Source organism: Brachybacterium alimentarium (genome assembly GCF_002332425.1).
GTDB classification, from domain to species: Bacteria; Actinomycetota; Actinomycetes; order Actinomycetales; family Dermabacteraceae; genus Brachybacterium; species Brachybacterium alimentarium.
Genome location: NZ_NRGS01000007.1, coordinates 1 through 57,671 on the forward strand (window position 1 = coordinate 1; position 57,671 = coordinate 57,671).

Annotated in this window: 44 protein-coding genes, 6 tRNA genes and 1 pseudogene (1 of these 51 running past the window's edge); 37 read left to right on the forward strand and 14 right to left on the reverse strand. The window is 70.6% G+C overall.

The window, feature by feature from the left end; genetic code table 11:
* Positions 1-1,232: 1,232 nt before the first annotated feature.
* From CIK71_RS06235 to CIK71_RS06290, 12 genes are all read left to right on the forward strand, one after another.
* Positions 1,233-2,237 carry a hypothetical protein gene (locus CIK71_RS06235; RefSeq protein ID WP_241963884.1) on the forward strand — a complete coding sequence of 335 codons (1,005 nt, stop codon included), beginning with the start codon at positions 1,233-1,235 and terminating at the stop codon, positions 2,235-2,237.
* Positions 2,237-3,250 carry an HAD-IIA family hydrolase gene (locus CIK71_RS06240; RefSeq protein WP_241963883.1) on the forward strand — a complete coding sequence of 338 codons (1,014 nt, stop codon included), beginning with the start codon at positions 2,237-2,239 and terminating at the stop codon, positions 3,248-3,250. The genes CIK71_RS06235 and CIK71_RS06240 overlap by 1 nt, the downstream gene beginning before the upstream one ends.
* Positions 3,247-4,092: a TlyA family RNA methyltransferase gene (locus tag CIK71_RS06245; RefSeq protein WP_096164339.1), complete on the forward strand. Its 846-nt coding sequence runs from the start codon at positions 3,247-3,249 to the stop codon at positions 4,090-4,092. The genes CIK71_RS06240 and CIK71_RS06245 overlap by 4 nt, the downstream gene beginning before the upstream one ends.
* Positions 4,093-4,095: 3 nt before the next feature.
* Positions 4,096-5,040, forward strand: coding sequence for an NAD kinase (locus CIK71_RS06250; RefSeq protein ID WP_096164340.1), 945 nt, complete (start codon positions 4,096-4,098; stop codon positions 5,038-5,040).
* 17 nt (positions 5,041-5,057) lie between these two features.
* Positions 5,058-6,836, forward strand: coding sequence for a DNA repair protein RecN (gene recN, locus CIK71_RS06255; RefSeq protein WP_096164341.1), 1,779 nt, complete (start codon positions 5,058-5,060; stop codon positions 6,834-6,836).
* On the forward strand, positions 6,833-8,011 hold the full coding sequence (steA, locus tag CIK71_RS06260) for a putative cytokinetic ring protein SteA (RefSeq protein ID WP_096164342.1): 1,179 nt from the start codon (positions 6,833-6,835) through the stop codon (positions 8,009-8,011). Before recN ends, steA begins: the two co-directional genes overlap by 4 nt.
* A 15-nt stretch (positions 8,012-8,026) precedes the next feature.
* Entirely contained in the window at positions 8,027-9,073 is a 1,047-nt protein-coding gene (locus CIK71_RS06265; RefSeq protein ID WP_096164343.1) for a copper transporter, read from the forward strand.
* Positions 9,070-9,906, forward strand: a complete 837-nt coding sequence (locus CIK71_RS06270) for a hypothetical protein (RefSeq protein WP_241963882.1) — start codon at positions 9,070-9,072, stop codon at positions 9,904-9,906. The genes CIK71_RS06265 and CIK71_RS06270 overlap by 4 nt, the downstream gene beginning before the upstream one ends.
* Positions 9,903-11,957: a murein biosynthesis integral membrane protein MurJ gene (gene murJ / locus CIK71_RS06275; RefSeq protein WP_096164344.1), complete on the forward strand. Its 2,055-nt coding sequence runs from the start codon at positions 9,903-9,905 to the stop codon at positions 11,955-11,957. Before CIK71_RS06270 ends, murJ begins: the two co-directional genes overlap by 4 nt.
* Positions 11,954-13,081 (forward strand): glycosyltransferase, encoded by a 1,128-nt coding sequence (locus CIK71_RS06280; protein WP_096164345.1) that lies wholly within the window; start codon positions 11,954-11,956, stop codon positions 13,079-13,081. Before murJ ends, CIK71_RS06280 begins: the two co-directional genes overlap by 4 nt.
* Before the next feature lie 65 nt (positions 13,082-13,146).
* The gene (locus tag CIK71_RS06285) at positions 13,147-14,973 is read left to right on the forward strand and encodes a CTP synthase (RefSeq protein WP_275542205.1); all 1,827 of its coding nucleotides are present in this window, start codon (positions 13,147-13,149) and stop codon (positions 14,971-14,973) included.
* Positions 14,974-14,991: 18 nt separating this feature from the next.
* On the forward strand, positions 14,992-15,642 hold the full coding sequence (locus tag CIK71_RS06290) for an NUDIX domain-containing protein (protein ID WP_096164347.1): 651 nt from the start codon (positions 14,992-14,994) through the stop codon (positions 15,640-15,642).
* 30 nt (positions 15,643-15,672) lie between these two features.
* Here the strand turns inward: CIK71_RS06290 and CIK71_RS06295 are convergent, their stop codons facing one another.
* From CIK71_RS06295 to msrB, 3 genes are all read right to left on the reverse strand, one after another.
* Entirely contained in the window at positions 15,673-16,872 is a 1,200-nt protein-coding gene (locus CIK71_RS06295; RefSeq protein WP_096164348.1) for a ribonuclease D, read from the reverse strand.
* The gene (locus tag CIK71_RS06300) at positions 16,869-17,501 is read right to left on the reverse strand and encodes a DUF3000 domain-containing protein (protein WP_096164349.1); all 633 of its coding nucleotides are present in this window, start codon (positions 17,499-17,501) and stop codon (positions 16,869-16,871) included. The genes CIK71_RS06295 and CIK71_RS06300 overlap by 4 nt, the downstream gene beginning before the upstream one ends.
* Before the next feature lie 96 nt (positions 17,502-17,597).
* The gene (msrB, locus tag CIK71_RS06305; protein WP_096164350.1) at positions 17,598-18,026 is read right to left on the reverse strand and encodes a peptide-methionine (R)-S-oxide reductase MsrB; all 429 of its coding nucleotides are present in this window, start codon (positions 18,024-18,026) and stop codon (positions 17,598-17,600) included.
* Between the two features lie 255 nt (positions 18,027-18,281).
* On the opposite strand from msrB, the gene CIK71_RS06310 reads away from it, so the two are divergent.
* Entirely contained in the window at positions 18,282-19,508 is a 1,227-nt protein-coding gene (locus CIK71_RS06310; protein ID WP_241963881.1) for an alpha/beta hydrolase family protein, read from the forward strand.
* 67 nt (positions 19,509-19,575) lie between these two features.
* On the opposite strand, the gene CIK71_RS06315 is transcribed toward CIK71_RS06310, so the two are convergent.
* Positions 19,576-20,343, reverse strand: coding sequence for a dihydrofolate reductase family protein (locus CIK71_RS06315; RefSeq protein ID WP_096164352.1), 768 nt, complete (start codon positions 20,341-20,343; stop codon positions 19,576-19,578).
* 124 nt (positions 20,344-20,467) lie between these two features.
* Between CIK71_RS06315 and zapE the strand changes: the two genes are divergently transcribed.
* Complete coding sequence (gene zapE, locus CIK71_RS06320; RefSeq protein ID WP_096164353.1) at positions 20,468-21,643, forward strand: cell division protein ZapE; 1,176 nt, start codon at positions 20,468-20,470, stop codon at positions 21,641-21,643.
* Complete coding sequence (locus CIK71_RS06325) at positions 21,640-22,335, forward strand: GntR family transcriptional regulator (protein WP_096164354.1); 696 nt, start codon at positions 21,640-21,642, stop codon at positions 22,333-22,335. The genes zapE and CIK71_RS06325 overlap by 4 nt, the downstream gene beginning before the upstream one ends.
* 71 nt (positions 22,336-22,406) lie before the next feature.
* On the opposite strand, the gene CIK71_RS06330 is transcribed toward CIK71_RS06325, so the two are convergent.
* Positions 22,407-23,276, reverse strand: coding sequence for an NAD(P)-dependent oxidoreductase (locus tag CIK71_RS06330; RefSeq protein WP_176485569.1), 870 nt, complete (start codon positions 23,274-23,276; stop codon positions 22,407-22,409).
* A 127-nt stretch (positions 23,277-23,403) separates the two neighbouring features.
* On the opposite strand from CIK71_RS06330, the gene CIK71_RS06335 reads away from it, so the two are divergent.
* From CIK71_RS06335 to CIK71_RS06345, 3 genes are all read left to right on the forward strand, one after another.
* Positions 23,404-24,192 carry an SDR family NAD(P)-dependent oxidoreductase gene (locus CIK71_RS06335; RefSeq protein ID WP_096164356.1) on the forward strand — a complete coding sequence of 263 codons (789 nt, stop codon included), beginning with the start codon at positions 23,404-23,406 and terminating at the stop codon, positions 24,190-24,192.
* Between the two features lie 53 nt (positions 24,193-24,245).
* Positions 24,246-24,986: an SDR family oxidoreductase gene (locus CIK71_RS06340; protein ID WP_096164357.1), complete on the forward strand. Its 741-nt coding sequence runs from the start codon at positions 24,246-24,248 to the stop codon at positions 24,984-24,986.
* Between the two features lie 94 nt (positions 24,987-25,080).
* Positions 25,081-25,713, forward strand: coding sequence for a 2-dehydro-3-deoxy-6-phosphogalactonate aldolase (locus CIK71_RS06345; protein ID WP_096164358.1), 633 nt, complete (start codon positions 25,081-25,083; stop codon positions 25,711-25,713).
* A gap of 98 nt (positions 25,714-25,811) precedes the next feature.
* On the opposite strand, the gene CIK71_RS06350 is transcribed toward CIK71_RS06345, so the two are convergent.
* From CIK71_RS06350 to CIK71_RS06375, 6 genes are all read right to left on the reverse strand, one after another.
* Positions 25,812-26,786 carry a C-terminal binding protein gene (locus CIK71_RS06350; RefSeq protein ID WP_096164359.1) on the reverse strand — a complete coding sequence of 325 codons (975 nt, stop codon included), beginning with the start codon at positions 26,784-26,786 and terminating at the stop codon, positions 25,812-25,814.
* A gap of 77 nt (positions 26,787-26,863) precedes the next feature.
* Positions 26,864-28,720 carry a malto-oligosyltrehalose trehalohydrolase gene (gene treZ, locus CIK71_RS06355; RefSeq protein WP_096164360.1) on the reverse strand — a complete coding sequence of 619 codons (1,857 nt, stop codon included), beginning with the start codon at positions 28,718-28,720 and terminating at the stop codon, positions 26,864-26,866.
* Positions 28,717-31,311 carry a malto-oligosyltrehalose synthase gene (gene treY / locus CIK71_RS06360; protein ID WP_217990146.1) on the reverse strand — a complete coding sequence of 865 codons (2,595 nt, stop codon included), beginning with the start codon at positions 31,309-31,311 and terminating at the stop codon, positions 28,717-28,719. Before treY ends, treZ begins: the two co-directional genes overlap by 4 nt.
* Positions 31,312-31,365: 54 nt before the next feature.
* Positions 31,366-33,525 (reverse strand): glycogen debranching protein GlgX, encoded by a 2,160-nt coding sequence (gene glgX, locus CIK71_RS06365; RefSeq protein ID WP_096164362.1) that lies wholly within the window; start codon positions 33,523-33,525, stop codon positions 31,366-31,368.
* A gap of 68 nt (positions 33,526-33,593) precedes the next feature.
* Positions 33,594-33,668: transfer RNA gene (locus tag CIK71_RS06370), tRNA-Val, on the reverse strand.
* 27 nt (positions 33,669-33,695) lie between these two features.
* Positions 33,696-33,771, reverse strand: a tRNA-Gly gene (locus CIK71_RS06375).
* Positions 33,772-34,232: 461 nt separating this feature from the next.
* On the opposite strand from CIK71_RS06375, the gene CIK71_RS06380 reads away from it, so the two are divergent.
* The 16 genes from CIK71_RS06380 (at position 34,233) to CIK71_RS06455 (ending at position 48,817) form a co-directional block, all read left to right on the forward strand.
* Positions 34,233-34,304, forward strand: a tRNA-Val gene (locus tag CIK71_RS06380).
* Between the two features lie 26 nt (positions 34,305-34,330).
* A tRNA-Gly gene (locus tag CIK71_RS06385) sits at positions 34,331-34,403 on the forward strand.
* Positions 34,404-34,467: 64 nt separating this feature from the next.
* Positions 34,468-34,538: transfer RNA gene (locus tag CIK71_RS06390), tRNA-Cys, on the forward strand.
* Between the two features lie 33 nt (positions 34,539-34,571).
* Positions 34,572-34,646: transfer RNA gene (locus CIK71_RS06395), tRNA-Val, on the forward strand.
* A gap of 197 nt (positions 34,647-34,843) precedes the next feature.
* Positions 34,844-36,844 carry a threonine--tRNA ligase gene (gene thrS, locus CIK71_RS06400; RefSeq protein ID WP_096164363.1) on the forward strand — a complete coding sequence of 667 codons (2,001 nt, stop codon included), beginning with the start codon at positions 34,844-34,846 and terminating at the stop codon, positions 36,842-36,844.
* A gap of 32 nt (positions 36,845-36,876) precedes the next feature.
* On the forward strand, positions 36,877-37,470 hold the full coding sequence (locus CIK71_RS06405) for an HIT family protein (RefSeq protein ID WP_096164432.1): 594 nt from the start codon (positions 36,877-36,879) through the stop codon (positions 37,468-37,470).
* 5 nt (positions 37,471-37,475) lie between these two features.
* Positions 37,476-38,765: a PrsW family intramembrane metalloprotease gene (locus CIK71_RS06410; protein WP_096164364.1), complete on the forward strand. Its 1,290-nt coding sequence runs from the start codon at positions 37,476-37,478 to the stop codon at positions 38,763-38,765.
* Positions 38,766-38,852: 87 nt separating this feature from the next.
* Positions 38,853-39,617 carry a YebC/PmpR family DNA-binding transcriptional regulator gene (locus tag CIK71_RS06415; protein WP_096164365.1) on the forward strand — a complete coding sequence of 255 codons (765 nt, stop codon included), beginning with the start codon at positions 38,853-38,855 and terminating at the stop codon, positions 39,615-39,617.
* An 84-nt stretch (positions 39,618-39,701) separates the two neighbouring features.
* Entirely contained in the window at positions 39,702-40,292 is a 591-nt protein-coding gene (gene ruvC, locus CIK71_RS06420; protein ID WP_096164366.1) for a crossover junction endodeoxyribonuclease RuvC, read from the forward strand.
* 26 nt (positions 40,293-40,318) lie between these two features.
* Positions 40,319-40,927 carry a Holliday junction branch migration protein RuvA gene (gene ruvA, locus CIK71_RS06425; RefSeq protein ID WP_096164367.1) on the forward strand — a complete coding sequence of 203 codons (609 nt, stop codon included), beginning with the start codon at positions 40,319-40,321 and terminating at the stop codon, positions 40,925-40,927.
* Positions 40,924-42,015 (forward strand): Holliday junction branch migration DNA helicase RuvB, encoded by a 1,092-nt coding sequence (ruvB, locus tag CIK71_RS06430; protein WP_096164368.1) that lies wholly within the window; start codon positions 40,924-40,926, stop codon positions 42,013-42,015. The genes ruvA and ruvB overlap by 4 nt, the downstream gene beginning before the upstream one ends.
* A 183-nt stretch (positions 42,016-42,198) precedes the next feature.
* Entirely contained in the window at positions 42,199-42,579 is a 381-nt protein-coding gene (yajC, locus tag CIK71_RS06435) for a preprotein translocase subunit YajC (protein ID WP_241963880.1), read from the forward strand.
* Between the two features lie 78 nt (positions 42,580-42,657).
* Complete coding sequence (gene secD, locus CIK71_RS06440) at positions 42,658-44,529, forward strand: protein translocase subunit SecD (RefSeq protein ID WP_096164369.1); 1,872 nt, start codon at positions 42,658-42,660, stop codon at positions 44,527-44,529.
* On the forward strand, positions 44,526-45,608 hold the full coding sequence (secF, locus tag CIK71_RS06445) for a protein translocase subunit SecF (protein ID WP_096164370.1): 1,083 nt from the start codon (positions 44,526-44,528) through the stop codon (positions 45,606-45,608). Before secD ends, secF begins: the two co-directional genes overlap by 4 nt.
* A 104-nt stretch (positions 45,609-45,712) precedes the next feature.
* Positions 45,713-46,264, forward strand: coding sequence for an adenine phosphoribosyltransferase (locus CIK71_RS06450; protein ID WP_096164371.1), 552 nt, complete (start codon positions 45,713-45,715; stop codon positions 46,262-46,264).
* A 96-nt stretch (positions 46,265-46,360) separates the two neighbouring features.
* Positions 46,361-48,817 (forward strand): RelA/SpoT family protein, encoded by a 2,457-nt coding sequence (locus CIK71_RS06455; RefSeq protein WP_096164372.1) that lies wholly within the window; start codon positions 46,361-46,363, stop codon positions 48,815-48,817.
* A gap of 53 nt (positions 48,818-48,870) precedes the next feature.
* Here CIK71_RS06455 and CIK71_RS06460 read toward each other — a convergent pair whose 3' ends face one another.
* Together CIK71_RS06460 and CIK71_RS06465 are read right to left on the reverse strand one after the other, a co-directional pair.
* Positions 48,871-49,557 carry a hypothetical protein gene (locus CIK71_RS06460; protein WP_096164373.1) on the reverse strand — a complete coding sequence of 229 codons (687 nt, stop codon included), beginning with the start codon at positions 49,555-49,557 and terminating at the stop codon, positions 48,871-48,873.
* A gap of 131 nt (positions 49,558-49,688) precedes the next feature.
* Entirely contained in the window at positions 49,689-51,473 is a 1,785-nt protein-coding gene (locus tag CIK71_RS06465) for a DUF349 domain-containing protein (RefSeq protein WP_241963877.1), read from the reverse strand.
* 242 nt (positions 51,474-51,715) lie between these two features.
* On the opposite strand from CIK71_RS06465, the gene hisS reads away from it, so the two are divergent.
* Together hisS and trxA are read left to right on the forward strand one after the other, a co-directional pair.
* A complete protein-coding gene (hisS, locus tag CIK71_RS06470; RefSeq protein ID WP_096164374.1) occupies positions 51,716-53,098 on the forward strand; it encodes a histidine--tRNA ligase in 1,383 nt (460 codons plus the stop codon).
* A gap of 127 nt (positions 53,099-53,225) precedes the next feature.
* Positions 53,226-53,621 (forward strand): annotated as a pseudogene (gene trxA / locus CIK71_RS06475) (thioredoxin); the annotation flags it as partial.
* A 121-nt stretch (positions 53,622-53,742) separates the two neighbouring features.
* Here the strand turns inward: trxA and CIK71_RS06480 are convergent.
* The gene (locus CIK71_RS06480) at positions 53,743-55,614 is read right to left on the reverse strand and encodes a DEAD/DEAH box helicase (RefSeq protein ID WP_096164376.1); all 1,872 of its coding nucleotides are present in this window, start codon (positions 55,612-55,614) and stop codon (positions 53,743-53,745) included.
* 318 nt (positions 55,615-55,932) lie between these two features.
* On the opposite strand from CIK71_RS06480, the gene aspS reads away from it, so the two are divergent.
* A protein-coding gene (gene aspS, locus CIK71_RS06485) for an aspartate--tRNA ligase (RefSeq protein ID WP_096164377.1) crosses the window boundary here: on the forward strand, positions 55,933-57,671 show its 5' portion. The gene runs 118 nt beyond the window's last position; only the first 1,739 of its 1,857 coding nucleotides appear in the window; it begins with the start codon at positions 55,933-55,935; the stop codon falls past the right edge of the window.

Sequence of the window (57,671 nt, forward strand, 5' to 3'; positions counted from 1 at the left end):
TCCTCCCACTCCCTTTTTTCACGCCCGAAAACGGAACGTCGACGTGCCTGTCCGTGGCGCCTTCCCTTCCGTGTCTCTCCCGAGCGTGGTCCGAGCGCTGACGAAGTCCGGAGTGCGTGGGTTTCCCGGTGCGCGCAAGGGAAGCTCGGCGTTCGGCGAGTCCATGGCGCTGCTCCTGGATGGTGCATGGTCCTGTCCTCTGCGCGTGGTCTGCGGGAAGGCACGAGCGCGTGCGTGCGATTGCGCGGTGTGCTGGCGTCTGCGAAGTGATCCCCGGCCGTGGAACCTGCGATTCGCCCCGGCTCTGCCGCCTTACGGATGGGTGCCGCGGGATGGGGACGTCCTGCGTCTCTGGTGGAGCGGTGGGCATCTGGCCCTGTGCTCGGTCGCACCTGCTCGTGACGAGTCCGTGTCCTGTCCGGTGAAAGCAGTCACGGATCATCATCTACTCGTCGGTCTCATCCCAGGGACCGCTTAAGGTGGGCAATTGATAACGGCATAGGGCGAACAGATTGAGACGGACGATTCACGTGGCTGAGCACAGCAAGAGCGAGAGCGAACGCGGGCACGGCGACCGGAGCCGGGGCAGCCGGCGATATGACGACCGCTCGTCCGGTCCCCGGTCGAGCTACCCCCCTCGAGGACGTGGCGAAGACTCGCCCGCCTCGCGTCGACCCTACGAGACGAGTGCAGGCCGCAGCGGCCGCGATGAGCGTTCGCGCTCCGGCACCGAGCAGTCGGGTTCTGCCAAGAAGCGCTCGTACCGCCCCGCCGGCGACGAGCCCCGCAGCCGGGGAGAGTACCGCGGTCGCCCGTCTCGTGATGACGCACAGCGCTACAGCGGGAATCGTGCGGACCGGCCTCGGAACGGCGTCAACCGCGAGGACGGCGCTCGACGTGGGGCTTCATCAGGCGCCTCCCGGCCCGATCAGCGGGACTCCCGCTCCGCGCGCCCTTCGTCCTCGCGCGATGACCGTCGCGGCCAGAGCTCAGGGACGGGCGCTCGTGGCGGCGATCGCGGCGCGTTCCGTGGCGACTCCCGGGGCGACGGATACCGGTCCGAGAACCGCTCGGGCGGGTACAGGTCGGGGGCCGGGCAGAGCCCGACGCGTGGTCGGGACGACCGCTCGAGCCGTGACGACCGCCCGCGCCGCGACGACCGCCCGAGCCGTGACGACCGCCCGCGCCGTGACGATCGGCCGCACCGCGAAGACCGCACGCGCTCGGCCGGCGTGCGCGATGACCGCCGGAGCAACCGCCCGGGCCAGGAAGCACGCGCGGACCGCCCCTTCGAGCCGCGCATCCCCGAAGGCGTCACCGGGAGGGAACTGGACAAGGAGATCCGCGGAGAGCTGCGCGGACTGAGCAAGGAGACCGCGGAGCGTGTCGCCCAGCATCTGGTCGCGGCCTATCTGCTCGAGGAGACCGATCCCGAGACCTCCCAGGCCCATGCCCGCTTCGCCGCGCGCATCGGCGGTCGCGTCGGCGGGGTGCGCGAGACCTACGGGATCCTCGCCTACCGCGCAGGTGACTTCCGCACTGCGGCACGGGAGCTGCGCACGTCGCTGAGGATCACCGGCCGCACCGATGTGCTTCCCCTGATCGCCGACTCCGAGCGCGGCCTCGGCCGTCCGGAGAGGGCCCTGGATCTGGCGGCGTCGGACGAGGCATCGACGCTCAGCGTCTCCGCTGCCATCGAGCTGATGATCGTGGTGGCCGGCGCCTACGCGGATACCGGTGACATCCAGACCGCTCTGCGGACGCTCGAGATCCCGGCGCTGCGCCACAAGGTGGACGGCCACTGGCAGGTGCGCCTCTGGGTCGCCTATGCGGACCTGCTCGAGCGCGCCGAACGACCTGAGGAGTCCACCCGCTGGCTGACCCTTGCCGCGGATGCCGACACCGAGCACCTCACCGACGCCGCTGAGCGGCTCGGGCGACCGGGCCCCGCGCTCGCGCCGGAGCCGACCTGGGAGGATGACGAGTCGGTCTCCGTGCTCGACGCCTACGACCCGACGGCGGACGACGTGCAGGAGACCGATGATGCCGCGGCGGACCACGTCTCGGCCGACGGTTCGGACGACGGCTCGACCGACGGCTCGACCGACGGCTCGGCCCAGGACTCCGAGGCGGTGGCAGCCGACGCAGCAGCTGACGCGAGCGATCATGAGACCGAGAGCGCTCCTCCCGCCGCCCGGAGTGACATCGAGTCCGAGCCGAGTGAGGAGCAGGCGTGATGCGTCGTCCCGCACCCTCACTGCTCGACCTCTATGACGCGCTGCTGTTCGACCTGGACGGCACGCTCATGCACGGGGCCGTGCCGATCCCGCATGCCGCCGAGGCCGTCCAGAAGACGCGGGACGCCGGCCGTACCGTCGTCTTCGCGACGAACAACGCCTCGCGGACGCCGCAGCAGGCCTCGGACCATCTCGCGACGGTCGGCGTCCCGTCCGAGCCGGACGAGTTCGTGACCTCCCCGCAGGTGGCCTCGCGTCTGCTGGCAGACGATCTCGAGCCCGGTGCGAAGGTGCTCGTGGTGGGAGGTCCGAGCCTCGCGGCCCAGATCCAGGAGGTCGGCCTCGCACCGGTCACCACGGACAGTGAGGACGTCGTCGCCGTCGTGCAGGGCTGGACCCCGGACCTGAACTGGTCGATGCTCGCCGAGGGCGCTTACGCGATCCGGCACGGAGCCCGCTGGATGGCCACCAACATCGACGCCACCCTGCCCACCGAGCGCGGTCTCGCACCCGGCAACGGCTCCATGGTCGCGGTCCTCCGTCACGCCACCGGCGCGGTGCCCGACGTCGCCGGCAAGCCCGAACCCGGGATGTTCACCGTCGCCGCGCGGGACCACGACGCGAGTCGTCCGCTCATCGTCGGAGACCGTCTGGACACCGACATCGAGGGTGCGGTGCGGGCCGGCATGGATTCCGTGCTGGTCCTGACCGGAGTCGACGGCATCGACGCAGCCCTGCGCGCGGACCCCGTGCGTCGGCCCCGCTTCATCCTGCCGGACCTCGCGGAGATCGCCGCACCCTTCGTGCTGCCCGTCGTCGAGGACGACCGCTCCCGCTGCGGGGCGGTCCACGCCTCCTGGCAGGACGGGGACATCGTCCTCGGCGGGGAGCTCGAGGACCCGCGCACGCTGCGCGCGATCCTCGCGCTGCTCGCCGTGCGCTGCCCGGACGCTGCGTGGAGCGGGCGCCTCCTGGGGCGCGACGGCGCCGAGCAGCACCCCACCGACCGGTGAACGGGCGGCGACTGGACCTCGCGCTCCTCGAGGCGGGGCTCGCACGCTCCCGCAGCCACGCCCGGCGCATCATCGAGGAAGGTCGGGCACGGATCGACGGTCGGCCGGCGGCGAAGGCCTCGACCCCGGTCCCGCTGGAGGCCGAGCTGCTCGTGGTCGATGTCCCCGACGGGATCGAGTACGCCTCGCGCGCCGCGCACAAGCTCATCGGCGCGCTCGAGGAACTCGGTCTGGACCCGTCGGGGGCACGCTGCCTGGACGCGGGCGCCTCGACCGGAGGATTCACCGACGTGCTCCTGCGGCGCGACGCGCTGTCGGTGCTCGCCGTCGACATCGGGCACGATCAGCTCGCCGCGCATGTGCGCGGCGATACGCGGGTGACTGTCCTGGACGGCACCAGCGTGCGCGACCTCACGCCGGAGCTCGTCGGCCCTGCCGTCGACCTGCTGGTCGCTGATCTGTCGTTCATCTCCCTGCGGACCGTCATCGCACCCCTCGGGAGCGTCGTGCGGCGCGGCGGGGACCTGCTGGTGATGGTGAAACCCCAGTTCGAGGTGGGACGCACGGCCCTCCCGCGCACGGGCGTGGTCACTGACCCCGCCGCGCGCATCGACGCGGTGCGCGGAGTCGCCGCGGCAGCCTCGCAGGTCGGGCTCGGCCTGTGCGGGGTGGGTTCCAGCGCGCTGCCGGGCCAGGACGGCAACCGCGAGTACTTCCTGCATCTGCGCCCCACCGGCGTGACCTGCGCGCTCGACGCCGAGGCCTGTGACATGATCGAGAACGCCGTGCGCGGGAACGAGTCCCGCCACCGTGCGATCCACGACGCCGACCAGGAGGTATGACGCATGCGACGGTTCCTCCTGTACGTGCACACCGGCCGTCGGGCCGCCCTGGGCGCCATGCTCCGGGTGCTCGAGGAGCTCGCCCGCCGCGGAGTGCGCGGTGTGGTGGTCGACGAGCAGGTCGACGAGATCCTCTCCCTGCCCGAGGACTTCGCTCCGCCCAAGCTGCTGACCTTCCTCACCAACGGCGGGGTCGACGTGCTGGACGCGGTCTCCGCCGCGGATCTCGTCGAGCTCGGCATCGTCCTGGGCGGCGACGGCACGATCCTGCGCGCGCTCGAAGCCGTGCGCGAGGCCGACGTCCCCGTTCACGGCGTGAACCTCGGCCACGTCGGCTTCCTCGCCGAGAGCGAGGTCGAGGACCTCTCGATCACGGTGGCCCGCCTGCTGGACGGCGACTACGAGATCGAGAAGCGCTCCACTCTCGACGTGCAGGTGCTGGACGACGAGGACCACGCGATCGAGCACCACTGGGCGCTCAACGAAGCGTCGTTGGAGAAGGCGGATCGTCTGAAGATGATCAACGTCGCCATCGAGATCGACGGCCGCCCCGTCTCCTCGTTCGGCTGCGACGGCGTGGTCATGTCCACCTCCACCGGCTCGACCGCCTACGCCTTCAGCGCCGGGGGCCCCGTGATCTGGCCCGAGGTCGACGCGATGCTGCTGATCCCGCTGGCCGCGCATGCGCTCTTCGCGCGCCCTCTGCTGCTGGGCCGCTCCTCGGAGGCCGCGATCGAGATGACCCTCGACAACCGCGAGGACGGCATCCTGACCCTCGATGGCCGCCGCACCGCCGAGATCACCGCCGGAATGCGTGTCGAGGCCCGTCTGTCCGACCAGTCCGTCCGCCTCGTCCGTCTGAGCGCGACGCCCTTCGCCGACCGACTCGTCGAGAAGTTCCAGCTCCCGGTCGTCGGCTGGCGGGGTCGCAGCCCTCGTCGTCGCTGAGGAGCTGAGAGGTACTCATGCTGTCCACCCTGCGCATCCGCCATATCGGCGTGATCGATGACGCCATGCTCGAGTTCGGTCCCGGCTTCACGGCACTGACAGGAGAGACCGGCGCGGGCAAGACGATGATCGTCACCGGGCTGACCATGCTCCTGGGCGGCCGCCTGGACCGCGGCCGCACCAGTGGCTCGAGCACGGTGGACGGCACTTTGGCGATGTCCGGGCACGACGAGCTCGCCGCTGCGCTGGACGAGCTGGGAGCCGAGGAGGACGACGGCGAGGTCCTCGTGGTGCGGCGGATGACCCGCGACGGGCGCTCCCGCGCCCAGATCGGCGGGGTCCCCGTGCCCATCGGCACGCTCTCCCGACTCGTGGGGACGGCCGTGACCGTCCACGGACAGTCCGACCAGCAGCGGCTGCGCGACCCCGATGCCCAGCGCATCGCGCTGGATCGCTTCGCGACCGCCGAGGTGGGGCCCCTGGTGGAGCGCCACCGGGAGATCTGGAGCGAGCGCACCGAGCTCACCGAGCAGCTCACCGAGCTCGACGAGCTGCTGGCCGAGCGCGAACGCCGGGGCACCGCCCTGCGTGAGGCCCTCGAACGCATCGAGCAGGCCGATCCGCAGCCGGGGGAGGACGACGCCCTGCGCGCCGAGCTCGAGCGGCTGGGCAACGCCGAGGAGCTGCGCGGCGCCGCGACCCAGGCCGTCCTCGCCCTGGTGGGCGACGACGACGGTCCCGCCGCCGGTCCGCTGCTGGACATCGCCGGGGAGGCCCTGGGCCGGGCCGCGCGCACCGACACCACCCTGGACCCGCTCGTGGAGCGGCTCGACGCCGCTCGCCTCGAGCTGTCCGACCTGGCTGCGGAGATGACTCGCTACGCCGAGGAGATCGACGCCTCACCCGGACGGATCGAGGAGGCCAACGAACGGCTGCACGAGCTGACGGTGCTGGTCCGCGACCTCGGCGCCATGCTGCCCGGTGCCGACGGCCCGGCGGAGGACATCAGCACCCTGCTGGAGACCTCCCGCGGTGCGGCCATCGATCTGGACCGCTTCGAGGGTGCGGAGCAGGAACGGGCGACGGTCGCGGCCCGGCTCGAGACGCTGCAGGGCGAGCTCGATACGGCCGCGGACGCTCTCACCGAGGCCAGGACCGCCGCCGCGGAGGCCCTGTCCACCGCGGTCCAGGAGGAGCTGCGTCATCTCGAGATGCCGGACGCCACGATCCGTGTCGACGTCTCCGCCCAGGCCCACCGCTCGCACGGACGGGACGCGGTCGCCATCCTGCTGGCACCCCACCCGGGCGCCGAGCACCTGCCCGTCGCCCAGGCCGCCTCGGGCGGTGAGCTCTCCCGCGTGATGCTCGCCCTGGAGGTCGCCCTGTCCTCCTCGCGCAGCGACCGTACCGCGGCCCCCGTGTTCGTCTTCGACGAGATCGACGCGGGGATCGGCGGCCGTGCCGCTCTCGCCGTCGGCCAGCGCCTGGCCCGGCTCGCTCGCCACGCCCAGGTCATCGTCGTCACGCATCTGCCGCAGGTTGCCGCGCATGCCAGCACGCACCTTCAGATCGTGAAGACCTCGACCGAAGGCGTCACCAGCTCGACCGTCGAGACCCTCGACCGTCCCGGACGCATCCGCGAGCTCGCCCGGATGCTCGCCGGCGACGCCGCCTCGGACGTCGCTCTCGCGCACGCCGAGGAGCTGCTGGAGGACGCCCGTGAGAAGACCGCCGGCACGAAGACCGCCGGCACGACGACCGCCAGCACGACGGCCAGGACGGGGCGCCGGCGATGAGCACGAAGCAGTCGGCGGTGATCGGCACCGCCCGGCTCGGCAAGCGCACGAAGGACCTCACCAAGCGTCTCGCCCTCGGTGACATCGCGATCATCGATCACGAGGACATCGACCGGGTGGCGGCCGAAGCGCTGGTCGAGCGTCGCCCCGCGGCAGTGCTCAACGTGTCCGCCTCGACCTCCGGGCGCTATCCGAACGCCGGGCCCCGGATCCTCGTCGACGCCGGCATCGTGCTGGTCGACACCCTGGGCGACGAGGTCTTCGAGGGGGTGCGCGACGGGCAGACGATCACCGTGTCCGGCGGCCAGGTGCTGTGCGAGGACGCCGTCATCGCCGAGGGCACTGCGCAGGACGACGCCACGATCATGGTCTCCCAGCAGATCGCCCGCGAGGGGCTGTCCGAGCAGCTGGAGCTGTTCGCGCAGAACACCATGGAGTACATGCTGCGGGAGCGGGACCTGCTGCTGGACGGCATCGGTGCGCCGGAGGTGCGCACGACCATCGACGGGCGCCCGGTCCTGATCGTGGTGCGCGGCTATCACTACAAGGAGGACCTCGCCACGCTGAGGCCCTTCCTGCGGGAGAACCGCCCGGTAATCATCGGCGTCGACGGCGGCGCGGACGCGGTGATCGACGCGGGGTTCCGGCCCGACATGATCATCGGGGACATGGACTCGGTCTCCGACCGCGCTCTGCGCAGCGGCGCAGAGCTCGTCGTCCACGCCTATCGCGACGGCCGTGCCCCGGGCGCCGAACGCCTCGAGGACCTCGGCCTCGGCGACCAGGTCGTGCTCTTCCCCGCCTCCGGCACCAGCGAAGACATCGCCATGCTGCTGGCCGACGAGAAGGGCGCCTCCGTGATCGTCGCGGTCGGCACCCACGGCACCCTCGAGGAGTTCCTCGACAAGGGCCGCGCCGGCATGAGCTCGACATTCCTCACCCGCCTGCGCATCGGGTCCAAGCTGGTGGACGCCAAGGGCGTCTCCCGCCTGTACCGTCAGAGGATCTCCACCTTCCAGCTGGTGCTGCTCGCACTGGCCGGTCTCGCGGCCCTCGCGGTCGCGCTCTGGGCCACTCCCGGCGGGCAGGCGTTCGTCCAGATCATCGGCGCCCGCCTCGATGGTCTGCTGTCCTGGTTCACCTTGCTGTTCTCACCCCGGGCCACCGGGTCGTAGGAGGGTCCCGACCCCGTGATCGATTTCCGCTATCATCTCGTCTCCCTGATCTCCGTGTTCCTGGCTCTGGCCGTGGGCATCGTGCTCGGGGCCGGACCTCTGCGCGAGAACCTCGGCGACCAGCTCGCCGGGCAGGTCGAGCAGCTCCGCACCGAGAAGGACCAGCTGCGCACGCAGTCCGACGAGCTCGCCACGCGCAACGACCAGCTGGGCTCGTTCGTCTCCGAGGTCGGCCCGGAGCTGGTCTCCGGCACCCTCGCCGGGAAGCAGGTCGCCGTCCTCACGGACGACGCCTCGACGCGACCCGACACCGATCGACTCCTCGCCCTGCTCGAGGACGCCGGCGCCTCCTCCAGCGTGAAGATCGCTCTGCAGAAGAACCTCTGGGAGCCCGGCCAGGAGCAGCAGCGCACCGATGCGATCGAGCAGATCCGCTCCGTCGCGCCCTCCGTGCTCGACGACGACCTGAGCGATTCGGAGCAGCTGGCCCAGGTGGTCGTCGTGCTGCTGACACCGTCCGCGAGCGAGGAGCTCTCGCCCGAGCTGCGCACCCAGGTCTGGCAGGCGCTGACCGAGCAGCAGCTGGTCACCATCGACGGCGAGCTGCCCGCCGAGGTCGACGCGGTGCTGTTCGCCGCCGCGGCCCCGGAGTCGTTCACCGACGAGGGCGAGGACGAGACGGTCGCCGCCGAGCGCGCCCAGAGCCTCCAGGCGACGCAGACCTCCCTGCTCGCGACCCTGAGCGACACGGGAGTCCCTGCGGTGGTCTCGGCCGCGACGCCGGACAACGATGCCTCCACCGGCATCCTGCGGACGGTGCGGGGCGATGCCGACTTCCAGGGGCTCTCCACCACGGACCGGCTGCAGGAGGCCGACGGGCCGGTCCTGTCGGTGCTGGCGCTGATCGAGCAGTCCCGCGGAGGCAGCGGCGCCTATGGCACCACGGCCGACGCCGAGGACCGCCTACCGGCCCTGCCCGAGACCCAGGGCGTCGAGGACGCCTCCACCGAGGACCAGTCGGGTGACGGCGGCGGAGCGTCCGACGGCGGGGGAGAGGGATGAGCCCACAGCCTCTGCCGCAGCCCTCCGCGCCCGACGGGCTGCTCACCGCCCTGCGCACCGAACTGCGCCGCACCAACTTCTCCGGCCGCAGCGTGAGCCTCGGGGAAGGCGCTGCGGTCGTCGCCGGTGTCAGCCTGCTCGCCCTGCGCAGCCCCGGCCGCGCGGACGGCGCGGTCCTCGCCGGGATCGGGGCCCTCGGCCTCGTCGATGACGTGCTCGAACCGCATCAGCGCCGCGCCGGGCGCGCGGTCTCCAAGGGTCTTCGCGGTCACTTCGGCGCACTGCGCCGAGGCCGGCTCACGACCGGCGCGGCCAAGGCGCTCGGGATCCCGGTGCTGGCTCTGGTCGGCGCGGCCGCCGCTCCCGCACCACGCTCCGGGGCCATGGTGCTCGCCGACGGTGCCCTCGCTGCCGGGTGCGCCAATCTCGCGAATCTGCTGGACCTCCGCCCCGGCCGGGCCCTGAAGGTCGCGCTGCCGGCCGCCGCTGCTCTCACCGTCGGCGCTGATGGGACGGGCCCCCGTTCCCGCAGCGCCCGTGATCTCGCCCTCGCGGCTCTGATCCCCGGGCTGCTCGCAGTTCCCGCCGATCTGCGCGAGCACGGGATGCTCGGGGACTCCGGGGCGAACATCCTCGGTGCTGCCGTGGGCGTCTCCGCAGCCCGCGCGCTGTCCGTGCCCGCTCGGCTCGCGCTGCTGAGCGTCGTCGTGGCGCTCACCCTGGCGAGCGAGAGAGTCTCCTTCAGCGCCGTCATCGACTCCACGCCGGCCCTGCGCACCGTCGACGCCTGGGGACGGCGCAGTGCGCCGGCCGAGACCGGGGAGGACCGATGAACGCGGGGCCGTCCAGGGACGGATCGGTGGCGGCGGACGCCGCCGAGAGCGGACGCCGCCCGGGGCCCGCCGGCTCGGGCATCGGTCGCGCCGTGCTGCGGGGCGCAGGGCTGATCCTCGTGATCACGGTGGTCGCCCGCATCGCCGGATTCGTGCGTTACCTCGTCTTCGGGGCGAGCGTGGGCGCCGGCGACGTCGGCACCGCCTATTCCACGGCGAACCTCCTGCCCAACGTCCTCTTCGAGATCGTCGCCGGTGGCGCACTCGCGGCGGTCGTGGTCCCGCTCATCGCGGGCCTCGTGCCCGAGCGGGACTCCACCCGGCACGCGCCGGACGTGGACGACCCCTCCGACCTCGACACCGCAGTCCTGGACGAGACGGGCCTCGATCCTGCCGACGCCGGTTCTGCCGACGCCGGTCCTGTCGACCCCGCAGCCGACGGCGCCGAGGCCCGTGCTCACGATGCCGGCGCTGCCGTGCCCGCGTCGCGCGCCCCGCGGGCGGGTTCGTCCGGCATGGAGGAACTGCCCCGACGGAGAGACCGGAGGGACGGCGCCGCACGGGCCGATCAGATCGTCTCCGCACTGCTCACCTGGACGCTGCTGGGCACCGCCCTGCTCGCCGCGATCGTCATCGCCTTCGCGGAACCTCTCGCCCGACTCCTGCTGTCCACGGAGGAGTCCGTCGCCGGGACCGTCCACCTCGGAGCCGTCCTGCTGCGCATCTTCGCGCTGCAGCTGCCGCTCTACGGGATCACAGTCGTCCTGGCCGCGTACCTCCAGGCCCGGAAGCGCTTCCTGTGGCCCGCGATGATGCCGCTGATCTCCTCCCTCGTGGTGATGATCTCCTACCGCGTCTACTCGTGGCTGGTGCCGCCCGTGGCGACCAGCACCACCATCAGCGAAGCGGCGATCGGCTGGCTCGGCTGGGGCACGACCGCCGGTGTCGCGGTCATGGCGTTCCCCGTGGTGATCGCCGCCCTGCGCTCCGGCCTGCGCCCGCGCCCCACGATGGTCATGCCGCCGCAGTACGGGCGTCGCGCCCTCGCACTCGGCGGAGCAGGACTCGGCGCCGTCGGTGCGCAGCAGCTGGTGCTCGGCCTGGTGCTGCTGCTTGCGATGCGAGCGGGCGGCACCGGCACACTGCCCGTGTTCCAGTACGCCCAGGCGCTGTACCTGCTGCCCTATGCGGTCCTCGTGGTCCCTCTGGTCACCGCGGTGTTCCCTCACCTGTCCGAGCTCCGGCTCGTCGGGGACATGACCGGTTTCGCCCGGGTCGCCTCGGACTCGGTGCGCACGGTGATGGTCGTCGCCGTGATCGGCGGCGCGATGCTGTTCGCCGGGTCCCCCGCCCTGGAGCAGTTCTTCCGGCTGATCGACCGGGCCGGTGCGACCGGCGTCGGCTCCACGTCGGCCGCGCTCGCGCTCGGATTGGCCGGCTACGCCGTCGCCATCCAGTGCACGCGGATCCTGTCGGCCGCGCTGCGAGCGCGCGACGCCCTTCTGGTGGGCTCGGTCGGCTGGGGAATCTCCGCCGTGCTGATCCTGCTGCTGGTGATCCCCAGCCCCACGCGATCCGCAGCCGAGGCCTCCACCGCCTTCGGCATCACGATCGCCATCGGCATGGCGCTCTCCGCACTGGTGGGACTCGCGCGGCTCTCCGACATCCTCGAACCCAGCGGCGACCTGCCGCGCGTCCGTCGGGCCGCGATCCTCACCCCGATCGCACTCCTGGTGGGCGGCATCCCCGGCATGCTGCTGGGGAAATGGCTCGTCACCACCGACACCAGCGAGATCGGCGCCGTGGCCTCCGGCATCGCCTCCGGTGCGGTGGCAGCCCTGCTCGCCGGTGCCGTCATGGCGGCCGCGGATCCGCAGTTCAGCCTGTCGATCCTGAATCGGTTCCGGCGGGGCCGACGTTCCGGGCGCCGCAGTGAGGACGACATCGGGCGCCGGGCCGAAGTCCAGGCCGCAGACCGGCCCGAAGAACGGTCCGTGGGCCGGCCCGCGGGCGGCGTCGCCCTCCCGCGACGTGAGGAGGGGGACAGATGAGCGTGATCCTGGTGCGCCCCCGCGCGAGCGGCGGCCTCGCGGCCCACGTCGATCAGGAGCTGAAGGAGCTGACCGCGGCCGGCGTCGACATCCGCGAAGCGCCGGTGCAGATCCAGGAACGTCCCCACCTGCTCGCCGACCTTCGCACGGTCCGCACCCTGCGACGGGCGATGCGCACGGCCCCTGACCCCGTGGCCGTCCATGCTCACGGCCTGCGCGCCGGGGCTCTCGCCGCCCTCGCGATGCCCCGTCACGGGGCGGCGCTGCTCGCCGTGACCCTGCACAACCGCACCATCGGCTCGCGGGCGACGCGCAGGATCGGCGCTGCGCTGCTGCGCGTCATCGCTCGACGTGCAGACACCGTGCTCGCCGTCTCCCCGGACCTCGCCGAGGCCGCACGACGTGCCGGCGCCGACGATGTGCGCCATGCGGTGATCCCGGCACCGCAGCGCGACGAGCCCATCGACCGCGCCGAGCCTGCCGACCCTGCCGACCGCGCCGACCGCGCCGAGGAACGTGCGGCGGGGGAGCGCCGACGATCCCGCTCCGCGGGCGCGCGTCGGCGTCCCGGTGCCGCCGACGCACCCCTCGACGTCCTCGACATACTGGTCGTCGCACGACTCGCCCCGCAGAAGGGACTGCACGACCTCCTGGACGCTGCAGCCGGCCTGAAGGCGCACGCCCCGATCCCGGTCCGTCTCCGCATCGCCGGTGACGGCCCCCTGCACGACGAGCTGTCCGCACGGATCCGTGCCGAGCATCTGCCCGTCCAGCTGCTCGGGCGCCGCCAGGACGTCCCCGCACTGCTCGAAGCGGCCGACCTCGTCGTCTCCGCGGCGCGCTGGGAGGGTCAGCCGGTCTGGCTGCAGGAGGCGCTGCGCGCCGGTCGGGCGATCATCGCGACCGACGCCGGCGGGACCCGCTGGGTCACCGGCGAGGCCGCGCACCTCGTGCCCGTGGGGGATCCGGGGGCGCTCGCCGCGGCGATCAGGGCCTACCGCGATCCTCAGCTCCGCTCGCACGCCGAGAGCGCCTCCCGGCGCCGTGCACGCGAGCTGCCGGGCGCGAGCGATCTCGTCGCCCAGCTGACCGAGATCCTTCTGCCCGACGGATCGTCCTGGTAATCTGGTGGTCCGTGGCAGATACCAGCGCAAGCAGCTCCCGGAACAGCACCAGCCCTCTCCCTCGGATCGGGCAGGCCGGCTCGGCGAAGCCCTTCCGGAATCCCGGGGTGACCAAGCACATCTTCGTCACCGGGGGTGTGGTCTCCAGCCTGGGCAAGGGTTTGACCGCCTCCTCGCTCGGCATGCTCCTGAAGTCCCGGGGCCTGCGGGTGACGATGCAGAAGCTCGACCCGTACCTCAATGTGGATCCGGGCACCATGAACCCGTTCCAGCACGGCGAGGTCTTCGTCACCGATGACGGTGCCGAGACGGACCTCGACATCGGCCACTACGAGCGCTTCCTGGACGAGAGCCTGGGAGCGGACGCGAACATCACCACCGGCCAGGTCTACTCCGGCGTGATCGCCAAGGAGCGTCGCGGTGAGTACCTGGGGGATACCGTGCAGGTCATCCCGCACATCACGAACGCGATCAAGGAGTCGATGCGCTCGCGGGCCGGTGACGACGTCGACGTGATCATCACGGAGATCGGCGGCACCGTCGGCGATATCGAGTCCCAGCCCTTCCTGGAGGCCGCACGTCAGGTGCGCCAGGACATCGGCCGCGACAGCGTGTTCTTCGTGCACGTCTCCCTGGTGCCGTTCATCGGCCCCTCCCAGGAGCTCAAGACCAAGCCGACCCAGCACTCCGTGGCTGCTCTGCGCTCGATCGGCATCCAGCCGGATGCGATCGTGCTGCGCTCGGACCGGGAGCTGCCCAGCTCCGTCAAGGCGAAGATCTCCTCCACCTGTGACGTCGACCTGGACGCCGTGGTGTCCTGCGCCGATGCGTCGTCGATCTACGAGATCCCGCTGGTGCTGCACGGCGAGGGCCTGGATGCCTACGCGATCCGCCGGCTCGACCTGCTCAGCCACGATGTGGACTGGGGCCCCTGGGAGGCACTCCTGGAACGGGTGCGCCATCCGCTCGACGAGGTCACCGTCGCCGTGGTGGGCAAGTACATCGATCTGCCCGACGCCTATCTGTCGGTCACCGAGGCACTCCGAGCCGGCGGCTTCCACCACAGTGCACGGGTGCACCTCCGCTGGGTCGAGTCGGACCTGTGCTCCACCGAGGACGGGGCACGCGCGCAGCTGGGCGACGTCGAGGCGGTCGTGGTCCCCGGCGGATTCGGGATCCGTGGGGTCGACGGCAAGGTCGGTGCCCTGAGCTATGCGCGCCGCCACGGGATCCCCACTCTCGGCCTGTGCCTGGGCATGCAGTCCATGGTGATCGAATACGCCCGCCACGAGCTCGGTCTGGCCGACGCGCACTCCACCGAATTCGAGCCCGGGACCGCGCACCCGGTCGTCGCGACGATGGCCGAGCAGGAGGATGCTGTCGCTGGAGTCGCCGACCTCGGCGGGACGATGCGTCTGGGCTCCTACCAGCACGCTCTGCGCGCGGGCTCCCTCGCCGCTCGCACCTACGGCAGCACGCAGGTCGCCGAGCGGCACCGGCATCGCTTCGAGGTGAACAACGCCTACCGCGCTCGCTTGGAGGCGGCGGGGCTGATGGTCTCAGGAGTCTCGGAGCTCGGGGACGAGCGTTCCCTGATCGAGTTCGTCGAGCTCGATGCGGACGTGCACCCTTACTACATCGGCACGCAGGCCCACCCCGAGCTCAGGTCCCGGCCCACCCGAGCGCATCCGCTGTTCGCCGGGCTGATCGGCGCGGCCCTCGCCGTGCAGCGGTCCACCCGGTTGCTCGAGGTGGACCAGCTGACGCCTGCGCTCGGCGACGACAGCAGCCTCGCCACCGGGAGCATCCGCCCGGACGAAAGCTCCGAGGCGAGTGAGCCCGCCCCGCAGGCCGAGAGCACCCGGAGCCCACGCAGCACCGAGCAGGAGTGAGAAAGCAGGAGTGAGAACATGACCAGCCCCGAATCCCTCGCCGACCTCCCGGGAGCACGCCCCGTCAGCGCACGGGAGACCGTGCATCACGGGATGGTGTTCGACATCGTGCGTGACACGGTCGAGTTCGCCCCCGGCGTGCGGTTCGACCGCGAGTACATGCGTCACCCGGGAGCCGTCGCCGTGCTGGCGGTCGACGATCACGACCGCATCCTGCTGATCCGCCAGTACCGTCATCCCGTCGGGCACACGATGTGGGAGATCCCCGCTGGGCTGCTCGACGTCGACGGCGAGCCGCCCCAGCGGGGCGCCCTGCGGGAGCTCGCCGAGGAGACCGGTCACCGTGCCGAGGCGCTGAGCACGCTGGTGGACCTGCGTCCCAGTCCGGGCGGCAGCGACGAGGTCATCCGCATCTATCTCGCCACCGGCGCCGTCCCCCTCCGTGCGGAGGAGGTCGATTTCGAGCGCACCGACGAGGAGGCCGAGATCGAGACCCGCTGGGTCCCGCTGGCCGACGCCGTCGCCGGAGTGCTCGAGGGGCGGCTGACCAACGCCACGACCGTCGTTGGCGTGCTCGCACTGCAGGCCCAGCGGTCCGCACGTGACGCGGAGGCACTGCGGCCGGCCGATGCCCCGTTCGTGGCACGTCCGGGCCGGGACCTCTCCTGAGCGCCTGATCCGGCCGGGGCCGGTCCCGCGTCAGCTCTGCTCGGTCAGCGCCCGGTGGATCACCGGGGCGGCCTGCTCCACCTGCCAGGGACGGGCGCCGAGCGCGAGGAGACCGGATTCCACGACAGACTCCTCGGGCACCTGCTCGTGCTCCCACACCCAATGGCGCAGCAGCGCAGGCTGCAGGAGGTTCTCCGGCGGCATCTCGAGGTCCTCGGCACGTTCGCCGACAGCGGCTCGCGCCACCTGATAGCGCTCCCACGTCTCGGGATACTTCTTGGACCAGAGCTTGTGCGGCGGGGGATAGGAGGGCTCGTTGCGCTCGGGCAGGTGCGCCTGGGGCAGCTCGATCCCGGAGCGCGCGGCCTGCCACCAGATGTCCTTCTTGCGGAGCTTCGCAGGCAGTGCCCGGTCGAAGGCCTCGCGGCCCCGCGGGGCCTCCTTCGCGGCGGCCACCAGATCGCGGTCCTTGATTACCCGATGCGGGGAGAGATCGTCCCCGGAGGCGATCTCGTCGCGTCGGATCCACATCTCCCTGGCCGCCGCGAGCTGCTTCTGCGTGCGCAGACCGCCGAGACCGTGCAGGCCGCGCCAGCTCGAGGAGCGGGTCGGTCCGTGATCGCGCAGGCGCTCGTGCTCGAACTCCTGCAACGCCCACTCGAGCTTGCCGGCCTCCCGCAGACGTTCGGCGAGGACGTCGCGCACATCGACCAGCACCTCGACGTCGAGGGCGGCGTAGGTGAGCCACCCGGCAGGGAGCGGGCGCTTGGACCAGTCGGCGGCGGAGTGCTCCTTCGCGAGGTGCAGCGCGAGGGTGTCCTCCACGACGGCGCCGAGGCCCACGCGGTCCATCCCCAGCAGCCGCGCGGCCAGCTCGGTGTCGAACAGGCTCGCCGGCTGCATGCCCAGTTCCCCGAGGCTCGGCAGGTCCTGGCCGGCGGCGTGGAGCACCCACTGACGCTCGCCGAGCAGGGTCAGCAGGGTCTGCGGCATCGAGAAGGCGAGCGGATCGATCAGCGCGGTGCCCGCCGCTTCGGTCCGCAGCTGCACCAGATAGGCGCGTGAGCTGTAGCGGAAGCTCGAGGCGCGCTCGGCGTCCACGGCCACGGGCTCATCGGGTGCGGACTCGGCGTCGTCGCACCAGGCCAGGAGCGGCTGGATCCGGTCGATGACGGGGACGGAGCCGTCCCGGGGGGCCGTGAGATCGGAGACGGAGGGGGCATCACTCACCGAGCGTCACCGACTTCCTCGGGGCGTGGTGCCCGCGCGTGGTGGGTGGGAGCGATCGGTGCGATGCGGGGCGGAGCAGGGGGAAGCCCGCCGGCCGCTGCGAGCATCGCCGTCCATGCGGCGAAATGCGGTGCCAGGTCCGGGGCCTTCGCGGCGTCGTCCTCGGCCTCGGGGGTCCAGGAGATCCGCATCTCGACGTCCACGGTCGAGGGCCGTGAGGCGAGGGCGCCGTAGGACTGGGAGACGACGCGGGTCGCGGTGCATCCGAGCTCCCGGGCATCCGCGTCATGAAGTTCGAGGGATTCGGTCACCCAGGACCAGGCGACGTCTCCGAGCATGGCCTCGACCGCGAACTCGGGCTCGAGCTGCGCCTGGACGAGGGCCACCATCCGGTACGTGCCGTCCCAGGACTCCTGGCCCGCAGGGTCGTGCAGGATGACCAGACGCCCGGAGGCCAGCTCATCATCCTTCACGAGGATCTCGCCGGTGCAGGCCCAGGTGGAGGGGGCCATCTTCGACGGTGCAGGAATGGTGCGCCACGTGAACTCCGGACGGAGCGGCGCACTGGTCATGGCCTCGATGGCGGCACGGAAGGCGTCGTCGCCGGAGCGGAGTCGATGGACAGGCACGCTGGGAGACTAACGGCGCGCCGGCCCCGACGTGGACAGGCGCGCCGGGATCGTCCGGCCGGACGATGAGACCGACGCCACGAGGTGCGCGGGCACTCAGGCGTCGTCGCTGTGGACCAGGCTGACGGAGTTGATGCAGAAGCGCTCGTCGGTCGGGGTGGCGAAGCCCTCGCCCTCGAAGACGTGGCCGAGATGGGATCCGCACGACGCACAGCGCACTTCGATGCGGCGCATGCCCATCGACGTGTCCTCGAGCAGCTCGACCGCGTCGGAGTCGGACGGGGCGTAGAAGGATGGCCACCCGCAATGCGCGTCGAACTGGGTCTTCGCAGTGAACAGCTCGGCGCCGCAGCCGCGGCAGGCGTAGGTGCCGGCGGGCCGCACCTCCTCGTACTCACCGCTGCCCGGGCGCTCCGTGGCGCCCTGTCGGAGGATCTGGTACTCCTCCGGCGAGAGGCGCTCGCGCCACTGCTCGTCGCTGATGGTGAGGGGATAGGGACGTGCGCCGATGGGATCGGTGGACATCGTGGATTCCTCCGCTCTGCGGCACCCGTGAGGGGCCGCGATCGTTCGCGGGGCGCGGGCGGACCGCGCCGGTCGGTGAACGCCTGTTCACAGTCTCGATCCTACGGCGTGCATAGGATGAGCGGTATGACGTGCGACCTGCTCCGGACCCGCTCGACACCCTCTCTCCCACGCCGGGCCCGCTATGCCGGACCCCGCACTGAGCAGGGCAGATGGGCAGGCGCGGCGGTCGTCGGCGCCGTGGGGGCGGTGTCGATGTTCACGCTCAGCGCAGGCCTGCTCACGGTCGGCGCCCGGGTCATGGCCCGGCTGCCGCTGGTGCCCCTGCACGGGATGCGCCACCGGCCGGATCTCCCGGTGCGGGCGGTCTTCGAGGACCGGGTCCACCTGGACCGCTCCACGGAGTCGGTGCGCGACGGGTATCTGGCGGTGCGCCAGGCGGGCGGGACCGCCCATGTGCGACTGGGCCCGGTGCAGGGGACTCCCACCTCGAGGACCGTCTCGCGCCCTCTGCTCGCGGTGGACACCGCCGAGCCGCTCAGGGTCGACAAGGCCGCGGTCAACGGCTTCTACTGGGCCGGCAGCCCGGCCACCGCGCACGGCCTGGCGACCGAGGAGATCGAGATCGAGTCGCCCGTGGGGCAGATGCCCGCCTGGGTGGTCCGGCCCGACGTCGATGCCGGATCCGTGCCGGGCCAGGAGAGCACCTGGGCGATCCTGATCCACGGTCACGGCGGGACCCGCGGCGAAGCGCTGCGCGTGATCCCGCTGCTGCACCGGCTCGGGCTGACCAGCCTGGCCATCACGTACCGCAACGACACCGGCGCGCCGGCGTCGGCGGACCGCATGTACCACCTGGGTGCGGACGAGTGGGAGGACACCGAGGCGGCGATCGAGTTCGCGCTCGACCACGGTGCCCGTCGCATCGTGCTGATGGGCTGGTCGATGGGAGGCGGGATCACGCTGCGCACGTCGGTGCGCTCGGCGCACCGGGAACGGATCGCGGGCCTGGTGCTGGATTCCCCTGCGGTGGACTGGCAGGACATCCTGATCTACCACGCGACGGCCCTGAAGGCCCCGAAGCCGATGCGGAGCCTGGCGATGTGGATGATGACGTCACCGGTGGGCCGGCGTCTGGTGCGTCTGCACGAGCCCCTGGCACTGCATGAGATGACGCCGGACTACTACGCCGAGCATCTGATCCATCCCACGCAGCTCTTCCACGCTCTGGACGATGCGACCGTCCCGCCCGGGCCGAGCCGGCTGCTCGCCGCGATGCGTCCCGACCTGGTCGAGTTCGAACCCTTCGAGGGGGCCTCCCACACCCGGGAGTGGAACCGGGACCCGGTGCGCTACGAGCGTCTGCTCGCCGGCTATCTCGGGCGTCTGCTCGGGCTCGAGGACGAGGCTGCGGCCCTCGAGATCCCTGTGCGGGACCCCGCTGCCCCGGCCCGCGAGAACTCGATCGGACTGCGCCTCTGATCGCCTGCTGTTCGTAGTTCGTAGCCCGGAACTCGTAGCTCGTAGCCCGGCTGTGGGGCGACTCCGATCAGACGGTCCGGTGGTCGTCGTCGACCCGGCGGTAGCGCGTGATGGTGGCGTGCTCGCCCAGCAGCAGGGACGAGAGCGCCCAGCGCTGATCGTGCGCGTCTGCGTGGATGGCCCGGGAGGAGTCTCCGCCGACGGTGCGATGCGTTGTCGAGAAGCACAGCTCATCGAGCAGCCCCTCGGCGGCGAGGCGTCCGAGCACGGTCGGGCCTCCCTCGGCCTGTACCGCCCTCATCCCGAGCGCGGCCAGCCCCTCGAGCGCTTCCGCGGGGGTGTCGGCGGTGATGACCTGCGAGGCGGGAAGACCCGCCCGTCGGCCTGCCGCCGCAGCCGAATCGCGCGGGGAGATCAGATAGGTGGGCTGGTCGGCCGACAGCGGCGGGAGATCGCCGCTGATGCTCCAGATGGCCAGCGCCGGTCGCGATGCCCCTCCGGGTCGACGGGACGGACTCAGCAGATCCTCACGGCCACCCAGCTCGCCGTAGTCCTCGGCGCGCACGGTCGCCGCGCCGACGAGCACCACGTCGGTCAGTGCGCGCAGCACGTCGAAGACGAAGGAGTCGTCGGGATTGCGCAGGGGTCCGCTGGAGCCGTCGGCGCCGCGGACGGCTCCGTCGATGGTGGTGTTCATCATGGCGCGCACGTGCACGGTGCCAGAGGGCGGTGCAGGGACCGCGTAGAGGTCGGCGAGCGCGAGGGCACCCGCGTCGCCGAAGGTCACCGCTTCGGGCTGGGGGAGCGGCGAGCCGTCGCGGCAGAGCAGGTGCATGGAGGACCTCCGGGTCGAGAGCGGAGCGCAGAGCAGGGCGCAGGAACCTGATGACCCCGATCATTCCTCACCTGCGCACCGGGCGGAGCAGAGTCGAGGCGCCCACGGACATACACTGGCGGCCGTGATCGATGCTCTCTGCGACCGCCGGCCCGAACCCACCCTCGAGCGACTGCTCGCGGATCTGGTGCCGCCGCCGCGATTCGCCCGGGCGCGCCTGGAGAACTACGTGCCCGATCCGACCTACCCCTCCCAAGACGAGGCCAAGCAGCGCGTGAGCGAGTTCGCCGCGCGACTGGGGCGGCCCAAGGGCGGGTTCCTCGCGAAGCTGCGCCGACGGCCCGAGGCGTCCCAGGGCATCTATCTCGACGGCGGCTTCGGCGTGGGCAAGACCCACCTGCTCACCTCCCTCTTCCACGCGGTCGACGGCAAGCGCGTGTACGGCACGTTCGTGGAGTACACGGATCTCGTCGGCGCGCTCGGCTTCCAGCGCGCGGTGGAGCTGCTGGGCGAGTCGGTGCTGGTGTGCATCGATGAGTTCGAGCTCGACGATCCCGGGGACACACTGCTGATGACCCGCCTGATCCGCGAGCTCTCCGATCGGGGGGTCGCGGTTGCCGCCACCTCCAACACGCTTCCCGATGCGCTCGGCGAGGGCCGCTTCGCCGCGCAGGACTTCCTGCGCGAGATCCAGGCCATGGCCGATCGGTTCCAGGTGCTGCGCATCGACGGAGAGGACTACCGCCGTCGCGACGGCGTCACCGAGATCCTCTCGCTGCCCGAGGACATGGTGCGTGAGCACGCCCGCGCCCAGGACGGGGCGACGCTGGATGCGTTCGATGATCTCCTGGCCCATCTGACCACCGTGCACCCCTCCCGCTACGGGAGCATGATCGATGAGGTCTCCACCGCGCATGTGACCGCGCTGCACGGCCTGTCCCGGCATCACGATGCCCTGCGGTTCGTCGTGCTCGTGGACCGTCTCTATGACCGCGAGGTCCCGGTGCTGGTCTCCGCCGCGCCCGGCGAGGGGAGCGCCCGCGCGCGCAGCGACGCCTCCGGTGACGACGCTGCGGCAGCGCAGGCGGGAGAGAGCACGTCCGAGCAGGACGCCTCCGCCGCGCACGAGGCGGCCACGGGCGGAGCACCGGAGGGAGCAGAGATCTTCTCGGACCTGTTCACCGCCGAGCTCCTGCGCAGCGGCTACCGCAAGAAGTACTACCGAGCGCTGTCCCGGCTCGCCTCGCTCGCCCATGACGGCACGAAGCTCCTGAGGACTCCGCAGGAGGCCGAGGGGTGAGCGCCCCGGCGGACCGGGACGATGCGGTGCGCAGCACCAGGTCCGAGCAGGCGCGGCGCGTGCTCGCCGCCCGCATCATGGACGGCGCGCTCGCCCCGGGGACGCCGTTGAGGATCGGGGCGCTCTCGCGGGATCTCGCGATGAGCGCGACGCCCGTGCGGGAGGCGCTGAACCTCCTGACGGGCGAGAAGCTCGTGGAGTACCTGCCGATGCGAGGCTTCGTGGTGACCCGCCCGCCGGACGACGACCAGGTGCGGACGATGGGGGAAGCCCGACTGCTCCTGGAGCCGGAGCTCGCCGCGCTCGCTGCTCAACGGGCGACCGGACCTGAGCGCGCGGCGCTCGCCGCAACCCTCGAGAGCACCGCCGCTGCGGGCGTCGGCGCGCGGTTCCACGAGTACGAGGGCTATCTCGAGCACTCCAGCAGCTTCCACGCCGAGATCGCTCGCGCCGCCCGGAACCCCTACCTGGCCGCGGCGCTCGAGGGGATCCCGGTCCACACCCTCCGGTTCCGCCGTTTCGGTGACGCCGGCGTGGACGACTCGGAGATCTCCGTGCAGGAGCACCGCGGCGTCCTCGAGGCGATCTGCCGTGCCGATGCGGAGGCCGCACGCACGGCCATGAGGGCTCACGTCCGGGCGGTGACCGACCGTGCGCTGCGCCCGGGCGCGAGCGATGGGCCTGCCGCGTAGCGGCGTGCGGCGACCCTCCGCCGCGGCCGGCACGCTGCGCTGACCTCGCTCACGGGCGCACGCGGGACCGATCAGTCCCGATCGGCCAGGTACAGCTCCTGGACGACCGTGTGATCCTGCTGGCCGTTCCCCTGATCCACGGTCTCCGTGTAGAGGGAGAGCAGTGCGGGCAGGAGGCGCGGGGGAAGCCCGGCGCGTGCGGAGGCATCGGTCGCGTAGCGGAGGTCCTTGACCTGATTGTCGGCGGACCCGCCGAGCGAGTACTCCCGCTCGAGGAGCTTGTCCTTCTTCTGCGTGAGCACCTCGCTGCGGGCCAGGCCGCCCTCCAGGAGGGTGATGAGCTGCTGCACGTCGAGGCCGGAGCGTCGGGCCAGTCCGAAGGCCTCGGCGAGCGCGGCGAGGGTGCCTCCCACGACGATCTGATTGCAGAGCTTGGCGATCGAGCCGCTGCCCAGCTCCCCGAGATGCAGGACGGTGCTCCCGATCAGCTCGAGGACGGGCAGCACGGTCGCGACGTCCTGCTCGGCGCCGCCGACCATGATCGACAGGGTCCCGGCCTGCGCCCCGGCGACCCCGCCGGAGACCGGGGCGTCGACGACGCCGATGCCGTGCGGGGCGAGGTCCTGCGCGAGCTCCCGCACCGGATCGGGCCCGCTGGTCGACATGATCACCAGGCGGGCCCCGGCAGCGCCCCACGCAGCGATCGTGCCCTCGTCCAGCAGCTCTCGCAGCTGGGTCACATCGGGCAGGACGGACAGGATCACCGGGGCCGCGGCCTCAGCAGGAGTGCGTGCGCGATGGGCCCCGGCCTCCACGAGATCGTCAGCCCGGTGCGCGGTGCGGTTCCACACGGTCGGGGCGGCTCCGGCGGCCAGGAGGGTGGCGGCGATCGGGTGCCCCATCGGGCCCAGACCGATCACGGACGTCTGCGGGGGCACCATGAGGGCTCCTTCACAATCAGGGGGATAGGACCGTAGACTCAGGATCATATTTTATTTTCGGCGGGGCGTCGTCCTGCCCCGCCGACGGCGGCCGTCCGCCGTCCCGGAATCTGATCAGGAGCATCCCATGGCCGTGACCCCGTACCCCGCCTCCGACTTCCCCCGGCAGCCTGCCGCGCTCGTCACCGGAGCCGCCTCCGAGCGGGGGATCGGCCGCGCCACCGCCCACCGCCTGGCACGGGAGGGCTGGGCCGTGGCGGTCATGGACCTCGACGAGGCGGCCTGCGAAGCGCTCGCCCACGAGCTCTCGCAGACCCACGGCGTTCCGGCGCTTGGCCTCGGAGTCGACATCTCGAACGAGCAGCAGGTGATCGATGCCCTCGCCCAGGTCGATGCGGAGCTGCCGCAGCTCGTCGGCGTCGTCAACAATGCCGGCATCTCCTCGCCCACCCCGTTCACCGAGGTCAGCACCGAGGAGTGGAAGCGGGTGTTCGACGTCAACGTCCACGGCACGTTCTTCGTGACCCGGGAAGCGGTGAAGATCTTCCGGCGCCACAGCCTGGGGCGGATCGTGAACATCTCCAGTGCGTCCGCCGAGCGCGGAGGCGGCGTCTACGGGCGCGCCGCGTACTCCGGATCGAAGGCCGCGCTGCTGGGCTTCGCGAAGACCTGGGCCCGCGAGCTGGGCGAGTACGGCATCACGGCGAACTCGGTCGCTCCCGGATCCATCGACACGGACATCATGGGTGGCCGTCTCACCGACGAGCGCAAGGAGGTCCTGCTGCAAGAACTCCCGGTGGGCCGGGTCGGCACCGTCGATGACGTCGCCGGAGCCATCCACTTCCTGCTGGGCCGCGACGGCGGATACCTCACCGGGGTCACCCTCGACGTGAACGGCGGGTCCCACATCCACTGAGCCCGTTCGCCCGTTCGCCCGTTCGCCGTCCCCTTCCCCACCAGGAGAGACCGATGCCCTATCCCGGAACCCTCGACGTCGACCTCACCGGCGCGACCGCCGTGGTCACCGGTTCGACCCGCGGCATCGGCCGCGCCCTGACCGAGCTCCTCCTGGCCTCCGGGGCGAGGGTGATCGGCCTGCAGCGCGGCACCGACTCGCTCGGCCCCGGCCACACGTGCCTCAGCGTGGACCTCGCCGATCCGGCGGCCCGCGCCGACGCGGTGGACGCGGTGCTCGCCGATCACGAGATCGACATCCTCGTCAACAACGCCGGCATCAATCTGCGCCACACCGTCGAGGACTTCCCCCGCGACGAGTTCTCCCAGGTCATGTCGATCAACCTCGATGCCGTGGTGCATCTGACCCAGGCGTTCGGGCGCCCCATGCTCGAGCGTGGGCACGGGAGGATCGTCAACATCGCTTCGATGCTCTCGTTCTTCGGCGGGGTGAAGGCTTCCGCCTATGCGGCGTCCAAGGGGGCGGTCGCACAGTTCACGAAGTCCGTCGCCAACGAGTGGGCCGGCAGGGGAGTCGCCGTCAACGCGGTCGCCCCGGGCTACATCGCCACGGAGCTCAATGTCGCCCTGCGGGAGGACCCGGAGCGCAATGGCGAGATCATCGGACGGATCCCCGCCGGTCGGTGGGGGAGCGCCGAGGACATCGCCGGGACCGTCCTGTTCCTGTGCAGCGGAGGCGCCGACTACGTGCACGGGACCGTGCTGCCCGTCGACGGAGGCTATCTCGCCCGCTGAGTGCCCGGCCGTTCATAGGGCCCGGCGCGGGCCCGGCGCGTGTCCGAACCGGCCGCGGTCCGCTCGCTCCCGTCCCTCATGGAAGGATCACCCCATGACCTCTCACCAGCCGCTCCTGATCGCGATCCTCCGTGGACTGACCCCGCAGGAGGCGCCCGCCATCGGTGACGCCCTGCTCGGGGCGGGCATCGCCCATCTGGAAGTCCCCCTGAACTCCCCGCAGCCCTTCGAGTCGATCCGGATCCTCTCCGAGCGGCTCGGGAGCGACGCTCGCATCGGCGCCGGGACCGTCGTGGACCTCGCCGATGTGCAGCGCGTCGCCGACGCCGGCGGCGAACTGGTGGTCGCCCCGAACACGGACCCCGAGATCATCGCGCGCTCCCTCGAGCTCGGAATGACGCCCTACCCCGGGGTGGCGACGGCGACCGACGTGTTCTCCGCGCTGCGCGCCGGAGCTCGGCACCTGAAGATCTTCCCGGCCGACGCCCTGGGCGAGAGCCTGCTGAAGGCCTGGAGCGCCGTCGTGCCCGAGGGCACCTCGTTCCTGCCCGTCGGAGGCATCACCACCGAGACGATCCCGAGCTGGATCCGCGCGGGCGCCGGCGGCGCCGGGATCGGATCGTTCCTCTATGCCCCGGGCCGGTCGGCCGACGAGGTGGGGTCGATCGGTGCGGACCTCGTCCGTGCCGCCCAGGGCGCCCATCAGCGCGAGGGCACCGCGCTCTGACACCGGGTCGCGTTCGGCGCGACCGCGGATGCCGCTCCTCGGGGCCGCTCCTCGGGGACGAGAGATCCGCCCGACGGGCGGCAGGGTACGACGCGCGCTCAAGCGCGCGAGCTGCCCAGCACCTCGGGATTGAGGATGTTGCGCGGGGTGCGCCCGGCGAGGACCTCCACCACGTTCTCGATCACGCGGCGCTTGAGCTCCGTCTCGGATTCCTCGCTGTACCAGGAGGCGTGCGGGGTGAGCACGGCGGTGGGGCAGTCCCTCAGCGGGCTGTCCTGCGGCAGCGGCTCGGTCTCGAACACGTCCAGTCCCGCCCCGCGCAGGTGGCCGGACCGGAGCGCCTCGACCACGGCGGCCGTGTCCACGACACCGCCCCGGCTGGTGTTCACCAGCATCGCTCCCGGCCTCATCCGGGCGAGGGTCCCGGTGGTGATCAGATGACGCGTCTGCTCGGTCAGGGGCACGTGGAGGCTGATCACGTCGGATCCTGCCAGGACCTCGTCCTGCGTGCGCACGGCGATGCCGTCCTCCGTGGTGGTGCCGGGTTCGCGCATCGGGTCGTATCCGTGCACGGCAAAGCCGAGCGCGCGGGCCTTGCGGGCCGTGGCCGCCCCGATGCGGCCCAGCCCGATCACCCCGAAGGTGCGGGTGCGGATCCGGTGCAGCGGCTTGACCGGGGTGAGGGACGTGGTCCCGGCACGGAGGTTCCGGTCCAGTTCGACGACGCCGCGGGACAGGGACACAGCCAGTGCGATGGCGTGATCGGAGACGTCCTCGGTCCCGTAGTCGGGCACATTGCTCACCGCGACGCCCAGCTCGGTGGCCGCCTCGACATCGAGGGTGTCGACGCCGACGCCGTACCTGCCGACCGCCCGCACCGCCGGCAGGGCCTCCAGCACCCGACGAGTGATCGGCGCGTACTGCACCAGCAGCGCCTCCGCGCCCCGGGCGGCCTCGATCACCTCGTCCTCGGTGCGGGCCTGTGCGAGGACCAGCTCGATGCCGGCGGCGTCGGCGACGGCCTGCTCCTCCGTGATGCGGTCCTGGTCCAGGTCGGTGATGACGATCTTCATGGGCTCCCTCTCCTCGATTCTCGTCCCTGCGCTGCTCGGCGGCCCCGGTCGGAGGAGCCGGTGACAGCCAGCTCGTCTCATTCTGCGCGGAGACGGAGGACCGCCGCTCCGGCGTCACTCATCTGGACCCGACCCTCAGGGGAGAGGGACGCGTCGCCGAAGGCCGCGAGGATCCCGTCGGCAGGAGGGCCCTCGGCGAGCAGGCCGGGGCCGCGATGGGCGAGCACACCCAGCCTGCCGCGCCGCAGCAGCACGGACTGCTCCGCGAGCACCTCGACACTCGTGCGGCGCAGATCCGGGTCGGTGAACTCGTCGTGGGTACGGCGCAGTCCGCTCAGCTGCCGATACCAGGCCAGGATGCGGGCGTGATCGCCGATCTCCCGCTCCTCGTGGTGCAGGATCGAGGACTCGAAGGTGGCGACGGACTGCGGGTCCGGCACGGCGTCGCCCCACCCCATCGCGGCGAACTCCTCGATGCGTCCGGCACTGACCAGGGGGCCGAGCTCGTCGTCGTGATCGGAGAAGTACGCGAACGGGGCCGAGGCGGCCCATTCCTCGCCCTGGAACAGCATCGGCGTGCCCGGGCCCAGCAGGATCAGGGCGATCGCGGCCGCGTGCTGCTGGACGGTCAGCGACTGGTGGATCCGGTCGCCGGTGGCACGGTTGCCCACCTGGTCGTGGTCCTGCAGGAAGGTCACGAACGAGTGCGCGTCGTACCGGAGCGAGTCCCGATCGACGGGGGCGCCCCAGACCCGGCCTCGGAACGAGGAGTACGTGCCGGCGTGGAGGAACACGGTCGTGAGGACCGTGGCCAGCGCGTCGGCCGAGCCGAAGTCCTCGTAATAGCCGCCGCGCTCGCCGGTGATCCAGGCGTGCACGCCGTGGTGGACGTCGTCGGCCCACTGCATGTCCATGCCCAGTCCGCCCGCGCTCGTGGGAGTGACGGTGAGCGGGTCGTTGCGGTCGGACTCCGCGATCAGCGTCAGGGGGCGACCGGTCTCGGCCTCCCACGAGGCGACGGCGTCGGAGAGCTCGGCGAGCAGATGCGGGGACGACTCGTCGTGCAGCTCATGGACGGCGTCGAGCCGCAGACCGTCCAGGCCGACATCGACCAACCACAGCCGGGCGCTGCCGAGCAGGAAGTCGCGCACCTCGCGGGAGCCGGGCTGGTCGAGGTTCACCGCCTCGCCCCACGGGGTGTGGTGCTGATCGGTGAAGTACGGGCCGAACTTCCCGAGGTAGTTGCCGGAAGGGCCGAGGTGGTTGTGGACCACGTCGACCAGGACGGCGAGGTCGCGGGCGTGCGCCGCCGCGACGAAGCGAGCCAGGCCCGCCGGGCCGCCGTAGTCGGCGTGGGTGGCGTACAGCCCGACCCCGTCGTACCCCCAGCCGCGGTGCCCGGGGAAGGTCGCGATCGGCATCAGCTCGAGCGCGTCCACGCCGAGCTCCACGAGCTCGTCGAGGCGGTCGATCGCCGAGTCGAAAGTGCCTCCGCGTCCGTGCGGCCCCGGGGTGAAGGTGCCGATATGCAGCTCATAGATCACGCCGCCGCGCAGGCTGCGCCCCTGCCAGGTGGACGGCTCGCGCAGCCCCCGCGGGTCGACGACTTCGCTCTCACCGTGCACTCCGTCGGGCTGGGACAGCGCCCGCGGATCGGGCAGCCAGGGCTCGCCCCCATCGAGCCGGAACGCATATCGGGCGCCGGGCACCGCCGGGACACCCGGCAGTTCGAACCAGCCGCCGGGAGCCGGCCGCATCGGATGCTCGACCCCGTCGATCCGGACCGTCACGGAGCCGGCCAGGGGAGCCCACACCTCGTAGCGGTCGTACGCGCGGACGAATCGGGAATCATGGTTCGGGTTCGGGTTCGGGTTCGGGTTCGGGTTCGGGTTCGGGTTCGGGTTCGGCTCCTGACGTCGCGATGGGTCGATCATCGGTGGTCCTCCTCGGCTCCGGAGCGCTCGAGAGCCTCCGGCCGGACGAGCAGGGCGACGGGCCACGTGGTGAGCAGCTCGTGGAGCGACACCATCCCTCCCTCGACCTCGATCCCGCTGAGCAGGTCACACCAGCGTCCCTCCGGCAGGGCAGCACGGGCATCAGCCCATCCGCCGCGCTGGGCGAGACCGTGGGCCAGCCGGGTGACGACGGTGACCGCCTCGACCTCGCCCTCACCCACGGCACGTCCGAACGCCACGGCATGCCCCGTGGTCGTGGGCAGAGGACGATAGTCGGCCTCGCGCCCCTGGAACAGGTCGGGACGATCCCGGCGCAGCACCAGCGCGCAGCGAGTCAGCCAGAGCTTCTCGTCCCCGAGGCCGTCGGGACCGGCGCCCTCGAGCATCCGGGACAGACGCTCCGCGTGGCGGGCATGATCGACAGGGCGACGGTTGTCCGGGTCCACCAGCGACAGGTCGATGGTCTCGTTGCCCTGGTAGACGTCCGGCACCCCGGGCATCGTCAGCTGGATCAGCTTCTGTCCGAGGATGGCCGTGCGCTGGGCCGGCAGCGTGCGACGGGTCCACTCGCCGAGCAGCTGCGCCACCTCCTCCGACCGCAGAGCGGCCCGACCCAGCTCGAGCACCTGCTCCTCGTACTCGGTGTCCTGATCCGTCCAGGTGGTGTGGGTCTTCGCCTCGCGCATGGCCTTGAGCAGATACCCCTCCAGTCGCTGCACCGAGATCCGCGGGCAGTCGGCGCCGGGCAGCTCCCAGCACGACGCCAGGATCTGCCACAGCAGCAGTTCCATCGCGCCGTCGACCCGGTCTCCGCGCGAGACCGCCGTGACGCGCTGGAGGTCCTGCACCAGCACGGCCCACTCCAGCGGCTGCTCGGTGAGGACGGCGAGGCGCGCACGCACGTCCTCGCTGCGCTTGGTGTCATGGGTGGACAGGGTGGTCATGGCATCGGGGTGGGTGCGCCGAATCTCCAGCGCATGGTCGTGGAGGTCGTCGGGCTCGACCCCGATCCGCTCCGGGTCGGAGCCCACCTCGTTGACCGCGACGAACCGCGTGTACCGGTAGAAGGCCGTGTCCTCGAGCCCTTTCGCGTGCACCGGGCCGCAGGTCTGGGCGAAGCGCACGATGACCTCCGCGCGCTGTGCGCTCGCCGTACGGCCCGCGCTGCCCACTTCGTCCCCGCACACCAGAGCCACCACGGTCTCCATGGTCGAGACGACGTCCTCGTCGTCCCCGAGCGCCTCACGGGCCCGGGCAGCGGCCTGCTCGATGACGGCCCGCTCCGATCCCGGGGCCGGTTCGCCGGGCACGATGTATGCGCGGTAGCGGTCCATCGCTCCCAGCAGTGCGCGCAGCACCTTCTGGATGTTGCGCCGGGTGGTGTCGCGCAGGCGGATGTCCTCCTGGCAGATGTGGTGGATCAGGGTGGTCAGGCGCTCGAGCTCCGCCCAGAGGCTGGTCGAGACGATCTGCTCGGTGGACTCGGCGGCGACCTCCGAGAACGGCCGCAGATCACCGGTGCGCCGCTGCCACAGATGGGTCAGGCCGAGGGCCCCGTGCGGATCATGGAACAGGCCGCCCACGCGCCGCAGGGCGTCGTAGCCGGTGGTCCCCGCGCAGGCGAAGTCCCCGGGCAGGTGCTCGTCGCCCTCGAGGATCTTCTCCACCACGGTCCAGGCCCCCGCGGTGGCGTGCTCGAGATCGCGCAGGTAACCGCGCGGATCGGTGAGGCCGTCGGGGTGGTCGATCCGATAGCCGTCGATCACGCCCTCCCCCTGCAGCCGCAGCAGGGTGGCATGGGTCGCCTCGAAGACGTGGGGGAGCTCGACGCGGATCGCAGCGAGCGTGTCCACGTCGAAGAACCTGCGGTAATTCAGCTCGTCGTCGGAGACCTTCCAATAGGCCAGGCGGTACCACTGGTGATTCAGCAGGTCCGCAAGTCCCAGATGCTGGGTGCCGGCAGCGACGGGGAGGACGTGATCGAAGTACCGCACCACGGTCTCCTCGACGGTGGTGCCGTCGGCCTGAGGGATCTTCTCGACCCCCATCTCGATCTCCTCGTCGGCCAGGACGGCGCCGATCGGCCGGCCGAGCACCGGCACGAGGATCGATCGTGCGGAGGACGGATCGATGTCGAACCAGTCGGCGAAGGGGGAGTCCGGACCATCGCGCAGAACGGACCACAGGGGACGGTTGTGCCAGATGGGCGTGGGAATCGCCATGTGGTTGGGCACCACGTCGACGATCAGACCCATGCCGTGGTCGTGGGCGGCCGCGGCGAGCCGGCGCAGTGCGTCCTCCCCGCCGATCTCCCTGCTGATGCGCGTGTGGTCGACGACGTCGTACCCGTGGGTCGAGCCCGGTGCGGCCTGCAGGACGGGGGAGCAGAACACGTGGCCCACCCCGAGCCGGGCCAGGTAGGGGACCAGGGCGGCAGCGTCGTCCGCGGTGAAGTCGGCGTGCAGCTGCAGACGGTACGTCGACGTCGGGACACTGCGGGCCATCGAGCCGGCGCCGTTGCGGCCAGAGGCCGTGGGACGGGCCGACGGGGCAGCAGTGGGATCAGGCATGGCCATGGGGTGCTCTCCTTCGCGCCGGTCGTGCCTCCCGCCGGAGGCGCGGCGTCAGGCGCGGGTGGTCGGTTCGTGGTCCTCGCCGGTGGGTTCGTCGTCGGACATCGGCGGGCGCAGGAGGACCAGCAGCGAGTGCGAGGGGCGGGTGACCGACTGTCCGGCTGTGAGGGTCTCCCCGAGCTCCATGGTGGTCCCGGTGCCGAGGGTCACGGTCCAGCTCTCGCCGTGGTCGGCGGGAGGGAGCGTGAACTCGACGTCGTTGCCGGAGGCGTTGAACAGCAGCAGTGCGGAGTCATCGACGATGCGTTCCCCGCGCAGCGTGGGCTCGGGGATCGCGGAGCCGTTGAGGAACATGATCAGGCACTTGTTCTCGGCCGATTCCCAGTCCTCCGCGGTCATCAGAGTGCCGTCGGTGCCGATCCACTCCACGTCGGCGAGCGGGGAACCGGCGTCCTCACGGACCACGCCCTGCAGGAAGCGGCGTCGGCGGAAGATCGGGTGCTTCTGGCGCAGGGCGATCATCTGCTGGGTGAACCAGAGCATGTCCATCTGGTCGGTGTCCAGCTCCCAGTGCATCCACGCGGTCTCGTTGTCCTGGCAGTAGGTGTTGTTGTTGCCTCCCTGGGTGCGGCCCATCTCGTCGCCGTGCAGGATCATGGGCACGCCCTGGCTCACCAGCAGGGTCGCCATGAGGTTCTTGGCCCGGCGCAGGCGCAGGGCGCGCACCTCGGGATCCTCGCTCGGGCCCTCGACACCGGAGTTCCAGGAACGGTTGTGGCTCTCGCCGTCGCGGCCGTCCTCCCCGTTGTCCTCGTTGTGGCGTTCGTTGTAGGAGACGAGGTCACGCATCGTGAAGCCGTCGTGCGCGGTGACGAAGTTGATCGAGGCGATCGGGGTGCGGCCGGTGTGCTGGTAGAGGTCCGAGCTGCCGGCAAGACGGGAGGTGAAGTCGCCGAGCACGCCGGGCTCGGAGCGGTGGAAGTCGCGGACGGTGTCGCGGTAGTGCCCGTTCCACTCCGACCACAGGGGCGGGAAGCCTCCCACCTGGTAGCCGCCCTCGCCGAGATCCCAGGGCTCGGCGATCAGCTTGACCTGCGAGATGATCGGATCCTGCTGGATGATGTCGAAGAACGCGGAGAGCCGGTCCACCTCGTGCAGCTCGCGTGCGAGGGTCGAGGCGAGATCGAAGCGGAACCCGTCCACGTGCATCTCGGTGATCCAGTAGCGCAGCGAGTCCATGATCAGCTGCAGCACGTGCGGGGTGCGCATGAGCAGCGAGTTCCCGGTGCCGGTGGTGTCGTAGTAGTGCGCCCTGTCCTCCTCGACGAGCCGGTAGTACGAGGAGTTGTCGATCCCGCGGAAGCAGAGCGTGGGGCCCATGTGGTTGCCCTCGGCGGTGTGGTTGTAGACGACATCGAGGATGACCTCGATATCGGCCTCATGGAGGTTCTTCACCATCTGCTTGAACTCCTGGACCTGCTGCCCGGTGTCCCCGCCATAGGCGTATTCATTGTGCGGCGCGAAGAAGCCGATCGTGTTGTAGCCCCAGTAGTTGCGCATCCCCTTCTCGACGAGGTGCCCGTCCTGCACGAACTGGTGGACCGGCATCAGCTCGACCGCCGTGACCCCGAGCTCCTTGAGATGGTCGATGATCGCGGGATGTCCCATGGCCACGTAGGTCCCGCGGATGCCGTCGTCGATGTCCGGATGCAGCATCGTCAGACCCTTGACGTGCGCCTCGTAGATCACGGTGTCGTGGTACTCGTGCGCCGGCGGATGGTCGTTGCCCCAGTCGAAGAACGGGGAGACCACCACCGAGTGCATGGTGTGCGCGGCCGAGTCCTCCTCGTGGCGCTGCTCCGGGTCCTCGAAGCTGTAGCTGTACAGCGACCGGTGGTTGCTCGCCATCCCCGCGATCGCCTTCGCGTAGGGGTCCAGGAGCAGCTTCGAGGGGTCGCAGCGATGCCCCGCAGCGGGGTCGAAGGGACCATGGATCCGGTACCCGTAGCGCTGTCCGGGCTGCACGGAGGGCACGTAGACGTGCCAGACGTACGCGTCGACCTCGGTGATCTCCACGGCCCGTTCGGTGCCGTCCTCGGCGAGGAGGCACAGCTCCACGCGTTCTGCGACCTCCGAGAACAGGGCGAAGTTGGTCCCGGAGCCGTCGAACGTGGCACCGAGGGGGTAGGACTGACCGGTCCAGATCTGCATGGGCCCACAGTAGCCGTGGCCCGCGCCCGGACAGCACAGAACCCCCGGTCATGGACCGGGGGTTCTCGTGGTGGGCGATACTGGGATCGAACCAGTGACCTCTTCCGTGTCAGGGAAGCGCGCTACCGCTGCGCCAATCGCCCGTGCATCCGAAGACGCGGGGGAGGGAGTGGAGCGGACGACCGGATTCGAACCGGCGACCCTCACCTTGGCAAGGTGATGCTCTACCAACTGAGCTACGTCCGCAGGTCAGCGGGGCTGACGGATCAGTACTTTATGCGTCCCTCGGGCACGGCGCAAATGCTGATGGCCTGCAGTGTCAGAGGTCACGCAGGGTGGGGCGCGGCGTGCAGGGTGCGGCGGTCGGGCGGCGTCGGGCAGGTAGCGAACAGAGGTGCGCAGACTGCGAAACCTGGTGGGCTCGCCTCGCTCGCTCGCTCGCTCGCTCGCGGGTCAGGGGCGAGGCATGGAGAGGGTGGGAGGGGACGGAAGTGGCCGGACAGCGGTTGAGGCGGTCAGGAAGGAACAGGAGGGGTCGGGAGGGGTCGGGAGGGGCTGGCGAGAGGCTTGGGGGCGGGTGGCGCTCGGCACGCCGCGGTGCGGCGCGATGTAGGTCACGTCGGAAGTGGTCATCGAGCCCGATGGACCTCATGTAAGCTTCTTCGAGTCCGCTCGGGAGAGTGGATGTCGAGGGTGGAAGCACCTTCGGGCGATTGGCGCAGGGGTAGCGCGCTTCCTTCACACGGAAGAGGTCACTGGTTCGATCCCAGTATCGCCCACGGCGGAGTCCTCGGACTGTCGCCATGCGGACGTAGCTCAGTTGGTAGAGCATCACCTTGCCAAGGTGAGGGTCGCCGGTTCGAATCCGGTCGTCCGCTCCGGGAGCGGCGCACTCGACGTCACGTCGGGAGCGCCGTTTCACGTAGATGCGAGAGCATCTGCGGTGGGTTGGCCGAGAGGCGAGGCAACGGCCTGCAAAGCCGTGTACACGGGTTCGAATCCCGTACCCACCTCGACGGTGTCGAGTGCTTGCACAGATGCCGCCCGGGCGATTGGCGCAGCGGTAGCGCGCTTCCCTGACACGGAAGAGGTCACTGGTTCGATCCCAGTATCGCCCACCAGCACGCAGGGCCCCGGTCTCGGACCGGGGCCCTGCGCCATGTCCGGGCCGCTCTCCGAGCGCGACGCCCGTGAGCACTGAGCGCTCTGCCCGTGACCATTCGGGCACTCGGCTCGTGGGCAGAGCTCCTCGACCGATACCATCGCCCGTGGAGCCGGCATCGTCGGCCGGCTCGACCCGACATCAAGGAGCATCCCTGTGGCCCAGATCGCCATCACCCTCGACGGTTCCCCCCACCAGCTCGAGGAAGGGACCACGGGCGCCGAGCTGTTCGCGGACGACACCTCGATCATCGCCCTGCGCCTCGACGGCGAGCTGCGTGACCTCCACACCCCGCTCATCGCGGGCCAGCAGGTCGAAGGGGTGACGATCTCCAGTGAGGACGGTCTGTCGATCCTCCGCCACAGCGCCGCGCACGTCCTGGCCCAGGCGGTGCAGAAGACGAATCCGGAGGCGAAGCTCGGGATCGGACCGCCCATCACCGACGGCTTCTACTACGACTTCGACGTCGCCGAGCCCTTCACCCCCGAGGCCCTGAAGGCGCTCGAGAAGGAGATGGGCCGCATCGTGAAGGCCGGCCAGCGTTTCGTGCGCCGCGACATCAGCGACGACGCCGCCCGCGCGGAGGAGGCCGAGGAGCCGTACAAGCTCGAGCTGATCGGCCTGAAGTCCACGGCCGGGGATGCCGCCGAGGGCGCGAGCGTCGAGGTCGGCGAGGACGGCCTGACCATGTACGACAACGTCGACAAGAAGGGCGAGGTCGTCTGGACCGACCTGTGCCGCGGCCCGCACCTGCCCAGCACGAGGCTGATCGGCAACGGCTTCGCTCTGACCCGCTCGGCCGCCGCCTACTGGCGCGGCAGCGAGAAGAACCCGATGCTGCAGCGCGTGTACGGCACGGCCTGGCCCACCAAGGAGGAGCTGCGCGCCCACCAGGAGCGCATCGCCGAGGCAGAGCGCCGCGACCATCGCCGCCTCGGCAGCGAGCTGGACCTGTTCTCCTTCCCCGACGAGATCGGGTCCGGGCTGCCGGTGTTCCACCCCAAGGGCGCCATGATCAAGATGGAGATGGAGGACTACTCGCGCCGTCGCCACGTCGAGGCCGGCTACTCCTTCGTCTCCACCCCGCACATCACGAAGAAGAACCTCTTCGAGACCTCGAAGCACCTGGAGTGGTACGCGGAGGGCATGTACCCTCCGATGCACGTGGACGAGGAGCGCGACGAGGACGGCAACGTCACCCGTCAGGGCCAGGACTACTACCTCAAGCCCATGAACTGCCCGATGCACAACCTCGTCTACAGCTCGCGCGGCCGCTCGTACCGTGAGCTGCCGCTGCGGCTGTTCGAGTTCGGCAGCGTGTACCGCTACGAGAAGTCCGGTGTCGTGCACGGCCTGACCCGCGCCCGCGGATTCACCCAGGACGACGCGCACATCTACACGACCCGCGAGCAGATGCGCGAGGAGATCGCGGGCACCCTGGACTTCGTCCTGGGCCTGCTCAAGGACTACGGGCTGGACGACTTCTACCTCGAGCTGTCCACCCGTGACCCCGAGAAGTCCGTCGGCGACGAGGCGACCTGGGACGAGGCGACGGCCACCCTCGAGGAGGTCGCCACGGCTTCCGGCCTCGACCTGGTGCCGGACCCGGGCGGCGCCGCCTTCTACGGCCCCAAGATCTCCGTGCAGGCGAAGGACGCCATCGGCCGCACCTGGCAGCTCTCGACGATCCAGCTGGACTTCTTCGAACCGGAGCTGTTCGAGCTCGAGTACACGGCGTCCGACGGATCGCGCCAGCGCCCGGTGATGATCCATCGTGCGCTCTTCGGCTCCATCGAGCGCTTCTTCGGCGTGCTGCTCGAGCACTACGCCGGAGCATTCCCGGTGTGGCTCGCCCCGGTGCAGGTGGTCGGCATCCCGGTCGCCGCCGACTACGTCCCGTATCTCGAGGAGATCGCCGCGAAGCTCCGCGCCCACGGCATCCGCGTCGAGGTGGACTCCTCGGACGACCGCATGCAGAAGAAGATCCGCACGCACACCAAGGAGAAGGTGCCCTTCCTGCTCATCGCCGGCGGCGAGGACCAGGCCAACGGCGCGGTCTCCTTCCGTCTGCGTGACGGCAGCCAGGACAACGGCATCGACGTGGACACCGCTGTGCAGCGCATCGTGGACGCCGTGAAGGACAAGGTGCAGGTGTGAGCGATCGGCTCTCCGGCGAGGAGCGGTCCACGATGGACGGCTCCTCGCCCCCGACGGTCGAGGACGCCCGCAGCTTCGCGGGCGTCCCCGACGGCACCGAGCGCCTGTGGACTCCGCACCGCATGGCCTACATCGGCGGGGAGAACAAGCCGTCGGACCCGGATGACGGTGAGCAGTGCCCGTTCTGCTCGGCGCAGCACCGCACCGACGAGGACGCTCTGATCGTCCATCGCGGCCGGGTGGCGTACGTGATCCTGAACCTATACCCGTACAACGCGGGACATCTGCTGGTCTGCCCCTACCGCCACGTCGCGGACTACACGGAGCTCACTGACGACGAGGTGCGCGAGGTCGCCGAGCTGACGCGCACCGCCATGCGGGTGATCCGTCAGGTCTCCGCACCGGCCGGCTTCAACCTGGGCATGAACCAGGGGCCGGTCGCGGGCGCGGGGATCGCAGCGCATCTGCACCAGCACGTGGTGCCGCGCTGGATGGGGGACGCGAACTTCCTGCCCATCGTCGGGCGCACCAAGGCCGTGCCGATCCTCCTGGCGGACACCCGTCGGCTGTACGCCGAGGCCTGGCCCGAGGCCTGGCCCGAGGACGACGGAAGCGGCGGGAGCTGATCTCGATGAGCACCCTCGGAGCGTCGTCACCTCCGGACGTGAGCGTGCCCGCAGCCGCGCCCGATGGGTACGGCTACGACGTCGGCCGCCCCGACCCTCGAGGCCCTGGCAGCATGGGCCAGGCGCTGCCGCCACGCCCGCGCCGTCGGCGCCCGTGGGTCCGCTGGGCCCTGTTCGCGCTGTCCTTCCTGGCGCTGGCCGGGGGAGCGGTGCTGATCTACCTCTTCGTGATCCTTCCGCTCGGCTTCGGCACCTCGCTGGTCGCGTTCACCGCGGCGCTCGTGCCCGTCGCGATCGTCTTCAGCGCGGTCTGGTGGATCGACCGCTACACGCCCCAGCCGCGCATCTCCCTGATCTACGCCTTCATCTGGGGCGCGGTGGGCTCGGTCGCTCTGGCCTTCGTGATCGGAGGCCCGTTCACGAGCTGGATCTCCCCGAGCGAGCCCAGCGAGATCACCGCGTCGTTCCTCGGTGCGGTGGTCCAGGCACCGATCATCGAGGAGAGCATGAAGTCCGCGGGCCTGATCGGCCTGCTGATCTGGGGCCGTCGCTACATCGCCGGCCCGATCGACGGCGTCGTCTACGCAGCGCTCATCGGCGGCGGGTTCGCCTTCACCGAGAACATCCTCTACTTCGGCAACTCCTTCCACCAGGCGCAGGCGGCCGGCGAGGTCGACACGTTCTGGCAGACCTTCATGCTGCGCGGGCTGCTCTCGCCCTTCGCCCACGTCTCGTTCACCTCCCTGTGCGGACTGGGCCTCGGCATCGCCGCCGAGCGCCGTTCCCTGATGCTGTACTTCGGCCTCGGCATCGGCGGACTGTCCCTGGGCATGATCCTGCACGCGGTGTGGAACGGCTCGGCCTTCTTCCTGCCGGTGGATCCGGAGAATCCGATCGGCGGGTTCCTGCGCTACTACCTGACCATCCAGGTGCCGATCTTCGTGCTCCTCGCCGCGATCGTGCTCTTCCTGCGTCTGCGCGAGCGTCGTATCCTGCGCCGTCGTCTCTCGGAGTACGGCCGGGCCGGCTGGTTCGCCCCGTCAGAGGTGGACATGCTGGTCGCAATGGGCCGGCGCCGTCGGGCGGAGCACTGGGCCGGCCGCCATGGGGCCATCGCCCGGATGGCGATGCGCTCCCTGATCCGCGCCGCGATCGAGCTGGGGATGCAACGGCACAGCGCGATGCACGGAAAGGTCACCGCGCGCACACGTCAGCGCGAACGCGAGCTGCTGGAGCGGATCACAGCGGATCGCCGCCTGATCGGCTCCCTCACCGCGCCGGTGGTGCGTCGCTGAGACGGCTCCGACCGCGGCTGTGCGCAGGTGCCACTAGGATGGGTCAGCAGTGCGCCGGCGTCCGGCGCGTATGTCGGGAGGAGAAAGATGGCAGGGCATTCCAAGTGGGCGACCACGAAGCACAAGAAGGCCGTCATCGATGCCAAGCGTGCTAAGGCGTTCGCCAAGCTCGTCAAGAACATCGAGGTCGCGGCCCGCATGGGTGGGCCCGACCCCGCTGGCAACCCGACGCTCTACGACGCCATCCAGAAGGCGAAGAAGACGTCCGTGCCCAACGACAACATCGACCGCGCCGTCAAGCGCGGCGGAGGGCTGGACGGTGGAGGCGTCGACTACGAGACGCTGATGTACGAGGGCTATGCCCCCGGCGGCGTCGCCGTGCTGGTCGAATGCCTCACCGACAACAAGAACCGCGCCGTCTCGGAGGTCCGTCTCGCCTTCAACCGTGGCGGCGGCAACATGGCCGACTCCGGATCGGTGGCCTACCTGTTCGAGCGCAAGGGCGTGGTGACCGTCCCTCAGGAGGACCTCACCGAGGACGCCCTGCTCGAGGTGGTCCTCGACGCAGGCGCCGAGGAGATCAACGACGAGGGCGAGACCTTCGAGATCATCTCCGAGGCGACCGACGTCGTGGCCGTGCGCACCGCATTGCAGGAGGCGGACATCGAGTACGACAGCGCCGAGGCGCAGTTCGTGCCCACCATGCGCACCCCGGTCGACCTGGACGGTGCCCGCAAGGCGCTCCGTCTGATCGATGCCCTCGAGGACAACGACGACGTGCAGAACGTCTACTCGAACCTCGACATCCCCGACGACGTCGCAGCCCAGCTCGACGAAGACGACGACGAATGACCTGTGCGCCCGTCGACCCCGCATCGGGGACGACGGGCGCCGCCTGCCGACCATGATCGTTCCGCGCACCTCGGGGAGGGCAGGATGAGCCTGAGGATCCTCGGCATCGACCCCGGCCTGACCCGCTGCGGGATCGGCGTGATCGATGCCGCCGGAGGGCGACGGGCCACGCTCGTGCACGCCGGCGTGGTCCGCTCGCCGAGCGACGCACCGATCGACCGGAGGCTGCTCGCGATCGCCCGGGGGATCCGGGCGGCGATCGAGGAGTACGGACCCGATGCGGTCGCCGTGGAGAGAGTGTTCAGCCAGAACAACATCTCCACGGTCATGGGGACCGCACAGGTCTCCGGGATCGCGCTGCTCGAGGCCGCCGAGCGCGGGATCCCCACGGCGATGCACACACCCTCCGAGGTGAAGGCCGCGGTGACCGGCAGCGGCCGGGCCGACAAGAAGCAGATCCAGACGATGCTGGTGAAGCTCCTGGGACTGGAGGCGCCGCCGCAGCCCGCGGATGCCGCCGATGCCGTCGCGATCGCCCTGACCCAGCTGTGGCGGGGGCCGGGCCCGGTCGCTCTGGATTCCACGGGCGGAGCGCGCACGAGCGCACAGGCGGTGTGGGCCCGGGCGGAGCGGGAGTCCCGACGCGCCCGAGAGCGTTCCACCTCCCGCCACTGATCGAACACTCGTTCTAGAGTGGGGCCGTGATCGCAACCCTGACCGGGCGAGTGGCCCGCATCGACCTCGACGCCCTCGTGCTCGAGGTGGCCGGCATCGGCTACCTCGTACGCACCACGCCCCAGGCTCTCGCCTCGACGCGCCACGGCGCGGAGCTGACCCTGCATACGGAGCTCGTGGTGCGGGAGGACTCCCTGACCCTGTTCGGGTTCCCCCACCCCGACGAGGCCGAGACCTTCCGCATCGTGCAGTCCGTCTCCGGGATCGGCCCCCGCACCGCCCTCGCCGTCCTCGCCGTGCTCGAGCCCGAGGAGCTGCGCCGCGCCGTGGCCGAGCAGGACGCCAAGACCATCACCCGGACCCCGGGCATCGGCCCCAAGGTCGCCAACCGGATGCTGCTCGAGCTCGGCGGGAAGCTGCCGGCTCCGGTGTCCGCCGCACCGGTCACCGGCGAGGAGCCCGCAGCGGCGCCTGCCGGTGTCGACGCGGACGTGGTGATCGCGCTGGTGGGCCTGGGCTGGGGCGAGAAGGCGGCCGTCGCCGCCGTGGAGGACGCTCGCGGGAGCGACGACGGGACTCCGGATGCCGCCGAGCTCCTGCGTCGCGCCCTGCGCCACCTCGGGGGCAGTCGATGAGGCCCGACGGGATCGAGGACCTCGACGGCTCGGCCGCCGAGCACGACGAGGACGGTTCGCCATCGCTCACGAGCGCCGAGCAGGCGCCGCCCGAGCGTCCCGCGGAAGCGGCCCTGCGCCCGCGCGGGCTCGCGGAGTTCGTCGGCCAGCAGGTGGTGCGCGACCAGCTCTCACTGGTGCTCGATGCCGCCACGGCGCGCGGGCGGAGCCCGGAGCACGTGCTGCTGTCGGGCCCACCAGGCCTGGGCAAGACCACGCTCGCGATGATCATCGCCGCTGAGCTGGGAGCACCGCTGCGCATCACCTCCGGGCCGGCCATCCAGCACGCCGGCGACCTCGCCGCGATCCTCTCCTCGCTCGACGAGGGGGAGGTGCTCTTCATCGACGAAATCCATCGTCTCGCGCGCCCGGCGGAGGAGATGCTCTATATCGCGATGGAGGACTTCCGCGTCGATGTCGTGGTGGGCAAGGGGGTGGGGGCCACCTCGATCCCGCTGGACCTGCCGCCGTTCACCGCCGTCGGCGCGACCACTCGAGCCGGTCTGCTCCCGGCGCCGCTGCGCGACCGATTCGGTTTCATCGGCCACCTCGATTTCTATGCGCCCGAGGAGCTACGCGAGGTCGTCCGCCGCTCTGCGGCCAGGCTCGAGATCGAGGTGGACGAGGAGGCAGCGGTCGAGATCTCCACCCGATCCCGCGGCACCCCCCGTATCGCGAACCGGCTCCTGCGACGCGTGCGGGACTGGGCTCTGGTGCGAGGCAGCGGCAAGCTGGATCTCGCGGCGGCCCGGGAGGCGCTGCGCGTCTACGAGGTCGACGCCCGCGGACTGGACCGGCTCGACCGTGCCGTGCTGGCCGCCCTGTGCGGCCGTTTCGCCGGTGGGCCGGTGGGCCTGTCCACCCTGGCGGTCGCGGTGGGGGAGGAGATCGAGACGGTCGAGACCATGATCGAGCCCTATCTCGTGCGCGAGGGGTTCCTCCTGCGCACTCCGCGCGGTCGAGCGGCAGCGCCAGCCGCGTGGACCCATCTCGGCCTCGAGGCTCCCGAGGGGCCGGAGGGCACCGCCCCGATGCTGGGACGTTTCTGAGATGTCTCGCCCGTCCCGCGCCGCTGCTGTGCCCGGACCGGCATGTTCTGCAGGCCATGAAGCGGTCGCTCGGCTGTGAGGCGTGCGCGCCCATGGCAGGTACAGTAAGGCGGTCAGTCGTCCGCGGCAGCGCGACCGGATGCCTCTGCATCCGAGCATCCGCTGTTCGCCGAAAGGAACCCCGTGAATTCACTCCTGCCGCTCCTGCTCATCTTCGCGGTCATGATGCTGCCCCTGCTGTTCATGTCGAGCCGTCAGAAAAAGGCGCAGCAGAAGCAGCGTGAGCTCGTCAACCAGCTCGGCGTCGGTGACGAGGTCCGCACGCATTCCGGCTTCTACGGTCTGATCGTCGAGACCTACGAGGACGTCGTGATCCTCGAGTCCGAGGACGGCAGCCAGACCAAGTGGGCCCGTCAGGCGATCGCCATGGGCGTGGATCCGGTCAGCGCCGAGGAGGCCTCCGCCCCGCAGGACGAGAACGACTCCGTCTCTGACGAGGGCTCGATCCCCGGTGTCACCGTGGCCGAGGAGTCCACCCGGCCCGAGGATTCGCGCGACCGCTGAGACAGGGGCGGGATCGACCCCGCCCCGCTGAGCCGCCGCTCATCCTGAACTGTCCGCCGTCCTGAGGAATACTCGCCCATGCCCGCACGTCGCATCGCCCTCCTGGCCCTCGCGGTGCTGATCCTGCTGCTGGGCGGCGGGATCGGTGCCGGAGTCTGGAAGGGCGGCTGGCAGCCAGCACCCAAGCTCGCCCTCGATCTCGAGGGCGGCACCCAGATCATCCTGCAGACCACCACCCGGGACGGGTCGGCGATCGACGCCGCGGCGATGGAGCAGGCGCGCGAGATCATCGGGCAGCGAGTGAACGCCATGGGCGTCTCGGAGACCGAGATCAGCGTCCAGGGCGGCACCAACATCGTGATCGATGTCCCCGGACAGCTCGATCAGAAGACCTCCGAGGCGCTGCGGCAGACGGCCTCGATGTCGTTCCGTCCGGTGCTGGGCATCGTCGCCCCGGAAGGCTCCGGCGGAGCGTCCGATGAGGGCGGTGCCTCCGACGGAGGAGCAGAGGCGGGGGAGGAGACCTCCTCGTCCGAGCCGGATCCCTCGCAGCTCCAGTTCGAGGGTCTGCTGAGCGAAGACTCTTCGCTCGCTCCAGCCGACGCTCCGGCCGACGGCGAGCTCCAGTTCCCCGCGTGGTCGATGGAATGGATGACCCCGGAGATCCAGACAGAGCTCATGGAGGCCGACTGCACGGATCCGAGCGCTCAGCAGGAGAAGACCTCCGAGGCTCCCGCGGACGAGCCGGTCGTGGCCTGCGACCCGGAGGGCACGCAGAAGTTCCTGCTCGGCCCCGAAGTCGTCGCCGGCTCCTCGATCGCCGGCTCGAGCGTCGCGGCCGACGTGAACCCCGGCGGCCAGTCCACCGGCTACTACGTCGTGAACATGCAGTTCAAGAAGGACGCCACGAAGTCGTTCGGCGACATGACCTCTGCGCTGTACGGCGGCGAGGGCGCGACCGGCGCGTTCGGCATCGTGCTGGACGGGCAGGTCATCTCCGCTCCCGAGGTGCAGGATCCCTCCCTCGGCGGCGAAGCCAGCATCTCGGGCAACTTCTCCCAGGAGGACGCCAGCCAGCTCTCCGATCAGCTGCGCTTCGGTGCGCTGCCCCTCGAGTTCGAGGTCGCCTCCGAATCGCAGATCTCGGCGACTCTGGGCACGGACCAGCTCGAGATGGGACTGATCGCCGGCCTCATCGGCCTCGCCCTGGTCGTCGCCTATGCGTTCGCCCAGTACCGGGCACTGGCGAGCGTGACCACCGCGAGCCTCGCGATCATGGGTCTGCTCACCTATCTCACGCTCACCGTCCTGTCGAACATCCCCGACATCGGCTACCGCCTGTCGCTGGCCGGTGTGGTGGGCATGATCGTGGCCATCGCGTTCACCGCGGACTCCTTCATCGTCTACTTCGAGCGCGTGCGTGACGAGATACGCGACGGACGCGGGATCGTGGCCGCCGTCGACCACGGCTGGGATCGCGCCAAGCGCACCATCCTCGCGTCGGACTCGGTCAACCTCCTGGCGGCGGTCGTGCTCTACGCACTGTCCACCGGCAGCGTGCGCGGCTTCGCGTTCGTCCTCGGCGTGACCACGGTGCTCGATCTCGTCGTGGTCTTCCTGTTCACCCACCCCGTGCTGCAGGTGCTCGTCCGCACCCGGTTCTTCGGGAAGGGGCACCCCTGGAGCGGGCTCGACCCGGCGATGCTGGGCCGTTCGGTCCCGTCCTACGCCGGCCGTGGCCGTTTCCGTTCGCTCGCCGAGCGCGGGGACGAGGACGAGGAGACTGCTCGCGAGCCGCTGGCCGCTCGCAAGGCCCGGCTCGCGCGGGAAGCCGCCGAGCGCGAGCGGACGGGATCGCCCTCGACGCCTGCACCGGAGGCGAGGCGCACCTCGTCGGGCGCGGACGCCACCGACACCACGGATGACGACTCCGAAGGGACGAGCCGATGACCGCGACCTTCTCCCGCTTCGGCAATGACCTGCACGCAGGCCGCCGCACCGTCCCGATCGTGCGACGCCGCCGCACCTGGTACCTGTTCAGCCTCATCGCGGTCGTGCTGCTGCTCGGCATCGCGGGCGTGCGCGGCCCGAACCTCGGCATCGAGTTCACCGGAGGGTCGGAGTTCCAGGTCGCCGGTGTCGCGGACACCGAGCAGTCCACAGCTCGCGACATCGTGCGCGAGCAGCTCCCGGACAACGAGCCGAAGGTGACTGTGCTCGGACGCGACACCATGCGGGTCCAGACCGAGCAGCTCGACTCCGGGGAGACCGCTGCCCTCGCCGAGGAGCTCGCCTCCGGCTACGGGGTGGACACCGACGCCGTCTCGACCTCGTACATCGGCCCGGTGTGGAGCGGCGACATCACCCAGAAGATGCTGCGTGGCGTGCTGGTCTTCCTGCTGCTGGTCGCCGCCACCATGGCGCTGTACTTCCGCAACCTCAAGGCCTCGCTCGCGGCCATGGGCGCCCTGATCCACGACATGCTGATCACCGCCGGGGTCTACGGCGTGGTGGGTCTGGAGATCACCCCGGGCACCGTGATCGGCTTCCTCACGGTGATGGGGTACTCGCTCTACGACACGATCGTCGTGTTCGACAAGGTCCGCGAGAACACCGCAGATCTCACCAGCCAGACGCGTGCCACCTTCGCGGACCAGGTCGAGCTCGCGGCGAACCAGACCCTCGTGCGATCGATCAACACCTCCGTGGTGGCGCTGCTGCCGGTCGGCTCGATCCTCGCGATCGGCTCCTTCCTGCTCGGTGCCGGCACACTGAAGGACATCTCGCTCGCGCTGTTCATCGGCATCATCGCCGGCACCTACTCCTCGATCTTCCTGGCGCCGGGAATCCTCGTGGATCTGCGTCGCCGTGAGCCGGAGATCGCACAGCACGGGGAGCAGGTGCTGCAGGCCCGCCGCAGCGGCGGCGAGAGCGGTGTGGCCGGAGACCGTGCGGTGAACAGGTCCGACGGCGAGCTCGAGGGCACCGCTGCTCGCGGCGCCGCAGAATCGAACGGGGAACGCCGATGAGCACGTCCGAGTCCCCGCAGACCTCGACGGACTCGTCGACGTCGACGTCCACCTCCATGGCTACGGCAGCGTCTACGCCTACGCCTACGCCTACGGCAGCGTCCATGCCCGAGGACATGCCCTCCGTCGAGGAGATCAGGGCGCTGCGGACGTCCCACATCGCCGAGTACCCAGATTTCCCGGTGCCCGGAGTGCTCTTCCGAGACATCACCCCGCTGCTGCGCGATCATGCTGCGCTGCGCGCCGTCATCCGCCACTGGATCTCCCTGCTGCCCGGCGATATCGAGTACGTGGTGGGGACGGAAGCCCGCGGTTTCGTGCTCGGCGCTCCGCTCGCCTACGAGCTCGGGGCCGGGTTCATCCCGGTGAGGAAGGCAGGGAAGCTGCCGGGCACTCCGGCGTCCGTCAGCTACGACCTCGAGTACGGCAGCGCCGTCGTCGAGATCGCGGAGGGATCCCTTCCGGCCGGCGCACGCACCCTCGTCATCGATGATCTGCTGGCCACCGGAGGGACCGCGGCGGCCACGGTCGAGCTCGTCCGGCAGTTCGACGTGGACCTGGTGGGCGCCTCCTTCCTCATCGAGCTGGAGGGCCTCGGCGGGCGCGACAAGCTGCCGGATATCCCGCTCAGCGTGGTCTGGTCCTTCCCGAACTGATCCCCGTCCGTCGAGGCGCGCTGCGTCGGCCCGGTGACGCCCAGCAGCACCCGCTGGATGCTCGTCCTCCAGGTGGTGACCCCCGCGTAGACTGGGATGACCCGACGCAGGAGGTGTGCAGTGCAGGATCAGCCAGCATCCGAATCCGCTGGGGACGGCACCCCCGCGCCGCGCTCCGCCCCGAGCGTCCCCGCGCCGAAGCCAACGCCGAAGCCCGGATCCACGGCCGCTCGGTCGACGACCCCGGGTCCGCGCAAGCCGCGCTCGCGTCTGTCCTTCTTCTCGTCGCGCTCCGGCACAGCCACCGATCCGCTGCTCGCACCGCTGCTGGAGACCATGTCTGCGGTCAGCCCCAAGGAGAGCCTCTCCCTGGTCCAGAGGGCCTACTCGGTCGCCGAGCGGGCCCATCGTGGACAGTCCCGCAGAAGCGGTGACCCCTACATCACGCACCCGGTCTCGGTGGCGACCATCCTCGCGGAGCTCGGCTCTCCGGCCGATGTCGTCGCCGCAGCGCTGCTGCATGACACCGTCGAGGACACCGACTACTCGCTGGAGCGACTGCGCTCCGAGTTCGGGGACGTCATCGCCGTGATGGTGGACGGCGTCACCAAGCTCGACAAGGTCACCTACGGCGAGGCGGCCCAGGCCGAGACCGTCCGCAAGATGATCGTGGCGATGAGTCGCGACGTGCGGGTGCTCCTGATCAAGCTCGCGGACCGCCTCCACAACGCTCGGACCTGGAAATACGTCCCCGCCGCCTCCGCCGAGCGCAAGGCGAAGGAGACCCTGGAGATCTATGCGCCGCTCGCGCACAGACTGGGTCTGAACACGATGAAGTGGGAGCTCGAGGACCGGTCCTTCCAGGTGCTGTATCCCAAGGTCTACGAGGAGATCGTGGCGCTCGTGGCGCAGCATGCCCCGGCGCGCGACCAGTACCTCAAGCTGGTCTCCTCGAAGATCCAGGAGGATCTGAAGAAGGCGCGGATCAAGGCCGAGGTCACCGGGCGCCCGAAGCATTACTACTCGATCTACCAGAAGATGATCGTGCGCGGCCGCGACTTCGCCGACATCTATGACCTCGTCGGGGTGCGCGTCCTGGTGGATTCCGTGCGCGACTGCTACGGCGTGCTGGGAACCCTGCACGCTCGGTGGTCGCCGGTGCAGGGACGCTTCAAGGACTACATCGCTCTGCCGAAGTTCAACCTCTATCAGTCGCTGCACACCACTGTCATCGGCCCTACCGGCAAACCGGTGGAGGTGCAGATCCGTACCAAGGAGATGCACCGACGGGCCGAGTACGGCGTCGCGGCGCACTGGAAGTACAAGGCGATGGGATCGGGAGCCGGCGAGGGCGAGTCCAAGGCCGTCAGCAGCGAGGCCACCTGGCTGCGCCAGCTCATGGACTGGCAGAAGGAGACCACCGACTCCGGTGAGTTCCTGGACTCCCTGCGGTTCGAGATCAACACGCAGGAGGTCTACGTCTTCACCCCCAAGGGCGACGTGCTGGCACTTCCGCAGGGCTCGACCCCGGTCGATTTCGCCTATTCGGTCCACACCGAGGTGGGCCACCGCACGATCGGCGCTCGGGTGAACGGCCGGCTGGTCTCGCTCGAGTCCGCGCTGTCCACCGGCGACGTGGTGGAGGTGTTCACCTCGAAGTCGCCCGACGCCGGCCCCAGCCGCGATTGGCTCGGCTTCGTGAAGTCGCCGCGGGCGCGCAGCAAGATCCGGCACTGGTTCTCCAAGGAGCGGCGGGAGGAGGCCCTCGAGCGCGGCAAGGACGATCTGGCCAAGGCGTTGCGTCGCCAGGACCTGCCGATGCGTCGCCTGCTCACCCACGACACCCTCGCCACCGTGGCCACTGACCTCAACCTCTCCTCGGTCGATGCGCTGTACACCTCGATCGGAGAGGGCCATACCGGTGCCCAGCATGTCGTCGAGAAGCTGCGAGCCGTGTTCGGGGGCTCGGACGGTGCTGCAGAGGACCTCGCGGAGATCACCCTGCCCTCGCGGGCACGGTCGCGCCCGAACCGCTCCACGCGACACACCTCGGAGACCGATCAGGGCGTCATCGTCGACGGGCACAGCGATCTCTGGGTCAAGCTCGCCAAGTGCTGTGCTCCCGTGCCGGGGGACCCGATCGTCGGCTTCATCACCCGCGGCTCCGGCATCTCCGTGCACCACACCAGCTGCTCGAACGCGATACAGCTGCAGGAGCAGCAGCCCGATCGCATCGTCGACGTGGCCTGGTCCGGGAGGCACAGCGCCGCCTACCTCGTGCACATCAAGGTCGAGGCTCTCGATCGGCCGCGACTGCTCACCGATCTGGCGCTGGTCATCTCCGAGCAGCAGGTGAACCTGCACTCGGCCTCGGCGCAGTCGAACACCGATCGTCTGGCCACGACCTTCTTCTCCTTCGAGCTCGCCGACCCCTCGCATCTGCAGTCCGTCCTCGGCCAGGTGCGCCGGGTCGAAGGTGTCTACGACGTCTACCGCGTGACAGCGGACGGCAAGGCCGTCGATTCCGCAGCGCCGCTCACCACCGTCCCCTGAGCTCTCCGGCCGCGAAGGAGACGCGCACACGTCACCGCGAACAGGACCGCGCGTCACGCCGCCCTCGGCGCCTCGTGCAGCAGCTCGTCGATCCTTGCCCGGGCGGCGCCGACCCCGGGATATCGATCCAGGCCTGCGAGATGCCATCGGATGGAGCTCACGCTCACGTAGCCGCCCTCCACGAGGCGTCGCAATGACGGCCTCGCCACAGGGTCCGGCGCGAAGCGCAGCAGATCCGCGGCAGTGCGCAGCGGGCTCGTCACCGGAGCGCCGCCGATCGTCTCGACCTCCCGCGGATGCAGGCGCGCGGTGCGGACCGTGGCTCCCGGGATCGAGCCCCGATGGGCGGGGGAGAGCAGCTCCGCGCGCTCCGGCGGGTCCCCACCGAGGAACACCCATGCTGCGGACGGCCCGGCGACCACGTGGTGGGACTGCAGACGTTCGCCCACGGCACACCCCAGGGCCAGAGCACGCTGCACTGCTGACCCGAGCAGATCCGGTGGCACGAAGATGCCCGGCAGCAGACGCACCATGAGCCGATCCTGGACCATGCCCCAGGTCGTCGGGTTCTCCTCCCAGCGTTCGAGCCCGTCGGCCAGGGGTACGGCGAGCTCGGCCGCATGGTGCGACCACGGTGCGCAGGGGGCGGCGTACGGCCCCGCGGGCGTGCTCACCGGAGCCGCGGAGGTGGCGGCCGACCGCAGCGCGTGCGCCCTCTGCGACCACCTCGGCTCCGTCATGGGTCGACTCTGGCTGGTCGGGGACCGAGCGGCAAACGCCCCGCCTGTCGCTGTGGACAGACGGGGCGGTGGAGGAAGGGTCACGCCCTCAGGCGCTCCTCCTGCGGAGGGCGACCTCGGACGGGCCGGAGTCAGCCGAGGTCGCGTGCGGAGCGCTCGATGACCGCCAGCCACTCCTTGCGGGCCTCGAGAGCGGTCTCCGCCTCGGCGATCTTCTTCGGGTCGCCACCGGCGCGAGCCGACTCCAGCGCGTCCTCGTACGACGCGATCGCGGAGTGGAGCTGCGAGGAGGCGCCTTCGACGCGGGCCTTGGTGCGAGGGTCCGTGCGCCGCCATTCGTCCTGCTCGGCGTTCTTCACCGAGCGTTCGACGCTGCGCAGACGGTCATCGATCCGGCGCATGTCCGCGCGCGGAACCTTGCCCGCCTCCTCCCAGCGATCCTGGACGGAGCGCAGGGTCGCCTTCGCGGCGTCGAGGTCCTTCGACGGGTCGATCGCCTCGGCCTCGACCAGAAGGGCCTCCTTGGCCTCGAGGTTCGCGCGCTGTTCGGCCTCGGTCTCGTGGAGATCGGCGTTGCGGGCGGTGAAGAACGTGTCCTGGGCGGCCTTGAACCGCTTCCACTGCGCGTCGTCCTTCTTCCGGCTGCCGCGCGGTGCGGCGCGCCACTGGGCCATCAGGTCCTTGTAGGCACGCACCGTGGGCCCCCAGTCGGTGGAGTGCTGCATCTCCTCGGCGCGGGCGATCAGCTCCTCCTTGATCGCGGCGGCCTCGGTGTGCTTCTCGTCGAGCTGCGAGAAGAACTGCTTGCGCATGCGATCGAACTTCGCCCGGGCTGCGGAGAGCCGCTTCCACAGGGCCTCCTCGGTGGGGCGATCCAACGAGATGTCCTCGGACTGCATCGTCTTCCAGGTCGGGACCATCTGACGCATGGTCTCTCCGGCGCTCTTCCACGAGAGCTGTTCGGGATCGGTCGCCACCAGCGCCTCGATGGACTCGACGAACTCGGTGCGCCGCTGCACGGCGCCGGCGCGCTCCTCGGTGCGCTTCGCCTCCAGCGCCCGGATCTTCTCCTTGGCGTTCTCCCGAAGCTCGTTCGCACGTGCTCGCAGAGCCGGGATGTCGCCGACGACCTTCGGCTCCTTCATGTTCTTGCGCAGGTTCTCCAGCAGACGGTTGAGCTCGTTCTGCGTGTGCTCGGGCGCGTTGAGCGTGGTCTGCGTGAGATCGAGGAAGGCGACGAGATCGAGGTAGCCGCGGGCGAAGGGCTCGAGGGCCTTGTCGTGGTCCGATTCCGCGGTCGTGCCGATGGTGCGCACCTGGGTGCCGTCCTGGACGGTCACCGTGCCGTCCTCGGCGACGGTGCCGAACGCCTTGGCGGCGGCGACCTTCTCCGGGTCGTACTCGGTGGCCGGCGGGGCCACCGGCAGCAGCGCGGCGGACGGCTTCTTCGCCGCGAGCGCCGCGGGGGAGGGGACAGGAGGCCGCGCGCTGCCGGGGGTCGGTCCTGGCCGCGGTGCGGCCGACGGCTTCGCGACAGGCTCGGACGCGCTCTCTGAGGCGGCGGCTTCTGCCTGGCCGTCCACGGTGGCGGGGGCCTGTGCGGCGGCCTCAGCGGCGGAGATCTCCGCCGACGCGGGGGCCGCCTCGACCGCAGGAGCCTCGTCGGCGTCGGGCGCGTCCGCAGGTGCGTCCTGAGGAGTCGTGGCCTCCGCAGCTGCCGGGGCGTCATCGGCACCCGGGGCATCGCCGGAAACCGGGGCGTCCGGAGTCTCCGAGACCTCCTCGGATGCGGTGGCGGGTGCGGCGGCGGGAGCAGTGGCGGGTGCCGCCTCGGACGCGGTGGACTGGTCGACCTGCTGATCAGTGGTCTGATCATCGGTGGACGACGCGGGGACGGGAGTCTCGGACTCGCTCACGATTGAGCTCCTTCGAAAGGATCCGCTGCAGGGCGGGATACTGCCGCACGTACGGCGGCCGGGCGGGCACATGATGACGCCCCGGGCATCGGAGCGCATCACCTCCGGGAACTCTACCGTGATGCGTGCGTGCGGAACGCCTCGTCCGGGGTCCGTCTCCCGCGCACGGCTGCGGTGGTGGGGATGCGCGATACTGGAGCCGCGCCGCCCAGGCCGACGACCCCGAGAAGGATGTGCACTCCATGGCCAAGACCGCGAAGACCTCACGACTGTCCGGATTCCCCGAGTGGCTGCCGGCCGAGCGTCTCGTCGAGCAGCATGTGATCGACGTGTTCCGCGAGGTCGCCGAGCTCCACGGGTTCTCCGGCATCGAGACGCGCGCGGTCGAGCCCCTCGAACAGCTCCTGCGCAAGGGCGAGATCGACAAGGAGGTGTACGTCCTGCGCCGCCTGCACGCCGAGGAGGGAGCGGACGACTCCGGCGCCGATGCGTCCCGCACCCTCGGCCTCCACTTCGACCTCACGGTCCCGCTGGCCCGGTACGTGCTCGAGCACCAGAACGACCTGGTCTTCCCGCTGCGCCGCTTCCAGATCCAGAAGGTGTGGCGCGGCGAGCGCCCCCAGGTCGGGCGCTTCCGCGAGTTCTACCAGGCCGATCTCGACGTCATCGGGCAGGACTCCCTGCCCGGCCACGTCGAGGCCGAGGTCGCGATCGTGATGGCCGAGATCCTCGACCGCCTGCCGCTGCCGGCGTTCACCATCCACGCCAACACCCGACGCCTCTCGGAGGGCTTCTTCCGGTCCATCGGACTCGAGGACCACGCAGCGGTGCTGCGGAACCTGGACAAGCTGCCCAAGATCGGTCCGGACAAGGTCCGAGAGCTGCTGCTCTCCGACGCCGGGGCGAGTGAGGAGCAGGCGCAGGCATGCCTGGACTTCGCGTCGATCCGCACTCGCGACGCCTCCTTCGCCGAGCGGGTGCGAGAGCTCGGAGGGTCCGGGGAGATGGTCGAGCAGGGCATCGCCGAGCTCACCGCCGTCCTGGAGCGCGTCGAGGCAGCCGTGCCCGGCGTGATCCTCGCCGATCTCTCGATCGCCCGCGGACTGGACTACTACACGGGCACCGTCTTCGAGACCTTCGTCGCCGGCCACGAGGCCCTCGGCTCGGTGTGCTCCGGCGGACGATACGACTCGCTGGCCGCCGACAACCGCCACACCTACCCGGGCGTCGGGCTCTCCATCGGCTTGTCGCGCCTGGTCTCTCGCATGCTCTCCGCCGACCTCGCGCGGCCCGCGCGCGCGGTGCCGACGTGCGTGCTGGTCTCCGTCACGGACGAGGAGCACCGTCCCGCGAGCGATGCCGTCGCTCGCGCCCTGCGCGGCCGAGGGATCTCCTGCGAGGTGGCACCGACGGCGGCGAAGTTCGGCAAGCAGATCCGCTATGCGGATCGTCGCGGGATCCCCTTCGTCTGGTTCCCGGGAGCAGACGGGAGCGACGACGAGGTCAAGGACATCCGCACCGGTGAGCAGGTCGTCGCCGACTCCGCCGGGTGGGAGCCGCCTGCCGAGGATCGCTGCGTGCAGATCCTCGCGGGACAGGCCGGGGGAGAAGGCGGACGAGCCTGACGTGGGCTCGACGGCTGAGCCCTTGCCCGTCATCGCCACCTCTGCGTGGCGAGGTCGGCCGCTGCGCTGAGCTCGGCGACTGCGGATGAGCTGAGTCACATCGCAGCGCCATGGGAATGATCAGCGGCGTTCCGGCGTTCCAGCAGTCATGGCTACCGTCACCCTGACCTCAGAGAACCACGACACGACCGTCGAGGACGGCATCGTTCTGATCGACTTCTGGGCGGGCTGGTGCGTGCCGTGCCAGCGCTTCGCCCCCATCTTCGAGGAGTCCTCGGAGACCCACGAGGACGTCACCTTCGCCAAGGTCGACACCGAGGACCAGCAGCAGCTGGCGATGCGCTACGGCGTCACCTCGATTCCGACCCTGGTCGCCTACCGCGAGGGCATCCCGGTGTTCTCGCAGGCCGGCGCCCTCCCGCAGTCCGCTCTCGAGGATCTCATCGGCCAGGTGAAGAACCTGGACATGGACGAGGTCCGCAAGGCGTACGCGGAGAGCAAGGACGCCGAGCAGCAGGCCTGATCACGTCCGGCGGGAACCCGAGAGGCTCCCGCTCGCCCCACAGACGACGAGGCCCCTCCTCCGAGTGATCGGAGGAGGGGCCTTCTCCATGCCCGGGAGAGGTCGCTCCCGGGCCGAGGGATCAGCTGGCCGAGGACCGACGGAAGGGCTTGCGCTTGCCGTCGAAGTGTCCGCCGTCGGGACGAGCGCCCCGACTGCCGCCGCGCGGGCCGTGGTCCGGGCCGATGCGGAGCGGACGGCCGCCGACGCGGGCCTTGCCGATGCGCGCCATCTGCTCCTCGTCGAGGGAGCCGCGGATCTGCACCAGGGCGAAGGTGGGGAAGATCTGGATCTTGCCCACGTCCTTGCCGTTCAGACCGCCCTCGCCGGTGATCGCTCCGACGATGGCCGGCGGGCGTGCCCCATGGGTGTTGCCCACGCCGATCTTGTAGGAGGTGTAGCCCTTCTCGGTCTGCGAGCCCTCGTGCCGAGGCCCGCGGTCGCCGCGACGGTCGTCGCTGCCGCTGTGCTTCGAGGGAGTGTACTCCTCCTCCTCGGTGGCGGTGCCCGGGCCGTCATCGCCGACGCTCATGGCGCCGAGGGCTGCGGCGAGCTCGAGGGGATCGATCTCGTTCTCGGTGACGAACTCGCTGACGAGCTCGCGGTACAGCTCCAGACGTCCGCGCTGGATGCGATCGGGAACCTTGGTGAGCAGCGCGGCCAGGCGGTGCTTGGACACATCGCGGGGCGAGGGGATGACGGCCTCTTCGAGGGTCTGCTTGGTGGCGCGCTCGATGTTCTTCAGCGTGCGCCGCTCGTGCGGGCCGATGAAGGTCAGCGCCTCACCGGTGCGGCCGGCGCGGCCGGTGCGACCGATGCGGTGCACGTAGGCCTCGGGCTCGCGCGGCACGTCGAAGTTCACGACCAGGCCGATGCGCTCCACGTCCAGGCCGCGGGCCGCGACGTCGGTCGCGACGAGAACCTGGAGGGAGCCATCGCGCAGACGCTCGACGATCTTCTCGCGCTCCTTCTGGGGCACGTCACCGCTGATGGAGGAGGCGATCAGGCCGCGCGCCACCAGCGCGGAGCCGACCTCCTCAGCAGCGGCGCGGGTGCGCACGAACACGATCGCGGCCTCGGCCGGAGAGGTGGCGAGCACGCGGGCGAGCGCACCGGTGCGGTGCTTGAAGGGCACCACGGCATAGGACTGGCGCACGCTCTTGACGGTCGAGGACTGCGGCGAGACGCTCACGCGCACCGGGTCCTTCATGTGGGTCTGCGCGACGCGCTGGATCGCCGAGGGCATGGTCGCCGAGAACAGGGCGAGCTGACGGCTCTCGGGGGAGTGGGAGAGGATCTCCTCGACGTCCTCCGCGAAGCCCATGCGGAGCATCTCGTCGGCCTCGTCCAGCACGGCGAAGCGGATGGTGTCCAGGCGCAGGTTGGTGCGACGCATGTGGTCCATCACGCGGCCGGGCGTGCCGACGACGACCTGGGCGCCGCGAGCGAGCGCACGTTCCTGGGGGCCGTAGGGCGAGCCGCCGTACAGAGCGATGACGTCCAGGCCGCCGATGGCGGTCGCGAAGGACGAGATGGCGTCGGCGACCTGCATGGCGAGCTCACGGGTCGGGGCGAGCACCAGGGCCTGCACCTCGCGCAGCGAGGGATCGATCGCCGCGAGCAGGGGGAGGCCGAAGGCGGCCGTCTTGCCGGTGCCGGTCTGGGCGACGCCGATGACGTCGCGGCCCTCGAGCAGCGGCGGGATGGCCTGCGTCTGGATGGCCGAGGGAGTCGTGAAGCCGAGCTCGTCGACCGCGCGGCGCAGAGGCGCCGGAAGGGCGATGTCGTCGAAGCTGGGACCGGCAGGGGCGTCGGGGGCGGTCTCGGCGGCGGCGTCGGCAGTGGTGCTGGTCTCAGCGGCCGCGGCCGTCGAGGGGGTGCCCTGATCCGTGGGGGCCGCGTCGGAGGTGTCCGCAGCGGGTGAGGGATCGAGGGCAGGGGAGGCGTCAGTCATGGCGTCCTTTGAGGGGTGGAGTGAAATCTGAAAGCCCTCGCAGGTGGCAGGGCTGATGCCCTGACAGGTCGCGATGTGAGACGCGCACGATGAGAACAGCGCAGCACGAGCGACAACGGGCTCGAAGGACCTGCAATTCCGCAGGTCGGACAAGGTGCAAGTCTACGGCCGGGAGGGTTGTCGCAACAGAGCGCGGTGGGCGAGATCGCTCACCCTGCGCGGTACGCTGAGGGTTCTATACCCTCGGGTGCCAAGGTCGCAGGCACGTTACGGCGCGTCGTCGGCCCCACCCCATCGCCCCACTGTGAAGGACACCTCGTGCTGCGCACCCATTCCGCCGGCGCGCTCCGCTCGGAGCACATCGGACAGACCGTCACCCTCACCGGCTGGATCGGCCGTCGCCGTGACCACGGCGGCGTGACGTTCCTCGATCTGCGCGACGCGAGCGGCGTCGCCCAGGTGGTGGTCCGGGAGGACGAAGCCCTCCACCTCCGCAACGAGTACGTGCTGAAGATCGTCGGCACGGTCGGCAAGCGCCCGGAGGGCAACGAGAACCCTCAGCTGCCCTCCGGCGACGTCGAGGTCACGGCCGACAGCGTCGAGGTCCTCAGCGCCTCCGCGCCGCTGCCCTTCCAGCTCGACGAGCACTCCGAGGTCGGCGAGGAGGCGCGTCTGCGCTACCGCTACCTCGACCTGCGGCGTCAGGGCCCGGCCGCCGCGCTGCGTCTGCGCTCGGAGGTCAACCGCGCTGCGCGCGACACCCTCCTGGACCAGGACTTCCTCGAGGTCGAGACCCCGACCCTGACCCGTTCCACCCCTGAGGGTGCCCGGGACTTCCTGGTGCCCGCGCGCCTGGCGCCCGGCTCCTGGTATGCGCTGCCGCAGTCCCCGCAGCTGTTCAAGCAGCTCCTCATGGTCGGCGGCGTGGAGAAGTACTTCCAGCTCGCGCGCTGCTACCGCGACGAAGACTTCCGTGCGGATCGTCAGCCGGAGTTCACCCAGCTCGACGTGGAGATGAGCTTCGTGGACCAGGAGGACGTCATCGCCCTGGCCGAGGAGATCCTCACCGCCGTGTGGGCCAAGGGCGGCCACGAGATCACCACGCCGTTCCCGCGCATCACCTACGCCGAGTCGATGCGCCGTTACGGCTCCGACAAGCCCGATCTGCGGTTCGAGCTCGAGCTCGTGGAGATGACGGAGTACTTCCAGGACACGCCGTTCCGGGTGTTCCAGTCCCCGTACGTCGGCGCGATCGTCATGGCAGGGGGCGCCTCGCAGCCCCGCCGTCAGCTCGACGCCTGGCAGGAGTGGGCCAAGCAGCGCGGCGCCAAGGGGCTCGCGTACGTCCTGGTCCAGGAGGACGGCACCCTCACGGGACCGGTCTCCAAGAACATCTCCGAGGCCGAGAAGGCCGGCCTCCTCGAGGCGACCGGCGCCAGCACCGGCGACTGCATCTTCTTCGCCGCCGGCGAGGCCAAGTCCTCGCGCGCCCTGCTCGGAGCGGCCCGCAACGAGATCGCCGAGCGCCTGGGTCTGATCGACCATGACGCCTTCGCGTTCGCCTGGGTCGTCGACGCCCCGATGTTCGAGCCGGCCGCCGACGCTCGCGCAGCAGGCGACGTCGCCGTGGGCGAGGGGTCCTGGACGGCGGTGCACCACGCGTTCACCTCGCCGAAGCCCGAATTCATGGACACCTTCGACACCGATCCCGGCAGTGCTCTGGCCTACGCCTACGACATCGTGTGCAACGGCAACGAGATCGGCGGCGGATCGATCCGAATCCACGACCAGTCCGTGCAGCAGCGGGTGTTCAAGGTCATGGGCATCTCCGAGGAGGACGCGCAGGAGAAGTTCGGCTTCCTGCTCGACGCCTTCCAGTTCGGCGCCCCGCCCCACGGGGGCATCGCCTTCGGCTGGGACCGCATCGTGGCGCTGCTGGCCGGGGAGGACTCGATCCGTGAGGTCATCGCCTTCCCCAAGACCGGCAACGGGTTCGACCCGCTGACAGCTGCCCCCGCGCCCATCACCCCGCAGCAGCGCAAGGAGGCGGGCGTCGA

What these genes read in the sequence shown, in the direction of transcription:
- CIK71_RS06240 (WP_241963883.1), top strand. Translation starts at nt 2,237, where the DNA reads ATGCGTCGTCCCGCACCCTCACTGCTCGACCTCTATGACGCGCTGCTG.
- CIK71_RS06250 (WP_096164340.1), top strand. Translation starts at nt 4,096, where the DNA reads ATGCGACGGTTCCTCCTGTACGTGCACACCGGCCGTCGGGCCGCCCTG.
- recN (WP_096164341.1), top strand. Translation starts at nt 5,058, where the DNA reads ATGCTGTCCACCCTGCGCATCCGCCATATCGGCGTGATCGATGACGCC.
- steA (WP_096164342.1), top strand. Translation starts at nt 6,833, where the DNA reads ATGAGCACGAAGCAGTCGGCGGTGATCGGCACCGCCCGGCTCGGCAAG.
- CIK71_RS06270 (WP_241963882.1), top strand. Translation starts at nt 9,070, where the DNA reads ATGAGCCCACAGCCTCTGCCGCAGCCCTCCGCGCCCGACGGGCTGCTC.
- murJ (WP_096164344.1), top strand. Translation starts at nt 9,903, where the DNA reads ATGAACGCGGGGCCGTCCAGGGACGGATCGGTGGCGGCGGACGCCGCC.
- CIK71_RS06280 (WP_096164345.1), top strand. Translation starts at nt 11,954, where the DNA reads ATGAGCGTGATCCTGGTGCGCCCCCGCGCGAGCGGCGGCCTCGCGGCC.
- CIK71_RS06290 (WP_096164347.1), top strand. Translation starts at nt 14,992, where the DNA reads ATGACCAGCCCCGAATCCCTCGCCGACCTCCCGGGAGCACGCCCCGTC.
- msrB (WP_096164350.1), bottom strand. Translation starts at nt 18,026, where the DNA reads ATGTCCACCGATCCCATCGGCGCACGTCCCTATCCCCTCACCATCAGC.
- CIK71_RS06310 (WP_241963881.1), top strand. Translation starts at nt 18,282, where the DNA reads ATGTTCACGCTCAGCGCAGGCCTGCTCACGGTCGGCGCCCGGGTCATG.
- CIK71_RS06315 (WP_096164352.1), bottom strand. Translation starts at nt 20,343, where the DNA reads ATGCACCTGCTCTGCCGCGACGGCTCGCCGCTCCCCCAGCCCGAAGCG.
- CIK71_RS06330 (WP_176485569.1), bottom strand. Translation starts at nt 23,276, where the DNA reads ATGGTGCCCCCGCAGACGTCCGTGATCGGTCTGGGCCCGATGGGGCAC.
- CIK71_RS06335 (WP_096164356.1), top strand. Translation starts at nt 23,404, where the DNA reads ATGGCCGTGACCCCGTACCCCGCCTCCGACTTCCCCCGGCAGCCTGCC.
- CIK71_RS06340 (WP_096164357.1), top strand. Translation starts at nt 24,246, where the DNA reads ATGCCCTATCCCGGAACCCTCGACGTCGACCTCACCGGCGCGACCGCC.
- CIK71_RS06345 (WP_096164358.1), top strand. Translation starts at nt 25,081, where the DNA reads ATGACCTCTCACCAGCCGCTCCTGATCGCGATCCTCCGTGGACTGACC.
- CIK71_RS06350 (WP_096164359.1), bottom strand. Translation starts at nt 26,786, where the DNA reads ATGAAGATCGTCATCACCGACCTGGACCAGGACCGCATCACGGAGGAG.
- treZ (WP_096164360.1), bottom strand. Translation starts at nt 28,720, where the DNA reads ATGATCGACCCATCGCGACGTCAGGAGCCGAACCCGAACCCGAACCCG.
- treY (WP_217990146.1), bottom strand. Translation starts at nt 31,311, where the DNA reads ATGCCTGATCCCACTGCTGCCCCGTCGGCCCGTCCCACGGCCTCTGGC.
- glgX (WP_096164362.1), bottom strand. Translation starts at nt 33,525, where the DNA reads ATGCAGATCTGGACCGGTCAGTCCTACCCCCTCGGTGCCACGTTCGAC.
- CIK71_RS06405 (WP_096164432.1), top strand. Translation starts at nt 36,877, where the DNA reads ATGGACGGCTCCTCGCCCCCGACGGTCGAGGACGCCCGCAGCTTCGCG.
- CIK71_RS06410 (WP_096164364.1), top strand. Translation starts at nt 37,476, where the DNA reads ATGAGCACCCTCGGAGCGTCGTCACCTCCGGACGTGAGCGTGCCCGCA.
- CIK71_RS06415 (WP_096164365.1), top strand. Translation starts at nt 38,853, where the DNA reads ATGGCAGGGCATTCCAAGTGGGCGACCACGAAGCACAAGAAGGCCGTC.
- ruvC (WP_096164366.1), top strand. Translation starts at nt 39,702, where the DNA reads ATGAGCCTGAGGATCCTCGGCATCGACCCCGGCCTGACCCGCTGCGGG.
- ruvB (WP_096164368.1), top strand. Translation starts at nt 40,924, where the DNA reads ATGAGGCCCGACGGGATCGAGGACCTCGACGGCTCGGCCGCCGAGCAC.
- secD (WP_096164369.1), top strand. Translation starts at nt 42,658, where the DNA reads ATGCCCGCACGTCGCATCGCCCTCCTGGCCCTCGCGGTGCTGATCCTG.
- secF (WP_096164370.1), top strand. Translation starts at nt 44,526, where the DNA reads ATGACCGCGACCTTCTCCCGCTTCGGCAATGACCTGCACGCAGGCCGC.
- CIK71_RS06450 (WP_096164371.1), top strand. Translation starts at nt 45,713, where the DNA reads ATGCCCGAGGACATGCCCTCCGTCGAGGAGATCAGGGCGCTGCGGACG.
- CIK71_RS06455 (WP_096164372.1), top strand. Translation starts at nt 46,361, where the DNA reads ATGACCCGACGCAGGAGGTGTGCAGTGCAGGATCAGCCAGCATCCGAA.
- CIK71_RS06460 (WP_096164373.1), bottom strand. Translation starts at nt 49,557, where the DNA reads ATGACGGAGCCGAGGTGGTCGCAGAGGGCGCACGCGCTGCGGTCGGCC.
- hisS (WP_096164374.1), top strand. Translation starts at nt 51,716, where the DNA reads ATGGCCAAGACCGCGAAGACCTCACGACTGTCCGGATTCCCCGAGTGG.
- CIK71_RS06480 (WP_096164376.1), bottom strand. Translation starts at nt 55,614, where the DNA reads ATGACTGACGCCTCCCCTGCCCTCGATCCCTCACCCGCTGCGGACACC.